The sequence below is a fragment of the Lichenicoccus roseus genome, assembly GCF_005844085.1.
In the GTDB taxonomy this organism is placed as follows: domain Bacteria; phylum Pseudomonadota; class Alphaproteobacteria; order Acetobacterales; family Acetobacteraceae; genus Lichenicoccus; species Lichenicoccus roseus.
The window spans coordinates 342,535-384,057 of record NZ_VCDI01000004.1 but is presented as its reverse complement, the minus strand read 5'-3'; the positions used below and the strand labels follow the sequence as shown (position 1 = coordinate 384,057).

The 41,523-nt window shown below is 66.5% G+C and carries 42 protein-coding genes (1 of these 42 only partly in view); 28 read left to right on the top strand and 14 right to left on the bottom strand.

The features are described 5' to 3' along the window. Positions 1 to 73: 73 nt before the first annotated feature. Positions 74 to 1,129 (bottom strand): aldose epimerase family protein, encoded by a 1,056-nt coding sequence (locus FE263_RS14140; RefSeq protein WP_138326649.1) that lies wholly within the window; start codon positions 1,127 to 1,129, stop codon positions 74 to 76. Between the two features lie 141 nt (positions 1,130 to 1,270). Here FE263_RS14140 and FE263_RS14135 point away from each other — a divergent pair, with 141 nt between their 5' ends. From FE263_RS14135 to FE263_RS14115, 5 genes are all read left to right on the top strand, one after another. Beyond that, a complete protein-coding gene (locus FE263_RS14135) occupies positions 1,271 to 2,527 on the top strand; it encodes an ABC transporter substrate-binding protein (protein WP_138326648.1) in 1,257 nt (418 codons plus the stop codon). Between the two features lie 5 nt (positions 2,528 to 2,532). Continuing rightward, entirely contained in the window at positions 2,533 to 3,447 is a 915-nt protein-coding gene (locus FE263_RS14130) for a carbohydrate ABC transporter permease (protein WP_138326647.1), read from the top strand. Further along, positions 3,444 to 4,274: a carbohydrate ABC transporter permease gene (locus tag FE263_RS14125; protein ID WP_138326646.1), complete on the top strand. Its 831-nt coding sequence runs from the start codon at positions 3,444 to 3,446 to the stop codon at positions 4,272 to 4,274. The genes FE263_RS14130 and FE263_RS14125 overlap by 4 nt, the downstream gene beginning before the upstream one ends. Positions 4,275 to 4,278: 4 nt before the next feature. Next, entirely contained in the window at positions 4,279 to 5,838 is a 1,560-nt protein-coding gene (locus FE263_RS14120) for a DUF5060 domain-containing protein (protein ID WP_138326645.1), read from the top strand. Between the two features lie 355 nt (positions 5,839 to 6,193). After that, a complete protein-coding gene (locus tag FE263_RS14115) occupies positions 6,194 to 8,929 on the top strand; it encodes a TonB-dependent receptor (RefSeq protein ID WP_240759578.1) in 2,736 nt (911 codons plus the stop codon). A gap of 60 nt (positions 8,930 to 8,989) precedes the next feature. Here the strand turns inward: FE263_RS14115 and FE263_RS14110 are convergent, their stop codons facing one another. From FE263_RS14110 to ispH, 5 genes are all read right to left on the bottom strand, one after another. After that, complete coding sequence (locus FE263_RS14110; protein ID WP_138326643.1) at positions 8,990 to 9,559, bottom strand: TMEM175 family protein; 570 nt, start codon at positions 9,557 to 9,559, stop codon at positions 8,990 to 8,992. A 45-nt stretch (positions 9,560 to 9,604) separates the two neighbouring features. Continuing rightward, complete coding sequence (locus FE263_RS14105) at positions 9,605 to 9,958, bottom strand: hypothetical protein (protein WP_171034112.1); 354 nt, start codon at positions 9,956 to 9,958, stop codon at positions 9,605 to 9,607. After that, positions 9,951 to 10,427 carry a ribonuclease HI gene (rnhA, locus tag FE263_RS14100; protein ID WP_138326642.1) on the bottom strand — a complete coding sequence of 159 codons (477 nt, stop codon included), beginning with the start codon at positions 10,425 to 10,427 and terminating at the stop codon, positions 9,951 to 9,953. The genes FE263_RS14105 and rnhA overlap by 8 nt, the downstream gene beginning before the upstream one ends. Beyond that, the gene (locus FE263_RS14095; RefSeq protein WP_138326641.1) at positions 10,411 to 11,385 is read right to left on the bottom strand and encodes a homoserine kinase; all 975 of its coding nucleotides are present in this window, start codon (positions 11,383 to 11,385) and stop codon (positions 10,411 to 10,413) included. The genes rnhA and FE263_RS14095 overlap by 17 nt, the downstream gene beginning before the upstream one ends. A 192-nt stretch (positions 11,386 to 11,577) precedes the next feature. Then, the gene (ispH, locus tag FE263_RS14090) at positions 11,578 to 12,579 is read right to left on the bottom strand and encodes a 4-hydroxy-3-methylbut-2-enyl diphosphate reductase (RefSeq protein WP_408886194.1); all 1,002 of its coding nucleotides are present in this window, start codon (positions 12,577 to 12,579) and stop codon (positions 11,578 to 11,580) included. Positions 12,580 to 12,756: 177 nt separating this feature from the next. Between ispH and FE263_RS14085 the strand changes: the two genes are divergently transcribed. Further along, complete coding sequence (locus tag FE263_RS14085; RefSeq protein WP_138326639.1) at positions 12,757 to 13,335, top strand: hypothetical protein; 579 nt, start codon at positions 12,757 to 12,759, stop codon at positions 13,333 to 13,335. A 24-nt stretch (positions 13,336 to 13,359) separates the two neighbouring features. Further along, the gene (gene gcvH / locus FE263_RS14080) at positions 13,360 to 13,737 is read left to right on the top strand and encodes a glycine cleavage system protein GcvH (protein WP_138326638.1); all 378 of its coding nucleotides are present in this window, start codon (positions 13,360 to 13,362) and stop codon (positions 13,735 to 13,737) included. A gap of 21 nt (positions 13,738 to 13,758) precedes the next feature. Here gcvH and FE263_RS14075 read toward each other — a convergent pair whose 3' ends face one another. Together FE263_RS14075 and FE263_RS14070 are read right to left on the bottom strand one after the other, a co-directional pair. Beyond that, positions 13,759 to 14,322, bottom strand: coding sequence for a peroxiredoxin (locus FE263_RS14075; RefSeq protein ID WP_138326637.1), 564 nt, complete (start codon positions 14,320 to 14,322; stop codon positions 13,759 to 13,761). Continuing rightward, entirely contained in the window at positions 14,319 to 15,659 is a 1,341-nt protein-coding gene (locus FE263_RS14070; protein ID WP_171034111.1) for a lytic transglycosylase domain-containing protein, read from the bottom strand. The genes FE263_RS14075 and FE263_RS14070 overlap by 4 nt, the downstream gene beginning before the upstream one ends. A 97-nt stretch (positions 15,660 to 15,756) precedes the next feature. On the opposite strand from FE263_RS14070, the gene FE263_RS14065 reads away from it, so the two are divergent. Both FE263_RS14065 and FE263_RS14060 read left to right on the top strand, forming a co-directional pair. Beyond that, on the top strand, positions 15,757 to 16,716 hold the full coding sequence (locus tag FE263_RS14065; RefSeq protein WP_138326635.1) for an ABC transporter permease: 960 nt from the start codon (positions 15,757 to 15,759) through the stop codon (positions 16,714 to 16,716). Then, entirely contained in the window at positions 16,713 to 17,594 is an 882-nt protein-coding gene (locus tag FE263_RS14060) for an ABC transporter ATP-binding protein (RefSeq protein WP_138326634.1), read from the top strand. The genes FE263_RS14065 and FE263_RS14060 overlap by 4 nt, the downstream gene beginning before the upstream one ends. Positions 17,595 to 17,604: 10 nt before the next feature. Here the strand turns inward: FE263_RS14060 and FE263_RS14055 are convergent, their stop codons facing one another. Further along, on the bottom strand, positions 17,605 to 18,636 hold the full coding sequence (locus FE263_RS14055; RefSeq protein WP_240759576.1) for a sugar-binding transcriptional regulator: 1,032 nt from the start codon (positions 18,634 to 18,636) through the stop codon (positions 17,605 to 17,607). 236 nt (positions 18,637 to 18,872) lie between these two features. On the opposite strand from FE263_RS14055, the gene FE263_RS14050 reads away from it, so the two are divergent. The 14 genes from FE263_RS14050 to FE263_RS13985 all read left to right on the top strand — a co-directional run bounded on the left by FE263_RS14050 (position 18,873) and on the right by FE263_RS13985 (position 32,674). Continuing rightward, positions 18,873 to 19,871 (top strand): dihydroxyacetone kinase subunit DhaK, encoded by a 999-nt coding sequence (locus FE263_RS14050; RefSeq protein ID WP_138326633.1) that lies wholly within the window; start codon positions 18,873 to 18,875, stop codon positions 19,869 to 19,871. An 11-nt stretch (positions 19,872 to 19,882) separates the two neighbouring features. Then, the gene (dhaL, locus tag FE263_RS14045; protein ID WP_138326632.1) at positions 19,883 to 20,533 is read left to right on the top strand and encodes a dihydroxyacetone kinase subunit DhaL; all 651 of its coding nucleotides are present in this window, start codon (positions 19,883 to 19,885) and stop codon (positions 20,531 to 20,533) included. 26 nt (positions 20,534 to 20,559) lie between these two features. Then, a complete protein-coding gene (locus tag FE263_RS14040; RefSeq protein ID WP_138326631.1) occupies positions 20,560 to 21,681 on the top strand; it encodes an alcohol dehydrogenase catalytic domain-containing protein in 1,122 nt (373 codons plus the stop codon). Between the two features lie 42 nt (positions 21,682 to 21,723). Next, positions 21,724 to 22,356: a DUF2291 family protein gene (locus FE263_RS14035; protein WP_138326630.1), complete on the top strand. Its 633-nt coding sequence runs from the start codon at positions 21,724 to 21,726 to the stop codon at positions 22,354 to 22,356. Continuing rightward, on the top strand, positions 22,353 to 23,894 hold the full coding sequence (locus FE263_RS14030) for a sugar ABC transporter ATP-binding protein (protein WP_138326629.1): 1,542 nt from the start codon (positions 22,353 to 22,355) through the stop codon (positions 23,892 to 23,894). The genes FE263_RS14035 and FE263_RS14030 overlap by 4 nt, the downstream gene beginning before the upstream one ends. Positions 23,895 to 23,930: 36 nt before the next feature. After that, complete coding sequence (locus FE263_RS14025) at positions 23,931 to 25,016, top strand: ABC transporter permease (protein ID WP_138326628.1); 1,086 nt, start codon at positions 23,931 to 23,933, stop codon at positions 25,014 to 25,016. Positions 25,017 to 25,078: 62 nt separating this feature from the next. Next, a complete protein-coding gene (locus FE263_RS14020; RefSeq protein WP_205880385.1) occupies positions 25,079 to 26,041 on the top strand; it encodes a D-ribose ABC transporter substrate-binding protein in 963 nt (320 codons plus the stop codon). A gap of 130 nt (positions 26,042 to 26,171) precedes the next feature. Then, on the top strand, positions 26,172 to 27,611 hold the full coding sequence (locus FE263_RS14015; protein ID WP_138326627.1) for an extracellular solute-binding protein: 1,440 nt from the start codon (positions 26,172 to 26,174) through the stop codon (positions 27,609 to 27,611). An 18-nt stretch (positions 27,612 to 27,629) separates the two neighbouring features. Next, positions 27,630 to 28,562: a carbohydrate ABC transporter permease gene (locus FE263_RS14010; protein ID WP_138326626.1), complete on the top strand. Its 933-nt coding sequence runs from the start codon at positions 27,630 to 27,632 to the stop codon at positions 28,560 to 28,562. Between the two features lie 12 nt (positions 28,563 to 28,574). Further along, positions 28,575 to 29,426 carry a carbohydrate ABC transporter permease gene (locus tag FE263_RS14005; RefSeq protein WP_138326625.1) on the top strand — a complete coding sequence of 284 codons (852 nt, stop codon included), beginning with the start codon at positions 28,575 to 28,577 and terminating at the stop codon, positions 29,424 to 29,426. A gap of 8 nt (positions 29,427 to 29,434) precedes the next feature. Next, positions 29,435 to 30,571, top strand: a complete 1,137-nt coding sequence (locus FE263_RS14000; protein ID WP_138326624.1) for an ABC transporter ATP-binding protein — start codon at positions 29,435 to 29,437, stop codon at positions 30,569 to 30,571. Next, complete coding sequence (locus FE263_RS13995; RefSeq protein WP_138326623.1) at positions 30,568 to 31,686, top strand: ABC transporter ATP-binding protein; 1,119 nt, start codon at positions 30,568 to 30,570, stop codon at positions 31,684 to 31,686. The genes FE263_RS14000 and FE263_RS13995 overlap by 4 nt, the downstream gene beginning before the upstream one ends. 29 nt (positions 31,687 to 31,715) lie before the next feature. Next, positions 31,716 to 32,201, top strand: coding sequence for a D-erythrulose-4-phosphate isomerase (gene derI, locus FE263_RS13990; protein WP_138326622.1), 486 nt, complete (start codon positions 31,716 to 31,718; stop codon positions 32,199 to 32,201). After that, on the top strand, positions 32,198 to 32,674 hold the full coding sequence (locus tag FE263_RS13985; RefSeq protein WP_138326621.1) for a cupin domain-containing protein: 477 nt from the start codon (positions 32,198 to 32,200) through the stop codon (positions 32,672 to 32,674). The genes derI and FE263_RS13985 overlap by 4 nt, the downstream gene beginning before the upstream one ends. A 29-nt stretch (positions 32,675 to 32,703) precedes the next feature. Here the strand turns inward: FE263_RS13985 and FE263_RS13980 are convergent, their stop codons facing one another. The 4 genes from FE263_RS13980 to FE263_RS13970 all read right to left on the bottom strand — a co-directional run bounded on the left by FE263_RS13980 (position 32,704) and on the right by FE263_RS13970 (position 35,182). After that, the gene (locus tag FE263_RS13980; RefSeq protein ID WP_138326620.1) at positions 32,704 to 33,750 is read right to left on the bottom strand and encodes a GNAT family N-acetyltransferase; all 1,047 of its coding nucleotides are present in this window, start codon (positions 33,748 to 33,750) and stop codon (positions 32,704 to 32,706) included. A 100-nt stretch (positions 33,751 to 33,850) separates the two neighbouring features. After that, positions 33,851 to 33,988, bottom strand: a complete 138-nt coding sequence (locus FE263_RS22145) for a hypothetical protein (RefSeq protein WP_171034110.1) — start codon at positions 33,986 to 33,988, stop codon at positions 33,851 to 33,853. Then, positions 33,985 to 34,179, bottom strand: coding sequence for a hypothetical protein (locus FE263_RS13975; protein WP_138326619.1), 195 nt, complete (start codon positions 34,177 to 34,179; stop codon positions 33,985 to 33,987). Before FE263_RS13975 ends, FE263_RS22145 begins: the two co-directional genes overlap by 4 nt. Before the next feature lie 274 nt (positions 34,180 to 34,453). Further along, on the bottom strand, positions 34,454 to 35,182 hold the full coding sequence (locus FE263_RS13970) for a MarC family protein (protein ID WP_138326618.1): 729 nt from the start codon (positions 35,180 to 35,182) through the stop codon (positions 34,454 to 34,456). Positions 35,183 to 35,376: 194 nt separating this feature from the next. Between FE263_RS13970 and FE263_RS13965 the strand changes: the two genes are divergently transcribed. The 5 genes from FE263_RS13965 (at position 35,377) to FE263_RS13945 (ending at position 40,698) form a co-directional block, all read left to right on the top strand. Continuing rightward, positions 35,377 to 35,730 carry a hypothetical protein gene (locus FE263_RS13965; protein ID WP_138326617.1) on the top strand — a complete coding sequence of 118 codons (354 nt, stop codon included), beginning with the start codon at positions 35,377 to 35,379 and terminating at the stop codon, positions 35,728 to 35,730. 129 nt (positions 35,731 to 35,859) lie between these two features. Next, positions 35,860 to 36,348, top strand: a complete 489-nt coding sequence (locus tag FE263_RS13960; protein WP_138326616.1) for a MucR family transcriptional regulator — start codon at positions 35,860 to 35,862, stop codon at positions 36,346 to 36,348. A gap of 223 nt (positions 36,349 to 36,571) precedes the next feature. Next, positions 36,572 to 37,927 (top strand): hypothetical protein, encoded by a 1,356-nt coding sequence (locus FE263_RS13955; RefSeq protein ID WP_138326615.1) that lies wholly within the window; start codon positions 36,572 to 36,574, stop codon positions 37,925 to 37,927. Between the two features lie 75 nt (positions 37,928 to 38,002). Beyond that, the gene (locus FE263_RS13950) at positions 38,003 to 39,487 is read left to right on the top strand and encodes a hypothetical protein (RefSeq protein WP_138326614.1); all 1,485 of its coding nucleotides are present in this window, start codon (positions 38,003 to 38,005) and stop codon (positions 39,485 to 39,487) included. Positions 39,488 to 39,618: 131 nt separating this feature from the next. Next, the gene (locus FE263_RS13945; protein WP_138326613.1) at positions 39,619 to 40,698 is read left to right on the top strand and encodes an NAD(P)-dependent alcohol dehydrogenase; all 1,080 of its coding nucleotides are present in this window, start codon (positions 39,619 to 39,621) and stop codon (positions 40,696 to 40,698) included. On the opposite strand, the gene FE263_RS13940 is transcribed toward FE263_RS13945, so the two are convergent. After that, positions 40,685 to 41,523 carry the 3' portion of an aldehyde dehydrogenase family protein gene (locus FE263_RS13940; protein WP_205880384.1) on the bottom strand. The gene runs 637 nt beyond the window's last position, so the window shows 839 of its 1,476 coding nt (coding positions 638-1,476); its start codon lies off the right edge, out of view — the gene reads right to left on this strand; it ends in the stop codon at positions 40,685 to 40,687. The two genes, FE263_RS13945 and FE263_RS13940, sit on opposite strands and share 14 nt — an antisense overlap.

Sequence of the window (41,523 nt, the reverse complement as noted above, 5' to 3'; positions counted from 1 at the left end):
CCCAGCCTGCATGGTGAATCACATCGCGGCCGCGTCGGGAATCCCTAACGATTCAAGTTGGACGGTTTCCGCTCTAGATGAGGTGCAGCCGGTAGACGGTGCTCTGGCGGTAGGTCTCGCCGGGGCGCAGCACGGTGGAGGGAAACGCCGGCTGGTTCGGACTGTCAGGGAAGTGCTGCGTCTCCAGGCATAGCCCGTCCGCCTGGCGGTAGAGCGTGCCGGAGGTGCCGGTCCTGGTACCGTCGAGGAAGTTGCCGCTGTAGAACTGCAGCCCGGGCTGTGTGGTGAGGCAGGTCAGCGCCCGTCCGGAGCGCGGGTCATGCACGGTGGCCGCGCGGCGCAGGATGCCGGCATCGCCGTTCAGCACCCAGTTGTGATCGTATCCGCGACCCAGTGCAATCTGCTCGTGGCCGTTGCGCACACGCTCGCCGATACGGGTCGGCGAGCGGAAATCCAGCGGTGTTCCCTCGACCGGCGCCAGGTCGCCGGTCGGGATCAGGCTGTCATCGACCGGCGTGTAACGATCCGCCTCGATCTGGATGACATGGTCCTCGATCGAGCCCGCAGCCTCGCCGGCAAGATTGAAATAGCTGTGGTTGGTCAGGTTGAGCACGGTCGCAGCGTCGCAGCTTGCGGCGTATTCGATGACCAATTCGTTGTCGTCGGTAAGCCGGTAGACCACCTCGATTTCGAGCTTGCCGGGATAGCCGGCCTCGCCGTCCGGGCTGCTCAGGGTGAGCCTGACGGCATCCTCCCCGACCCCGGCCATGGTCCAGAGCCGACGCCCGAATCCCTCCGGGCCGCCATGCAGGCTGTTCGGGCCGTCATTCACCGGCAGGCGGTACTCGGCGCCGTCCAGGGTGAAGCGGCCGTGCGCGATGCGGTTGGCGTAGCGTCCGATCAGGGCTCCAAAATGGGTGTTACCATTATAAGCCTCGTAGCCGGCGAGGTCGGCATAGCCGAGGACGATGTTGGCGAGCCGTCCGTCACGGTCCGGTGCGAGCAGATGCTCGATGATGCCGCCGAAGCTCAGGATACCGACCGAAACGCCGTGTGCGTTGACCAGGGTCACACGCTGCACCGCCTCGCCGCTGGCCAGGGTGCCGGCACCGCCTGTCTGCAGGGTCATGTCCTAACTCCGTGTACTGACGTGGTCAGCGTCGCAGCGGCCGCCTGGGTTGCGTGTCGCGATCGTGCGCTTGCCGGAACTGGTATGATGACATAGTGATCAACCAGACGGCTGGTGCAACATGGCCGCGAGGAGGATGTCTTGGTCGGTCGCAGGATCTTGTTTGCAGCACTGCTGCTCGGTGCGCAGGTCGTCGCCGGCACCTCGGGCACCGCGTCCGCGGAGACCACCCTCAAGGTCTGGACGATCTCGTGGGATGACGTCGCGATGTCCGGCTTCAAGCAGATGATCGCGGACTACGAGGCGACGCATCCGGGTATCCATGTCGAGGAGGAGAGCCGCGGGACCGACGAGCACAAGGCGGCGATGCGGGTCGCGATCAACTCCTCCGCCGGCCCCGATATCTACTACATGTGGGGCGGGCTCGGGCTGGGCGGCGAGTTCGCCAACGCCGGCGCCAGTGCGCCCCTCGATGCGGCCTACGCACAATACAAGTGGGACGACCGCTTCCTGCCGTCGGCACTCGGCGATTCGCGTCGCTACAAGGCGCCGCAGCGTCATGGGGTGCCGTTCCTGGTCCATGGCGAGGGGCTCTACTACAACAAGGCGCTGTTCAAGCGCGCCGGCATCACGGCTCCGCCGACGACATACGCCGAATTGACCGCGGACGCCGACAAGCTGAAGGCGGCCGGGATCGCGCCGATCGTGTTCGGCGGCAGCGTCAACTGGCACCTGATGCGGCTGATGGACGAGCTGCTCGAGACCGAATGCGGGGCGGCGAAACATGATGCACTGACCTCGATGCAGGCGAACTGGGCGACCGAGCCCTGCGCCACCGCAAGCTTCACCCAGATGAAGCATTGGGCCGACGACTACACCTTGAAGCCGTTCATGGGCCTCGCGGACGACCAGGCGCAGGGACTGTTCTATGCCGGACGTGCGGCAATGATCCTGGAAGGCGACTGGTTCGTGCACATGATCCAGGCGCACACCGACATCTCGAATTTCGGCCTGTTCCTGTTCCCGACCGGGACCGGACGGCTGTATTTCTTCAGCGAGTATTTCTATGTGAGTGCACGTAGCCAGAACAAGGCGGCGGCCACCGCGTTCCTCGACTTCATCACCTCGCCGGCCGAACAGCAGAAGCATCTCGGGCAGTTCGGCTCCACGTCGGTCGACAAGGGGATCGACTACAATGGGCGGACGCAGCCGCTCGACATGCAGTGGAACCGCACCCTGGCGTCCACGACCGGCACCTTCGTGAATGGCGACCAGGCCTTCCCGCTCGATGTCACCACCGAATACTGGCGCATCATCAATGCGGTCGCCATCGACACCATGCAGCCCGCGGCAGCTTCGGCCGCCATGCAGAGCTTCATCGCCAACCGGCACCACTGACCCGCATGCCAGCCCTCGCTTCCGGAGCGCCGAAGCCGGGCCGGCTCGGTGCGCCGTGGCAGGCGGTCATCCTGCTCGGCCCGGCGCTGCTCGCCTATGGCGTGTTCGCCGTGCTGCCGTTCCTCGACGTGATCCGGCTCAGCGTCATGCGCTGGGACGGGCTGTCGCCGCATGCCGCCTTCATCGGGCTTGCGAATTTCCGCTTCATATTCACCGAGGATGCGGTGTTCTGGACGGCGTTCGGCAACAGCGTGATCTGGACGCTGCTGTCGGTCGCGATCCCGCCCGCGATTGGCTTCGCGCTTGCACTCGGTCTCAACCAGAAGCTGCGCGGCCGCAATGCGCTGCGGGCGATGTTCTACCTGCCGGTGATCATCGCGCCGATCGCGGTGGCGACCATGTGGCGCTGGATGTACGACCCGTTCTTCGGCATCGTGAACTCGCTGCTTACCGATGCCGGACTGCAGCGCCTGATCCAGGACTGGCTCGGCGACCGGCGGGTGGCGCTGTACGCGGTGTTTGTCGCCTATGTCTGGCAGACCGCCGGGTTCGCCATGGTGCTGTTCCTGGCCGGGCTGTCGAATGTCTCGCCGACGCTGCTGGAAGCGGCCCGGCTTGACGGCGCCAACCGGGCGCAATGCTTCCGCCACGTCACGCTGCCGGCGCTCGGCTCGACCATCACCGTGGTGATCGTGCTGTCGCTGATCAACTCGTTCCGCACCTTCGACATCGTCTACGGCATGACGCATGGCGGCCCGGCGCAATCCACCCAGCTGCTCGCCTTCTGGGCCTACACGCAGTCGATGCAGCTGCATGATTTCGGTCATGGCAGCGCGATCGCGGTGGTGCTGCTGGCGGTGACCGCCCTGGTGGTCATCCCCTACCTGCGCTGGACACAGCGGCGCGAGGACGCGGCATGAAGCGACCCGACTGGTTCCTGGTCGCGCTGTGGACGATCCTGGTGATCGCAGCCGCGCTCTGGGTTGCGCCGTTCGTGTTCATCCTGCTCACGTCGCTGAAGACGGAGGCGGAGATCTACGCGACCACGGTGTTCGCGCTGCCGGCACACCCGGCCTGGAGCAACTATGCGCAGGCCTGGGGACGCGGCAATTTCGCCGCAACCTTCCTCAACAGCGTCATCATCACCTGCATCAAGGTGCCGCTCGGCCTGTTGTTGTCGGCGATGGCCGCCTACGCGCTGGCGCAGATGCGCATACCCGGTCGCAACACGGTGTTCCTGGCGATCCTGTTCGGCACCATGATCCCGTTCCAGGTGCTGCTGGCGCCGCTTTTCAGCCTGGTCAACTCGCTGGGCCTGATCAACACCTATGTCGGCGTCATCCTGCCCTACATCGCATTCGGCGTGCCGTACCAGGTGTTCGTGCTGCGCGGCTTCTTCCGGCACGTGCCGAAGGAAATGACCGAGGCGGCGCTGCTGGACGGCGCGAACCACCTGACCATCTTCTGGCGCATATTCCTGCCGCTGTCGCTGCCGGCGCTGGCGGCGCTGGTGATCCTGGATTTCGTGGCGACCTGGAACGAGTTCGCCATGGCGCTGGTGATCCTCCAGGATTCCGGCAGATGGACGCTGCCGCTCGGGTTGATGAGTTTCCAGGGCCAGTTCGCCAGCGCCTACGGGCAGCTGAATGCGGCGATCGTCATGACCGTGCTGCCGGCGGCGATCGTCTACCTGATCTTTCAGCGCTACTTCATCGGCGGCCTGACCGCCGGTGCGGTCAAGGAGTGAGCCGATGCCGGAACCCGCGACGACGTCCCTGTGGGGCGTGTTCGAAACCGAATTTGCCGGGCCGCGGGACGGCAATCCGCATCATGACGTGACGCTCGATGTGGTTTTCGCGTGTGACGGACGCGAGGTCGTCGTCCCGGGCTACCACGATGGCGACGGCACGTATCGCGTGCGGCACATGCCGGACCGGCTTGGAGAATGGCGCTATGTCACGCGCTGCAACCGGGCCGAACTCGATGGCCTGCGGGGGGATTTCTTCTGCGGCCCTGCCGGGCCGGGTGCACACGGGCCGGTCGCGGTGCGCGACCGGTTCCACTTCGCCCATGCCGACGGCACGCGGTATTTCCCGTTCGGCACCACCTGCTATGCCTGGACCCACCAGCCGTTGGCGATGCAGCAGCAGACCCTCGCCACCCTCGCCGGCGCCGGCTTCAACAAGCTCCGCATGGGGGTGTTTCCGAAGCACTACATCTATAGCGAGAACGAGCCGCTGCACCGGATGTTCGAACTCGGGCCGGACGGGCGGGAGGATTTCGACCGGCCGAACCATGCCGCCTTCCGGCATCTTGAGCGCCAGGTGGCGGCCCTCATGCAGATCGGCATCGAGGCCGACATCATCCTGTTCCATCCCTACGACCGCTGGGGCTATTGCGCGATGTCGGAGGCGCAGGATCTCGCCTACCTGCGCCACGTGGTTGCGCGGCTCTGCGGCTATCGCAATGTCTGGTGGTCGCTCGCCAACGAGTACGACTTCCTGCTCGACGTGAAGCCGCTGCCGGTATGGGACCGGTTCTGCCAGCGCATCCGCGAGTGGGACCCATACGGCCACCCGATGTCGATCCACAACGGCGAGGTGTCGATGAAGTACGACCATCGCAAGGATTGGATCACGCATGTCTCGGTGCAGGACTGGGACGTGAAGCGGACTGCGGAATGGCGCCAGGAATGGGGCAAGCCGCTCGTCAACGACGAGATGGAGTACGAGGGCGATATCCCGCGCCCCTGGGGCAACATCTCGGCGCGCGAGCTGGTGCACCGGTTCTGGCTCACCGTGGTGCGCGGCGGCTATGGCGGGCATGGCGAGACGTATCTGCAGGATGACGACCTGCTGTGGTGGGCGAAGGGCGGCATGTTGCGGGGCGAGAGTGCACCGCGCATCGCCTTCCTGCGTGCCCTGGTCGAGGAGGATGTCGAGACCGGGCTGACGCCGCTGAGCGAGGACGGGCGCTGGGAATTCAACCGCGTCTCGGGCGCGCGCGATGGCGACTACCGGCTGCTCTATTTCGGCGAGCACCAGCCGGCGCATTGGGCGGTAGGGCTGCCGATGGACGACGGCGACTACGAGATCGACCTGATCGACACCTGGGAGATGACCGTGACCCGCATCGGGAAGGCGCCGCTTCCGTTGTCGCCGGCGCTGCGCCAGCGTGGCGGCGCGATGGCGGGTGGCTCGCCGGAAGCAGCGTTCGGCGTGCGGTTGCCGGGCAAGCCCTGGCAGGCGATCCGGGTCAGGCGCGGCCGCGTGTCGGATGTCGTTGCCAAGCCGATTGCAAATAGCAGTTGAGCAATTCGGCAGCATTCGCTGCTCGTTTCGTAGGCAACATCTTCCACGGCGGCCCTGCAGCAAGGTGAATCCACCGCGTTGATGCCCGGGAGCCATGTAACAGACCGTATCCCTTTACATATATTGCGCAGAAACCTCCAAAAACCAAGCGTTTACTATGTGCTGTGGCTTGCTTTGAGCTCGATCTTCTGGTCGTGACAATTCGGACACATCGCTTTGGAACCCTGCCTGACCGGCAACTAACCCATTTCGGAGGTATCACCCTTGCGCTAACCCTGCATCGACAGGCCTGAGCGGCCAGATACAGGGAGCCTATAGTGTGCAGACGTCACTAGCTGTTCACCGGAAGCGCACGTTGCTTGGCGCGACGGCGATCTCGTCACTACTGCTGACGACCACCGCGGTTGTTGCCCAGGTCCCGACCAACAATCCGCCCCCCGGCCTGCCCGCCAACACCGGCACGCAGTCGGCCGGTTCGGCCAACGGCAATACGGCCGCCCCCTCCGAGAACATCACCGTGCGGGCCGCGCGGCAGTTGCTGCGTGAGAAGAACTCTCCGAGCGGCGTGACCGAGCTAGGCTCCGCGCAGATCGCGCAGACCGGCGTGCAGGGCAGCACCGCGACGCTGCTGCGTGCCGCTCCCTCGGTCTATGTGTATCAGCAGGGCATCGGCAACAACGAGCCGGTGATCTCGATCCGTGGTGCGCGCGGCCTCGAGGTGGCGCAGACGCTCGACGGCGTGCCGATGCAGGATCTGCTCAACGGCGGCGGCGGCAGTTACCTGCAGAACCTGCTCGGGGGCCACTTCAACCTCGACCAGATCAGCGGCGTCTCGCTGTATCCAGGCGTGGCCTATCCGGACAAGAGCACCTTCGGGACCATCGGCGGCACCATCGCGTATTCCAGCCTGCGTCCGAGCAACGAGTCCAAGGTCGACGTGTTCGGCTCGGTCGGCTCCTTCAAGACCTTCAACGAAGGCTTCGAGGTCGATACCGGTCGCCTTGACAAGGTCTTCGGCGGCCTGCTCGGCACCGGCGACGATGCGCCGAAGATGATGCTGAAATACTCCAACCTGCAGACCGCCGGCTATATCGACTACACGCCGGCGCGCTACAACAACATGGAGTTCGCGTTCGACAAGCCGTACGGCGACGGACTGTCGCTGTTCCAGGCGACGGCCATCTACAACACAGGTAGCGGCCTGATCACGCCGGAGCCGGTGCCGCTGCCGTACCTCGCGCAGAACGGCGAGTTCAGCAACTACTCGCCTGACCAACAGTTCGTCCGCCAGAACAACGACTACTTCACGCTGATCCTGAAGAACGACACCTACATTAACGACTACATCACCGCCGGTCTTACGGCTTTCTACCTGTACTCGGACTCCTACACAGAGAACTACGGCAACCCGACCATCTTTGCCCCGAGCGGCGAACCCGGATCTGCTACCGTAGGCGGCGCGAGCCCGTTCAACCAGACCGTTGCAGGCTTCGGAGAGCAGAGCGGCTACCAGCCCGGCGGACCCTACTACGACCCACAGAGCTACTTCTACGGCGCCAACCCGCAGACCGCTGGTTGCCCAGCCAGTACCGTTGCGCAATTTGCCGCGGCAGGACAAACCAATCCCTGCGGCTTCAACTCCGAATACAGCCGCGTACATGACGACACGTATGGTTTCCAGCCGCGTGTCACGATTACGCCCCCGAACATCTTCGGCATTGCGAACACCATCAAGATCGGTGGGCTGGTCGCCAAGGAGACGTCGGACGCCTCCCCGGGTGCCAACACCGGTCCGTCCTACCTTGGCATTTACTCCGAGATCCCGCACACCCCGGCCAACCAGGTCAACGGGTTCGACGGCGGCACGCAGCGGACGATCTACCAGGGCTATGCCCAGGACAAGATCGACCTGTTCCAGAACACCCTGCACCTGACGCCGGGCGTGACGCTCGAGGGCACGGACTCGAGCGCCGACGGCGACAAGATCCTGAACGGCACGCCCTCTGCCAGCCTGCTGGCTACCGCCTACTGCCAGGCGGGGAACGACTGCCTGAACGGCCAGTACAAGGCCCACAAGTGGGACCGCGAGTGGCTGCCTTTCATGAACGTGGCCTACGACCTCGACAAGATCCTGCCGGCGGCGCGCGGCGTTTCGCTCTACGCGAGCTACGCAACCTCGGCCCTGTTCGCGCCGACCACCGATTTCGGGCCGAACGCTGCAGGTTCGGGTCCGCCGGGCGCCTCGATCGTCCATATGTATGAGGGCGGTATCAAGTACAACCGGCAAAACCTGTCGCTGTCGTTCGACTACTTCTACCAGCACATCGAGCGCGATTTCGGTTTCTTCCAGTATCAATCTGGCCCGCTCCAGGGCACCGAGATCTACTCGAACCTTGGCCAGCGCGAGAGCAAGGGTATCGAGGCATCGGCGATCTACCAAGTCTCGCATGACTGGCAGCTCTTCGGTAACGTCTCGCACACGCTCGCGAAATACTTGAAGACGTCGCTCGCCTCAGTGACGGTGCAGGAGGACCAGTTTGGCCTGGCATTGCGTGGGGCTCCCGAGTCTGGCGTGCCGGACTGGCTGTCGACCTTCGGCGTAGACTACGATCATCGTAGCACGCTGACCCATGGCGACGAGTTCAACGTACGCTTCGAGGGCCAGTATACCGGTAAGCAGGCGACCACCTACGATGTGACCGGCCTGACCAACATCGGCTCGATCGCGGGCGTGCCGCCCTTTGGCACCTATGGCTACTACAACGCCACCGCGGGCCAGACAGTCTACAATCCCAATGGGGGCATCCAGCCGTTTGCGGTGTTCAACCTTGACCTGAACTACAAGCTGCCGATGCACGGCCATGCCGGTCCGTTGCATACGATCGACTTCGACCTCAACGGGCTCAATATCTTCAACACCCGCTACTTTCAGTATTTCTACAACCAGATCTCGCCGTCCTCTTGCGGAACATTCACCACCGGTCCGTTCAAGGGTCAGCAGATCAGCAACTATGGCTGCACGCGCGCCTTCAACGACGCGCTGCCCGGCGAGCCGGCTGCGATCACCTTCACGGTGCGCGCCAGCTTCTGAGCGACACCAAATCCAGGACGACAGGGGCCGCACCGCAAGGTGCGGCCCTTTCTTTTTCCGTCAGAGCCGGTGCTCGATCCGCCGGTCCGGGATGATCCAGAGCAGCGCGACACCGGCATAGATCGCATCCGAGATGCGCGTATCGAGGAACGCGAACAGAATGCCGGCGACATAGAGCGGCGGCGACAACTTGCCCTTCAGGTCACGCCCCACGGCCCGCGCCAACTTGGAATCCGCTCCCTGCGAACGGATGATGATCGCCTGCAGCACCATCCAGGCCAGCGCCGGCATCAGCAGCGACAGGCCGTAGATCGCCGTCGGAACTGCCGGAAAATGGTTCTCGCCCATCCAGCCGGTCGCGAACGGGATCAGCGACAGCCAGAACAGCAGGTGCATGTTCGCCCAGAGCAGGGCGCCATCAACCTTTTCCACGACATGGAAGAGGTGGTGGTGGTTGTTCCAGTAGATCGCGACATAGACGAAGCTGAGCACGTAGCTCAGGAAGGCGGGCGCCACCTCGCGCAGCGCCGCGAGATCGGTCGCGTGCGGGGCGTGCAGGTCGAGCACCATGATGGTGATGATGACGGCGATGACGCCGTCGCTGAATGCGGCAAGCCGGTCCTTGTCCAAGCCGTCCCCCTGGCAATGTCACCCGGCGGACTTTAGATCCCGGCCTTACCCGGCGTCGCCATTTCCGGTGCTCGTGAACCACGCCGAGTAGGAGGTGTTCGCGACCATGTGCCGGTTCAGGTCCGGCGTTCCATCGGTCCACCAGACCGGGCCTCGTTCGCCGAGCGCCACCTTGGCGGCCTCGACGCGCGCCCTTGCCGCCGCCCGGGCCGCCGGATCGCCGGCCCTGATGGCGACGCCCTTGGCGCGGCGTGCCGACATCAGTTCGGCGACCAGCCGGGCCCGTTCATGATCCGGCAGGTGTGGATCGGAGCGGCGCCAGAGACGTCCCCGCACCACCAGGTAGCGGCCATCGGGGGTGACCGGGTATCCGGACGCCAGGCTGTCGTCGTCAGCCAAGACCCTGCTCGACCGCGATCCGGGCCGCGGTGGCGAGCCGGTCGACGCGGTCGTTCTCGACATGGCCGGCATGGCCGCGCACCCAGTGCCACGAGACCTGGTGCCGCTTCGCCGCGTCCAGCACGCGCCGCCACAGATCCATGTTGGCGACCGGGTCGCCCGCCGCGTTGCGCCAGTTGCGCCGCACCCAGCCGGTGCTCCAGCGGGTGACGCCGTTGCGGAGATATTCGCTGTCGGTATGCAGCGCCACCGTGCAGGGCCGGGTCAGCGCCTCCAGCGCCTCGGCGGCGGCGGTCAGCTCCATGCGGTTGTTGGTGGTCTGTTTCTCGCCACCGCTCAGCTCGCGCTCGCGTGCGCCGAAGCGCAGCAGCGCCGCCCAGCCGCCTGGACCGGGATTGGGGCGGCAGCCGCCATCGGTCCAGATCTCGACCAGCGCAACGACGGGATCTGTGTCAGAGTCCATAGGCATGCGCATCCCTGGCCGCGAGGTGGAAGCGCAGTCGCTTCAGGTAGTCGAGCGGATCCTTCGGCGTCACCATCGCGCCGGGCGCCTGGTGCAGCCAGTCGAACAGCCGGGTGAGCAGGAAGCGGATCGCCGCACCCTGCGCCAGCACCGGTAGCGCGGCGCTTTCGGCATCGGTCAGCGGGCGGATCGCCGCGTAGCCTGCCAGCAGGGCGCGGGCCTTGGTGACGTTGAACTCCCAGCCCGGCTCGAAGCACCAGGCGTTCAGGCACACGGCGATGTCGTAGGCGAGCAGGTCGGTGCAGGCAAAATAGAAGTCGATCACCCCGGACAGCTCGCGCCCGAGGAAGAACACGTTGTCCGGAAACAGGTCAGCGTGGATCTGTCCGACGGGCAGCGCCGCCGGTCCAGTGGTGGCGGGCCAGGCCGGCAGGATCGTCGCCAGCGCCCGGTCGAGTTCGGAGGCGAGGCCGGCCTGCACGGTATCGGCGCGGTCCCGGCTCAGTGCCAGCAAGGGGCCCCAGGACTCCGGACCGAGCGCGTTCGGGCGGATCGGCGCGTAGCCGAGGCCCGCGACATGCAGCCGCGCCAGCATCCCGCCGAGCGGCCGGCAATGCTCGACGCGCACCCGGCGCGGCCAGACCCCGGGCAGGAAGCTGGTGATCGCCGCCGGCCGCCCGCACAGCGTTCGCAGCGCCTCGCCATCCTGCCCGGCCACCGGTTGCGGGCAGGTCACACCCTGTGCCGAGAGGTGCCGCATGAGGCCGAGGAACCAGGGCAGCTCGCGCTGCTCGACGCGCTTCTCGTAGAGAGTGAGGATGAAGTCGCCCTGCGTCGTGCGCAGCGAGAAATTGCTGTTCTCGACCCCTTCGGCGATGCCGCGAAAGGCCACCAGCTCGCCGATCCTGTATTCCCGCAGGAACGCCAACAGCGCGTCGTCCGAGACCTCGGTATAGACCGCCATGCCTTCTCGTCGGTCTCAGATATCGTTCGAGAGTGCGCTACGGCGTGTCGGAGGCGTCGATCGACGCCGCCCGGCGTGGGTTTTCAAGCACCGGAGCGGGGCGGTCGCCGACGCTTCAACAGGGGGGCCGTGAGCATCGGAGCGGGGGAACGCCGTCTCGGATGGCCGCCGTAGTAGCATCGTCGAACGATCTCAGCCGAGCGGGGCGGGAAGCTTGAAGATGACGTCCTCCTGCTTCACGGTCCGCTCCTCGATCTCGAGGGCGAAGCGCACCGACAGCGCGTTCACCATCTCCTGCACCAGCGTCTCAGGCGCCGAGGCGCCGGCGGTGATGCCGAGCGTGTCGACGCCGTCGAGCGCCGACCAGTCGAGGTCGCGCAGGCGCGGCACCAGCAGGGCGCGCGGCGCGCCCGAGCGCTCCGCCACTTCGCGCAGCCGCTGCGAGTTCGACGAGTTCGGGCTGCCGATGACGATGACCAGGTCGCAGCCAGGCGCGATCGCCTTGACCGCCTCCTGGCGGTTGGTGGTGGCGTAGCAGATGTCCTCGCGCTTGGGCCCTTCCAGCATCGGGAACCGGCCGCGCAGCACCGAGACGATCTCGGCGGTGTCATCGACCGACAGCGTGGTCTGGGTGATGAAGGCCAGACGCTCGGGGTCGGCAGGCTGCACCCGGCGCGCCTCCTCGGCGTCCTGTACCAGGGTCACCGCGCCCGGCGGCAGCTGTCCCATGGTGCCGACAACCTCGGGATGGCCGGCATGGCCGATCATCAGGATGTGCCGGCTGTCCGGGCCGCCCTCGGCATAGTGCCGCTCGGCCTCGCGGTGCACCTTGCTGACCAGCGGGCAGGTGGCATCGAGATAGAGCAGGTTGCGGCGCTGCGCCTCGGCCGGCACCGATTTCGGCACACCGTGCGCGGAGAACACGACCTGTCCGTCGGGCGGCACCTCGTCGAGCTCCTCGACGAAGATCGCGCCCTGAGCCTCGAGCTGCTCGACCACGGTGCGGTTGTGCACGATCTCATGGCGGACATAGACGGGCGCACCGTAGCGGCGGATTGCCTCCTCGACCACGCGGATCGCCCGGTCCACTCCGGCGCAGAACCCGCGCGGCCCCGCCAGCAGGACGCGCAGCGGGCGCATCGTCGCGTGCTCGCCGGTGGAACCCGGTGCAAGGGCGCTTGGTTGATCGAGCATCTGGTCCGGCATGGTGTTCCCCTTCCGAGCGGTCGGCAGTATATGGCGAGCGCAGTCCGAAAGGCGACCCACGCGGGCGCATGCCGCTCAACCCGCCCCGCGACGGGACCCTGCCTCACAGGCGCCCGTCCCGCTCCGGGACCCTGCCTTACAGGCGACAGAGGCCGAAAGTCGAGAATGAACCTGCCCGATCGCAACCATGCCCTGACGTCCGGCGCATTATCCGCGCGGCGTGTGGTGCCAATCCTCCCGCTTCTGGCGCTGCTCTCGCTCGCCTCGTGCGGCCCGGACGATCCGAACGCCTTCGCGCCGGACTGCGTGCCGGTCGGCATCCTCGCCGACGCCGCCGACCTCACCAGCTATGCCGGGCCATCGCACGACCTGTCGACGCTGGTCACCCACGCCAGCATCGCCGCGGTCGGCGGCACCTGCAGCAATGCCGAGAAGGGTCATGCGCTGCACACCACCATCAGCGTGACGATCGGGGTGCAGCGCGGGCCGGCGGCGAGCTATCGCACCGTCACGCTGCCCTACTTCGTGGCGGTGCTGCATGGCGACCAGATCGTCAGCAAGCACGACCTGACCCTCGATGCCACCTTCCCGCCGAATGCCGACCGGCTGGCGCTGAAGAGTGATCCGCTGGAGCTCGAATTGCCGATCTCGCGGCGGATGAGCAGCGCGAGCTACCGTCTGGAGGTTGGATTCCAGCTATCGCCGGAGCAACTTGCGTACAATCGCGCGCATATGCCCCGCTGAACGGGACCGGATCGAGGAACGACGATGGCAGACATCCGCTACACCAAGGAACACGAGTGGGTCCGTCTGGAAGATGACGGCACCACCACGATCGGCATCACCGACCATGCCCAGGAGGCGCTCGGCGACGTGGTGTTCATCGAGTTGCCGGAGCCGGACCGCGATCTCGCCGAGGGCGAGAGCTGCGCCGTGGTCGAGAGCGTGAAGGCGGCATCGGACGTCTTCGCCCCATTCGCCGGCAAGGTGCTCGAGGTCAACGAGGTGCTGGCCGAGGACTCCAGCCTGGTGAACCGCGATGCCGAGGGCGAGGCGTGGTTCTTCCGGATGGAGCCGACCGACCCGGAAGCATTCAACGGGCTGATGGAAGAGGCTGAATACACCGCCTACCTCGAGACCCTCTGAGGGGGTCTCGAGGGCGCAGGCTCAGGATTTCCGGCGGGCTTGCCAGGCCTGCACCGCGGCCAGCGTCTTCTGCACGTGGCCGTCGGGGTTCATCGCGTTGTAGCTCTCCAGCACCGAACCATCCGGCGCGATGACGTAGGAGGTGCGGCTGGCGAAATGCACGATCGGCAGCAGCGCGTCGTAGCGGCGCGCGATGCTGCCGTCGGCATCGGCCGCCACCGGGAACTTGCCCTGACACTCGCTGACCGAGAACTTGTCCAGCTTCGCGATCCCGTCCTCCGACACGCCGATCACCGTGGCGCCGGCCGCCTTGTAGTCGGGGATGGCGGCGGCGAAGTCGTGCGCCTCGATGGTGCAGCCCTCGGTAAAGGCCGCCGGGTAGAAATACACCACCACCGGACCATGCCTGAGCGCATCGGCCAGCGAGAACCGGAACTCGTGGCCGCCGAGGGTGGCCTGCGCGGTGAAGTCCGGGGCCTTGGCGCCGAGCGGCAACGCGGCGTGGGCGCTTGTCGCACTCAGGCCCAGGCCCAGCAGGGTGGCGGCGAGGGCGAGCGTTCCTCCAGGGCTGCGCGGCGTGGTCACAGCCTGCCGTCCGGGGACACCACGATGCAATCGCCATGGCCGAGCCGCTGGCAGGCCTGCATCGCGCCGGCCCGTGACAGCCCGGTCAGGCGTGCCCGGTAGATGCGCGCGCCACGACCGGCGCGGATGCCGGCGACCTCGGTCTGTGCGCCGGGCAGCAGGCTTCGCATGCGCGACCGTGCGCTTCCGGCTGCCTCGCTGGCCTGGCCCTCGGTGCCGAATGCGCCGACCTGGATCGCCCAGTCGCGGCCAGGGGTGTCGTAGCGGGCGGCGGGGACGCTCATCGCCATCGCCGGCGCCACCAGGTGGAAGCGCCGCGGCATCGCCTCGGCGCGTGCGATCATGACGGGTGCAGCCACCGCGGCGCTCGGGATGGCCCTCGCCGGAGCGGCGGCCGCGACCGCCACCGGGGCCGGCTGCGCGGGCGAGGCGGCGAGGCGGCTGGCCCACACCCGGCTGATGCTGGCGACCGGCGGCGTTGCGGCGGCAACCTGCACCGGCACGGCGCGAGACGGGGTCATGCGATGCCAGCTTGTCTGGTAGGCCGGCGTCGCGACCGGCAGCGCCGGCGCCTCGGCGACCTGCATCGGCTGGTCGTCGCCGGCGGAGTGGTCGCGCCGACGAGCCCAGGCCATGCGCACCGACCTGGTTTCCTGCTGGTTCTGCGCCGAAGCCAGCATGACGCTGCCGGCGGAGACATGGTTCATCACCATGAGGTCGGCCTGAGAGCGGCTGCTCGGAAAGATCCCGGCGATCTGCGGGCCGATGATTGCCACGTACTGGCGGGTCTCGTTCGGCAGTGCGCGGTTGCGGGTCAGGAAGTCGTCGAGGCGGCCGGGGCCGGTGTTGTAGGCGGCCAGGAAGCCGGGCGAGCCATAGATGTCGTACATCTGGCGCAGGTAGGCGGTGCCGGCCATGATGTTGTCGTGCGGCTCGTATGGGTCGGACCCCAGCGCATACTGGTTGCGCATGTCGTCGTAGGTCGGCGGCATCAGCTGCATCAGGCCCATCGCGCCGGGCACCGAGGTCACGAACTGGCCGTTGATGAATTCGTGGCCGCCGGACTCCTGGTGCATGACCGCGCGGATCCAGGCATCAGGCACGTCGAAGCGTTGCGATGCGGCCTCGATATAGGGACCCCACGGGTCGTCCGCCGGGCCCGGCGGGGCGTAATAGCTCCGTGCATGGGCGCGGTAGTCGGCGGCTTCCTGGGCAACCGGGACCATCGGACCGCGCGGGGTGCCGGCGCACGCGGCCAGCAGGGTCAGCAACAGGAGCGTGGAGGCCGCCCGCAGCGTGCCGGCGCGGATGGTCCGACGATCTCCTGTCTGTCGCATCATAACAACTGTGGCCCTATCAGCGAAACCTCGTCCGATCATGCAGGAACCATCGCTAACTCGCTACAAATAAGCTGTCTAATTAGTAGGACGGCTGATGACCGCATCCACAGTCCGGGCGGTCGGCGACGGCCACGTTGCGAGGGACAGGCGGATCGGCTACGCGACCGCCATGGAAGCCCTCGATGTCGTTGAGCGAGCCGGTGCGGCGCTACCGGCCTCGTGGCAGGGAACCGGCTTGCTGATCGATGCCGGGGGGGGCACCGCTGCGCGCCGGCAGGCGGTGGGCCGCGACCTGGTCGACGGCTTCAAGCTCTGGCGGCTGGCGATCTCGCTTGGCTGGCTCGACATCAAGCTGCGCTACCGGGGCTCGGCGCTGGGACCGTTCTGGCTGACCCTGTCCGGTGCGGTGATGGTCGGCTCGATGGGGCTGATCTACGGTCGCCTGTTCGCCATGAACCTGCACGAGTACCTGCCCTTCCTCGCGCTCTCCATGATCCTGTGGCAGTCCTTCATCGGCGGCCTCACCACCGACGCCTGTACGGTGTTCCTCGACGCCGAGACGATGATCCGGGCGATGCGCATGCCGTTCACCGTCCAGGTGCTGCGCTGCGTGGCGCGCAACGTCATCGTGCTGCTGCACAACCTGGTGGTGCCGATCGGGGTGTTCGCCATCTTCGACACCTGGCCCGGCTGGGTCGCCCTGCAGTCGCTGCCGGGGCTGGTGCTGTGGGTGGCCGATGGCATCGCCGCGGGGTTCCTGCTCGGCAGCCTGTGCGCGCGGTTCCGCGACATCCCGCCGATCGTCGGCAGCATCATGCAGATCGCCTTCTACATCACGCCGATCGTCTGGAAGCCGTCGCAGCTCGGCGCCCACGGCTGGTGGCTGCCGATCAACCCGTTCGACACGCTGCTCGAGATCGTGCGCTCGCCGCTGCTCGGTGCACCGGCCGGCCTGCTCGCCTGGGGTTCGGCTCTCGGCTACAGCCTGCTGCTCTGGCTGGTAGCGCTGCTGATCTTCACCCGCGCGCGGCCGCGGCTGGCATTCTGGGTATGACGCCCGAACCGGACTTCGCCGCGCGCCCGGCGTTCCTGAGGATCGAGAACCTGGCGCTCGATTTCCCGATCTATCATGGCGGCGCGCGGTCGCTGAAGAAGACCATGCTGTCGGTGGCTTCGGGCCGTCTGGGTCCCGCCCGCGCAGGATCGGCAAGCTCCGGGCCGGCGGCGAACCCGGCTGCCACCAGCCGGGTGGTGGTGCAGGCGCTGCGCGACATCAACCTGTCGCTCGGTCCCGGCGACCGGCTTGGCATCGTCGGTCATAATGGCGCCGGCAAGTCGAGCCTGCTGCGTGTGATGGCCGGGATCTACGAGCCGGTTGCCGGCCGGATCCATGTGAACGGCACGTTGAACGCCCTGCTCGATCCCAACCTGGGCATGAACATGGAGCTGACCGGGCGCGAGAACATCGTGCTGCGTGGGCGCTATTCGGCGCTCGGATCGGTCGCGATGCGGCAACTCGAGCAGGACGTCGAGGATTTCGCGGCGCTCGGCGCCTTCCTCGACATGCCGGTGCGGACCTACTCGGCCGGCATGGTGGTCCGGCTCGGCTTCGGCATGGCAACCGCGATCGCGCCGCAGGTGCTGCTGATGGACGAGTGGTTCATGGCCGGCGACTCTACGTTCCAGGGCAAGGCCAGGGCCAGGCTGGAGAGCGTCGTGCGCGGCGCCGAGATCCTGGTGCTGACCTCGCATTCGATCCCGGTGGTCCGCCAGTGGTGCACCCGGGTGCTGTGGCTGGAGGGCGGCCGGATGCGCGCGGACGGTCCGGCGGACGAGGTGCTCGACCAGTACACGCTGGCCACCGGCGGCAAGCTGCCTCCGGAACGGCTGGCGGCCGCCGACCCGGAGTTGCTGGCCAAGCTCGCCGGCTGACGCCTCGCGATCAGGGCGCCGGCGGCGACCGGGTGGCGTCGTCCAGGCGCAGGATGGTGTGCGCGTTGGTGAACGAGGTCGCCAGGGTGTCGATGGCGCCAGTCCGCAGCGCCCCCAGGATGGCCGGCGCCTTGGTGTTCTCGCTGGCGATCGCGATCACGTCCGGGATGCGCTCCAGGTCCTGGCGACTCAGGCCGATGACCCGACCCTGCATGCCGGTATTGGCGGGCTGGCCATGGATGTCGATAAAGTCGTACCCCATCGTGTCGCCGATGGTGCCGGCCACCCGGGCCTCGGCGATCTCCTCCGGCGAGAACCAGCCCATCCGCACCATGTTGCTCTCTTCCGAAAGATCGCCGACGCCGATCAGGGCGACGTTGGCGCGGCGGGCGCGATCCAGGGTGAGCTTCACGGTCTCGTTGCGGTAGAGCTCGGCGCGAAGCTCGGCATTGGTCACCAGCGCCGGCGCATAGAGGGTCTCGCTCTCCCCGCCGAAGCGGGCCGCCAGCCTGCGGCAGATATGGTCCGGGTTCATGTGTTCGCCGGCGCGCTGCGAGCCGCCGATGGCGCAGATGAAGATGGTGCTGCCGCGCGCCTTCCCGCCATGGGTGTCGGCGACTGCCGCGACGTTGCGGCCCATGCCGACCGCGACGATGGAGCCGCCGGTCAGGGTGCGCTCGAGATGCGAGGCCACCAGGGCGGCGACCGCGTTGCGCTGCGCCACCGGATCGCGATGATCGATCGAGACGAGCAACCGGTCGATGCCGAAGCGCCTGGTGAATTCCTGCTCGAGTTCGGCGCCGACGGCCGGCGGCTGGTGCACGCGGATCTCGACCAGCCCGTCCGTGCGGGCCCGCTTCAGAAGCCGGCCGACCTTGGCGCGCGAAAGCGAGAAGCGCCGGGACAGCTCCTCCTGGGTGACGTCGTCATAATAGTAGAGCGTAGCGATCTCGATCAGGGTCTCGATCCGGATCTCGGCGCGCTCCGCCTTGCGTACGCCCGCCTGCATTGGATCGCCCTGGTGGATCGACTGGTCAGGCACCGCAGCTCCCTCCCGAACGGCCGGTTCCGCACTGCACAATCAACAGCTCTGCGCGCATCTGCTCACGGCCAGATGCTCGTTTATCCGTTCCGTTCGTCCAGATTAAGCCTGAATCCCACATTGGACCGCACCTGGGGGAATTTCGCCGCTAATCGAGCTGAGCAATCGCGCACTCCATTGACTTTCGTTCGCCCGGAGGCAAGTTTTGTGGGCAAGAGCGATGTGAAGGATGCGGCATGAATCGGGTGATCGACGATCCGGACCAGGTCACCGAAGGCACCCTGCGTGGCGTCCTTGCGGCGCATCCCGACCTTCTGGTCGCCACCGACCATCCGCGCGTCCTGCGCCACGCCGGGGACCGTCCCAAGGGGCGCGTCGGTATCGTCACCGGCGGCGGATCGGGGCATGAGCCGGCCTTCCTTGGCTATGTCGGACCGGGGCTATGCGATGCGGTCGCGGTCGGCGAGGTGTTCGCCTCTCCGACCGCCAAGAGCTTCCATGCTGCCTTCAAGGAGGCCGACGGCGGCAAGGGTGTCGCCTGCCTGTACGGCAACTATGCCGGCGACAACATGAACGTGAAGATGGCGGCCAAGCTGGCGGCCAAGGACGACATCACGGTCAGGACCGTGATCGCCAATGACGACGTCGCCTCGGCACCGAGGGAGGAAGCCGACAAGCGCCGTGGCGTCGCCGGCGAGATCCTGATGTGGAAGGCGGGCGGCGCACGCGCGGCCGAGGGCGCCGACCTGGACGGCGTCATCGCCTCCGCACAGAAGGCGATCGACAATACCCGCTCGATCGGCATCGGCCTGTCGGCCTGCACCATTCCCGCCGCCGGAAAGCCCAACTTCACCATCGAGGCCGGCAAGATGGAGGTCGGCATCGGCCATCATGGCGAGCATGGCATCGCGGTGCTGCCGGTGGCGCCGGCCAAGGAGATGGCCGGCCTGATGCTGGAGCGTATCCTGGCCGACCTGGAGTTCGGCGGCGAGGATGTCAGCGTGCTGGTATCCGGCCTCGGCGCCACGCCGCTGATGGAGCTGTACCTGCTGTACGGCCATGTCGACGAGATCCTGCGTGCCCACAGGATCACCCCGCGCTTCCGCTTCGTTGGAAACTACTTCACCTCCCTGGAGATGGCCGGGGTCTCGGTGACGGTGACCCGCCTCGACGAGGAACTCGACCGGCTGTTGCGGGCACCTGCGCGTTCCATCGGCCTCACGGTCGCAGGCTGAGGAGAATAGTCATGGCCGAAACCGTCACGCTTGCCGACGCAGCGCCGATCGCCACCGAGATCGGCGCCGTCATCATCGAGAACCAGGGGCTGCTGTCGGAGATCGATGGGGCCACCGGCGATGGTGACCATGGCATCAACATGGCGAAGGGCTTCCGCCTCGCCAACGAGCGGCTGGGCAAGAAGAGCTTCGACCTGCGCGAGGGATTTGCCACCATCGGCGACACGCTGCTGGGCGATATCGGCGGCTCGATGGGGCCGCTGTACGGCTCGTTCTTCACCGACATGGCGGACAGCCTCGAGGGCTCGGACAAGCTTGACCGCGACAACTTCGCCGCGATGCTCACCGCCGGCGAGGCGGGCGTCGTCGATCTCGGCGAGGCCAAGGTCGGCGACAAGACGCTGATCGACGTGCTGGTGCCGGCGCGCGACGCCTTCGCCGCAGCGGCCAAGGACGGCAAGGATTTCGCCGCCAGCCTGGAGGCGCTCAAGGCCGCAAGCGCCGAGGGTCTCGAATCGACACGCGACATGGTGGCGAAGCTCGGTCGCGCCGCCCGGCTCGGCGAGCGCTCGCGCGGCACGCTGGATGCCGGCGCCTGTTCCGCCAACCTGATCCTGCAGGCGCTGGCGGATGGGCTGCTGAAGCGCCTTCACGCCGCCTGATCCGCCACCTCCGGAGAAAACCAGCGATGGATACCGTAACCGATACCACCAGGCCGTCCGGCGTCGAGTTGCCAAGGCGCATGCAGGCCGTCGTCGCCTATGCACCCGGCGACTACCGGCTCGAGGAAGTCGACGTGCCGCGCGCCGGCCCCGACGACATCATCATCGAGGTCGAGGCCTGCGGCATCTGCGCCAGCGACATCAAGACGTTCCAGGGCGCGCCGTCGTTCTGGGGCGACAACAAGGGGCAGGCGCGTTACGTCAAGGCGCCGATGATCCCGGGCCACGAGTTCGTCGGCCGCGCCGTCGAGGTCGGCGAGAACGTTGCCCGAAAGGGTGTCTACAAGGTCGGCGACCGTTTGATCTCCGAGCAGATCGTGCCGTGCGAGAATTGCCGCTATTGCGGGCGCGGCGAATACTGGATGTGCGAGCGCCACGACGTCTACGGCTTCCAGAACAACGTCAACGGCGGCATGGCGAAATACATGCGGTTCCCCAAGGAGAGCCGCACGCACAAGGTGCCGGACAGCATTCCGCTGGAGAAGGCGGTACTGGCCGAGCCCTATGCCTGCTCGGTGCACGCGGTCAATCGCGGCCTGATCCAGCTCGATGACGTGGTGGTGCTGTCCGGCGCCGGCCCGCTCGGCCTTGGCATGGTCGGTGCGGCCCGACTGAAGAACCCGTCCAAGCTGATCGTGCTGGACGGCAAGCAGGACCGGCTGGATCTTGCCAAGAAGTTCGGCGCCGACATCGTGATGAACCCGTTCGAGATGGACGTGGTGAGCGCGGTGAAGGACCTGACCGACGGCTATGGCTGCGACGTCTATATCGAGGCCACCGGCCACGAGAGCAGCGTGACGCAGGGCCTGAACATGATCCGCAAGCTCGGCCGTTTCGTCGAGTTCTCGGTGTTCGGCCACGAGGTCACGGCGGACTGGTCCATCATCAGCGACCGCAAGCAGCTCGATCTGTACGGCGCGCATCTTGGCCCGTACTGCTACCCGCTCACGATTGCCGCCATCGGCGACGGGCGCCTGCCGACCGAGGGGGTGGTGACGCACAAACTGCCGCTCGCGGAGTTCAAGCACGGCTTCGACCTGATGAAGAAGGGCGACGGCTCCATCAAGATCATCCTGATCCCGGACTGAGCCTTCCTGCTCGGCCAACGGATTCCGGTCTCGAGGTTCAGGATGACGACACTCGCCAAGCCCAACATGAAGCTCGCCTTGGGCGCCGGGGCCGCATTCGTGCTGCTCGCGGCGATGGCGCTGGACATTAGGGTCGTCCGCATCGGTTCGGATGCGGACGCCGTGCCAGGCAGCTTTTCGGCCGCGGTCTACGGGCGCACCGAATTTCCCAAGGTGCAGCAGGCGGTCGAGAGCCGCGCCGTCGATGCGACGGTTCTTGCAGCCGCCATCGCGAAGGACCAGGCGGCGGCCGAGAAGCAGTATGGGATCGCGGCGGATGCCGGCCCGGAATTCGCGGTCCGGTTCGCCGGCAAAGCGGGCAGCCAGGATTCCGGTGTCTACGACGTCGCCATTCCGGGACTTCCGGATCCGGTGCATGTCAGTGTCCAGACCGGCCCGGCCATCACCGGTACCGATCTACGCGACGGGGCGGGCACGATAAGTTTCGGACAGTTCAGCAACCAGATCGACTACCAGAACGCCGGTTCCGCGCTGAACAAGGAGATGAAGAAGGACGTTCTCTCCAAGGTCGACGTTGCCAATCTCACCGGCAAGCAGGTGTCGGTGGTCGGGGTGTTCCAGCTCACCGATCCCGGCAGCTGGGTGGTAACCCCGGTAAAGCTCGACGTGCGATGAGCGCAGCAGCCGGGGTGGCCGCCGCGACGGATGGCGTCGTGTTATCCGCCAGGAACGTCGACAAGCTGTATGGCAGCACGCACGCCCTGAAGGGCGTCAATTTCGATGTCCATCGCGGCAAGGTCACGGCGCTGTTCGGCGAGAACGGCGCAGGCAAGTCGACGCTGATGAAGATCCTGTCGGGCGTGGTGGCGCCGACCTCGGGCGATATCGAGCTGGAAGGCCTGCGCGTCAGCTTCGCCTCGACCGTGGAGGCGCGTGATGCCGGCGTCTCGATCATCCACCAGGAGCTGAGCCTGGCCCCCAACCTGAGCGTCCGCGACAACATCTTTCTCGGTCGCGAGATCCGCACCGCCACCGGCGTGGATTTCGCGGAGGAAGCGCGCCAGACGCGGCTGCTGCTGGAAGAGCTCGAGGAAGACATCGATCCGACGACGCTGGTCGCCGACCTGCGCCTCGGCCAGCAGCAGATCGTGGAGATCGCGCGTGCGCTGTCGGTGGATGCCCGCATCCTGATCATGGACGAGCCGACCTCGGCACTGAGCGCCAGCGAGGTCGAGGTGCTGTTCAAGGTCATTCGCGACCTGACCAGCCGCGGCGTCTCGATCGTCTATATCTCGCATCATCTGGAGGAGGCGCTCCAGGTCAGCGACTACGCAGTCGTGCTGCGCGACGGCACCGTCACGGCGACGGCGGAAGCGAAGGATATCGATCTGCAGTGGATCGTCCACAACATGGTGGGCGACCATTACGATCGCGGCGCGCCGCCGACCGGCTACGCGTTTGGCGACGTCACTCTCTCCATACGCGACCTCTGCGTCGCCGACGCCACGAAGTCGCACAACCTGGTGGTCGATCATCTGTCGCTCGATGTCCGTGCCGGCGAGATCGTCTGCATCTATGGCCTGATGGGCGCCGGGCGCACCGAGCTGCTCGAAGCGGTTGCCGGACGGGTGCCGATCGCATCCGGCGAGGTGCTTCTGCGGGACCGGCCGCTGAAGGGCCTGAGCATCGCCGAGCGGATCAGTCGCGGACTTGTGCTGGTCCCGGAGGACCGGCAGCGCGACGGGCTGGTACAGACGATGTCGGTCGGCGAGAACCTGTCGCTTGCCAGCATCCGGTCGTTCGTCAAGGGCATGCTCACGTCGCGCGTCCGGGAACGGAAGCTGGTCGAGGCGTCGATACGCGACGTGCACATCAAGACCGCCGGCGGCTCCGCCACGATCGGCTCGCTGTCGGGCGGCAACCAGCAGAAGGTCGTCATCGGCAAGATGCTGGCGACCGACCCGAAGGCCATCCTGCTCGACGAGCCGAGCCGGGGCATCGATATCGGCGCGAAGGCCGAGGTCTTCCGTCTGCTGGGCGAGAAGGCCAGGCAGGGGCTGGCCGTCGTCTACTCGACATCGGAGGTCCAGGAGTGCCTGAGCGTCGCGCACCGGATCATCGTGATGCGCCGGGGCAAGATTTCGGCGGAGTTCGGCCCCGAGGTCCTGAAGGAGGAAATCATGGCCGCCTCGGGCGAAGCCGTTGTCCACTGACACGCAAAGCCAGCCACGCAAGCCGAGGGCCTTCCCATGAGTGAAACAAGCGTGTCTCCGGGACGTGCGGGCGCCACGCCGCCGGCGAGGAACCTGGAGATCGGCCGGCTGCTGCTGGAGGGTCGCGCCTTCTTCGCCCTGATCGTGATCGTCCTCGTGTTCTCGATCCTGTCGCCATACTATTTCTCGCTCGGCAATTTCCTGACGATGGCGTCCCATGTCGCCATCTTCGGGATCCTGGCGATCGGGATGCTGCTCGTCATCCTGAATGGCGGCATCGATCTTTCGGTCGGCTCGACGCTCGGGCTCTCGGGAGTGATCGCCGGGTTCCTGATGCAGGGCGTGACCCTGGATGCGCTCGGGATCGTGCTGTATCCGCCGGTATGGGTCGTGGTCGTGCTGACCTGCCTGCTCGGCGGCTTCGTTGGCCTGATCAACGGCGTTCTGGTTGCGCGTTTCAAGGTGCCGGCGTTCGTCGCGACTCTCGGCGTCATGTATGTCGCACGCGGCGCAGCGTTGCTGATTACCAACGGCCTGACCTACAACAATCTCGGCGGCAGGCCGGCGCTCGGCAATACCGGCTTCAACTGGCTTGGCTTCAACCATCTGCTCGGGGTCCCGGTCGGCGTGTTGGTGCTGATCGTCGTCTCGCTGTGCGCCAACACGATGCTCAGCCGGACCGCCTTCGGGCGCTGGCTCTACGCATCCGGCGGCAACGAGCGCGCCGCCGAACTTTCCGGTGTTCCGGTCAAGACCGTCCAGGTATCGGTCTATGTCCTGTCCGGTATCTGCGCCGCGGCCGCCGGCCTGATCCTGTCCTCGCAATTGACGTCCGCAGGCCCGACGGCTGGGTTGTCCTACGAGTTGACGGCGATCGCGGCCGTCGTGATCGGTGGCGCGGCGCTCACCGGTGGCCGTGGCAATGTCCGGGGAACGCTGCTCGGCGCCTTCGTCATCGGCTTCCTGTCCGACGGGCTGGTGATCATCGGGATCTCGTCGTATTGGCAGACCGTGTTCACGGGCGCCGTGATCGTCCTGGCCGTGCTCCTGAACGCCGTGCAGTATCAGCGTCGTCCCAAGGCGGTGCCGGGAAAAGCGATCCCGGTTCCGCCAGCCGGCTGACGCCGTGCGTCCCGGCGAAGATCAACCAAACTACTCGCTATCGCGTCCAAGGGAGAACCAAGTTGACTAGAATCAAGACACTCGCGCTGATGTCCGCGCTCACGCTTGCCGCACCTGCAATCCCGGGTGTCGCGGCACCGGCCAAGGCGGCGGGCGGACTGATGGCGATCATCGTCAACGATCCGTCCAATCCATATTGGCTGACCGAGGGCAAGGTCGCGGCTGCCGAGGCCGAGAAGCTCGGCTACAAGGCGAGCGTCAGCGCCTCGAAGGGCGACACCAACACCGAGAGCAACCTGATCGACACCGCCATCACCAACCGGGCGGTCGCGATCATCCTTGATCCGGCCAACGCCAGCGGGTCGGTCGGCGCCGTCAAGAAGGCCATCGCGGCCAATATCCCGGTGATCCTGGTGAACGCGGAGATCAACCAGTCCGGCCTGGCCAAGGCGCAGCTGGTCTCCAACAACGCCCAGGGGGCCGCCCTCGGGGCGCAGCGCTGGGTGAAGGACCTGGGCCAGAAGGCGAACTACGTCGAACTGCTGGGCTCGCCGTCCGACAACAACGCCGCCACACGCTCGAACGGGTACGAGACGGTGCTCAGCCAGTATTCCGGCCTCGCCAAGGTCGGCTCCCAGGTCGCCAACTGGGACAGGACCCAGGGGCACGACAAGATGCAGAACCTGCTGCAGGCGCATCCCGACATCACCGGCGTGATCAGCGGCAATGACGAAATGGCGCTTGGCGCCATCGCGGCCCTGAAGGAGGCCGGCAAGCTCTCGAGCATCAAGGTGGGCGGCTTCGACGGCTCTCCCGATGCGGTTGCGGCGATCAAGGCGGGCGAGCTGCAATATACCGTGCTCCAGCCGGTCGCGATCTTCTCGGCGAAAGCGGTCGACGAGGCGGACAACTTCCTCAAGACCGGCAAGACCGGCGTGGCGAACGAGAAGCAGCTGTTCAATTGTGTCCTCATCACCAAGGCGAACACGTCGCGCTACGTCTCGGCATTCACGCTCAGGCGATAGGCGCCGCGAGGCTGCATCGGCCCGCATCGACGATGTGGGCCGGTCAGGCTCTCCAGGCTGCACCGGTTGCCGCCGGCGTGGTTCGGGTACATTCTGCTTCAATAATAAAAACAGGGAGGGGAAGCCGACCATGACCGACAAGATCAACGACACGCTGAAGGCGTTTGCCGCCGGGCGCATGAACCGGCGCGACATGCTGACGCGCATGGGCCAGCTCGGCATCGGCGCCGCGGCGACCACCATGCTGCTCAACCGCATGCAGACGAGCGCGCTTGCGGCGACGTCCTATGACTGGATGGCGCAGAAGGGCAAGTCGATCAAGCTGCTGATGAACAAGCATCCCTATACGGATGCTCTGCTCAAGAACATCGACAGCTTCAAGACGCTGACTGGCATCGACGTCACCTACGATGTGTTTCCCGAGGACGTGTATTTCGACAAGGTCACCGCGGCGCTGTCGAGCAAGTCGACCACCTACGATCTGTTCATGTCGGGTGCCTACCAGACCTGGCAGTACGGTCCGGCCGGCTGGCTGGTCGACCTCAAGAAGTTCATCAACGACCCGGCCGAGACCTCGCCCGACTATGACTGGGACGGCATCCTTCCCAACCTGCGCGCATCAACCGCCTGGAGCGGCGTTCCGGGCGAGGCGCTGGGCAGCCCGACCGCCAAGCAGTGGGCACTGCCCTGGGCGTGGGAGTTGAACTCGATCGCCTACAACAAGCGGATCCTCGAGCAGGCGCACATGGAGCCGCCGAAGGACCTGCCGCACCTGATCGAGATGGCGGCCAAGATCTCGAAGGATATTCCCGGAGTTTACGGTATCGGCGCCCGTGGCAGCCGCTCCTGGGCGACCATCCATGCCGGCTTCCTGTCCGCCTACAGCAACTATGGCGCGAAGGACTTCGACACCAGCAGCGGCAAGCTGGTGCCGGCGATGAACAGCAAGGAATCAAAGGCTTTCACCAAGCTGTGGATCGAGATGCTGCAGAAAGGCGGTCCGAAGAACTGGACTACCTACACCTGGTACGAGGTTGCCAACGATCTCGGCGGCGGCACCTCGGCGATGGTGTACGACGCCGACAGCGCGGCGTTCTTCCAGGAGAGGGGCACCAAGGAAGCCGGCAACATCGTCTACCATGCCTTCACGCCCAATCCGGAGGCCAGCCGGCCGACTCCGAATGTCTGGATATGGTCGCTGGCGATGAGCAACTTCTCGCGCCAGCAGCAGGCCGCGTGGAAGCTGATGCAGTGGGCGACCAGCACGCAGCAGCTCACGCTGGGCGCCACCAAGGCCGACCTGATCGACCCGACGCGCCAGGTCGTCTGGGACAACCAGGACTTCAAGACGCGCATGCAGGGCTATCCCGGCTTCCTGGATCAGTTCGCCGCGTCCTCGCCGGGCGCCAAGATCTATTTCACCCCGCAGCCACTGTTCTTCAACGTGACCACCAACTGGGCGGCGGCGCTGCAGAAGATGTATTCGAACCAAGTCTCGGTGGAGGACGGCCTCGACCAACTGGCCGCGGATATCAAGAGCCAGCTCAGCAACGCCGGCATTACCGACTAGGCAGCCAAGGGCACCCGCATGGACGCCGTCACCTACCCTCCGATCGAGCGGCGTCAGAAAGGCCGGTTCACTGTTTCCGCGCGGGTGCTGCCCTACCTGCTGAGCATGCCGGCGCTGCTGGTATGCATCGGCATCCTGGTCCCGTTCATCACCGCCGTGCTGTACTCGCTGCAGCGTTACAACCTTGCCTTCCCGATGGGGCGGCGGTTCATCTGGTTCGGCAATTTCGTAAGCCTGTTCCGGAGTTCGAGCTTCTGGCACACGGTGTATGTCTCGCTGGCCTACACCGTGCTGACCGTGGGCGTTGAATTGTTGCTCGGGCTCGGCATCGCGCTGCTGCTGTGGCGGCGTTCGCTGATCACCAACCTGCTCTCCGTTCTTCTCATCCTCCCGTTGATGGTGGCGCCTGCCATCGCGGCGCTGATGTGGAAGCTGATGACCAACTCGAACTTCGGCGTGCTGTCGTATCTCGTCTCGCTGCTCGGCTTCCATGACTTCCGCTGGGGCGCGTCACCGAACACTGCCTTGTTCACCGTCGTACTGGTCGATGTCTGGGTCTACACCCCGTTCATCGCCATCCTGCTGCTGGCCGGGTTGCGCGGCCTGCCGCGGCAGCCGTTCGAGGCGGCGGAACTTGACGGCGTGCCCGGGACCTTCGTGTTCTTCCGCATCCTGCTGCCGATGCTGCTGCCCTATCTCCTGACGGCAAGCCTGTTCCGCATGCTCGACAGCATCCAGCAGTTCGACATCATCTATGCGATGACCCAGGGCGGCCCCGGCGACACGCTGCTGGTGTTCCAGGTGCAGGCCTACCTGCAGGCCTTCACCTTCACCGATGTCGGGCGCTCGTCGGCAATCCTGATGGTGCTGTGGGCGATCACCTATGCGCTGACTACCGTGTTCATGAAGAACTGGACTCGCCTGCGCGAGCGTGCGCACGGCATGGCCTGAGGAGACGCCGGAATGTCGTCGCAGCTTCTACGCGCGCTCCGCATCGTCCTGATGGTGATGGTGGGACTGTTCTTTCTGTTCCCGCTGCTGTGGGTGGTGCTGATGTCGTTCATGACGAACGTCGACATCCTGCGCTCGCCGCCGTCGCCGTTCTTCGTCCCCACGCTGCGCAACTACCTGGCGCTGATCTCCGGCCATCTTTCGACCAGTTCAGGCAACGTGCAGATCGACTACATGCACAACCTGCTCAACAGCGTGATCCTGTCGGTATGCTCGGTGGTGGTCTCGCTGATCCTGGGCGTGCCGGCCGCGTATGCGTTCGCGCGCTACAAGTTCCGTGGCGGCGAGGACATGGCGTTCACCCTGCTGTCGTTCCGCTTCGCGCCGCCGCTGCTGGTGTTGCTGCCACTGCTCGGATACTTCCAGACCCTGCATCTGTACGACACCTATTTCGGCCTGGTCTGGGTGTACCAGCTGATCACCCTGCCGCTGGTGCTATGGATCGTGCGCGGCTATTTCGAGGACGTGTCGGAGGATATCGAGCTGGCCTACCGGCTCGACGGCCATGGCTGGCTTGCCACCTTCTTCAAAATCTCGATCCCGCTGGCGCGTCCGGGCATCGCCGCCGCCGGCCTGCTGTCCTTCATCTTCGCCTGGAACAATTTCATCTTCGCTTTGATCCTGGGGTCGTCGGACGTTCAGCCGGTGACGGTGGGCGCGCTTGCCTTCATCACCGCGTCCGGCATCGAGTACGGCCAGATCGCGGCGGCCCTGGTGCTGTCGGTGATCCCGACCCTGGTGCTGGCTATATTTACCCAACGCTATCTCGTCGAAGGCCTGTCCCTCGGCGCCATCAAGGGGTGAGGCAGACGATGGCGTATCTGTCGGTCGAGGCGCTCTCGAAGGCGTATCGCAGGAACGAGGTCATACGCGACCTGTCCTTCGAGGTGGAGCGCGGCGAATTCCTGGTGGTGTTCGGGCCGTCCGGCGCCGGCAAGACCGTGCTGCTGCGGCTGATCGCCGGCATGGTGCTGCCGGATCGCGGGCGCGTGGTGCTGGGTGGCGCCGACATCACGCGTGATGCGCCGGACCGGCGCGATATCGGCATGGCGTTCCAGAACTTCGCGCTCTATCCGCACATGACGGCATACGAGAACATCGCGAGCCCCCTGCGGTCGCGCGGCATGGCGCGGGCGGAGCTCGACGGCCGGGTGCATGGCGCCGCCAACCTGCTGCGCATCGACCACGTCATCACGCACTTGCCGAAGGCACTGTCGAACGGACAGAAGCAACGCACGGCGCTGGCGCGTGCCCTCGTCGGCGAGCCTTCGATGCTGCTGCTGGACGATCCGCTGCGCAACGTCGATGCCAAGGTGCGCTACGAGATGCGGCTTGAACTGCCGCGGCTGCTGCGCGCGCGTGACACCACGGTGATCTACGTAACCCAGGACTACAAGGAGGCGATGGCGCTCGGCGACCGCATCGCGGTGCTTGGCGACGGCCGCTTCACCCAGATCGGCTCGCCGGAGACGATCTACAACCGGCCGGCCGACAGCCGCATCGCCCGCCTGTTCGGTGATCCGCCGATCAACCTGCTCGACGCGCGGCGCGATGGCGCGGCTGAACTGCGTGTCGCCTCGAACAGCGTGGCGCTGCCGGTCCGCCGCTCCAACACGGTGGCGTCGGACTGCGTGCTTGGTGTGCGACCGGAGGATGTCGCGGTCAGCCTGGAGCCGGTGGCGGGGGCGGTTCCGGTGGAGATCGATGCGGTGACGCCGCTCAACGACCGCCAGGTGATGCTGCTGCGCGCCGATGACGGTACCGAAATCTTTGCGAGCCGCCCGCAATCGGAGCAGATCGAGCCGTCGGCAGGCAACGCTCATGACGGCATCGGACGTGGTCGCCGTCGCGCCTGGGCCACCCTGGATATCGAGCGGGCGCATTTCTTCGAGACCCGTACCGGGGCACGCCTGGCCGAGCCTGCGCTGCGTCCGGAGCTGGCGCGATGAGCACCCTCACGCTCACCGACGTCAGCAAGGTCTATCCCGGCTCCAGCGAGCGCTCGGTCGACGACGTGTCGATGGCGATCAAGGACGGCGAGATCATCGCACTGCTCGGCTCGTCCGGCTGCGGCAAGACCTCGACCCTGCGCATGGTGGCGGGATTCGAAAGCGTCACCAGCGGCACCATCAGGATCGGCGATACGGTGATCAACCGGCTGAAGCCGTCCGAGCGCAACGTGGCAATGGCGTTCGAGGGCTACGCGCTGTATCCGCCGCTGAAGGTGCGCGACAACATCGCCTTCTCGCTGCTGCGCGGACGTACGGCCAAGGCGGAGATCGACCGTCGCGTCAAGGCGGTGTCCGACATGCTCGAGCTCGGGCCGATGCTGGAGAAGTTCCCGCCCAACCTCTCCGGCGGCCAGCAGCAGCGCGTCAGCCTGGCCCGTGCTCTGGTGCGCGATGCGTCCGCCTACCTGCTCGACGAGCCGATGTCGCAGCTCGAGCCACAGCTGCGTGCGCTGCTGCGGGCACGCATCAAGGACCACATGACGCTGCATCGTATGACCACGGTGATCGTGACCCACGACCAGACCGAGGCGATTGCGTTGTCCGACCGGGTCGCGGTGATGGACAAGGGCCTGCTGCAGCAGTTCGGCACGCCGGAGGATCTGCGCGAGCGGCCGGCCAACCTGTTCGTGGCGTCGTTCATCGGCGAGCCACCGATGAACCTCTATACCGCCGAGGTCGGCGGGGGCGAGCTGGTGGTGCTGGACGAGCGCGGTACACCGGCATTCCGCATTCCCTGCCAGCCCGGCGAGTTCGCCGGGCGGCGCCGGCTGAGCATCGGCATACGGCCGCACCGGGTGCATCTCGGCGCGCCCGGCAACGGAGCTGCGGGCGGCAGCGACGCATTGATCCCTGGCGAGGTGTTGTCCAACCACTGGCTGGGTGATCACAGCCATGCCGGCATCGGCATCGGCGGCTGCTTCCTGATCGCGGTGGCGGACCGGCATGTGGAAGCCGGAGTCGGCAGCCAGGTGGTCTTGCGGATCCCCCGTGACGCTATCCATATATTCGACGATGAGACCGGTCTGGCCGTGGCGCACGGATTGAGCGCCTAGAACCGGCCAATCAAGCAGGAGAAGTCAGCATGCGTATCGTATTGGGCGGCGACAGCGCCGGTGAACCACTGATCCAGGTGATAAAGGCGCACCTCACCCAGCAGGGCGTGCACGAGGTTGTCGACCTGTCGCAGCCGGAAGCGCAGGACGAGACCGAGTTCTACGCCGAGATGACGGACAGGGTGGCGCAGCGCATCCTGGACGGCGGATTCGATCGCGGCATCCTGGCGTGCGGCACCGGCATCGGGGTCTCGATCTCGGCCAACAAGATCCCCGGGATCCGCGCGGCGCTCACCCACGACACTTATTCGGCCGAGCGCGCAGCACTCAGCAACGACGCCCACATCATCACCATGGGCGCGCGGGTGATCGGACCTGAGCTGGCGAAGTCGATCGTGGACAGCTTCCTCGCCCAGCAGTTCGATCCCAAGAGCCGGTCGGCCGGCAATGTCGAGGCGATCAAGGCGCTGGATACGAAATACGCGCGCGACCACAGCCCGAAGGTCCCTGCATGAGCCAAGCCGGCCCGGAGGAAACCCCTGACTGGAAGCTTCACGGGGTCAGGGTCATTCCGGGCGACCAGCTCGACTCGAACACGGCGCAGACACCCGGAATGGACCGGGCGGCGGCGATCAACTTCGCCCGGGTCGGGGCTCGGAAGATCTGGGCCGGGACGGTCAGCATCTATCCCAATGCCAAGACTGGCGCGCATCACCATGGGGCGCTCGAGAGCGTGATCTACGTGCTGCGCGGACGTGCCCGGATGCGTTGGGGCGATGCGCTGGAATTCACCGCCGAGGCCGGCCCGGGCGACTTCATCTTCGTGCCGCCCTACGTTCCACACCAGGAGATCAACGCGCTGACCGACGAGACGCTGGAATGCGTGCTGGTGCGTAGCGACAGCGATGCGGTCGTGGTCAATCTCGACATCGAGCCGGTGGAACGGCCTGAACTGGTGCCCTGGATCGACCCGATCCATCGGGCCTGACCCAGGCGTCCTGCTTCAGGCGGCTCGCTTCAAGCCTGGATGGGTTCCGGCAACGGGGCGTGCTTCTGCACCGCATCCCAGACGAAGGCCGGCACTTTTGCCCGCTCGGACAGGAAGCGGCGCACGCGGAATTCCAGGTCAGTCTTGCTGATCGTCATGCGTCGGTGCAGCGTACCTCCGAAGCCGCTGAGGAACCTGGCGATTCCCGGGGTTGCAACGCCGTCGAAGTCGAAGATGCGACCGGCGGCAGCGGCGTCCTGCATGCCCTGCCAGACCAGCAGGCTGACCGCGCCGCTATGCGCCTTCGGCTGCCGGCTGGTCAGCAGGTAGTATGAGGTCTCCTTGTCCCAGACCAGGAAGATGGCGGCCTGCAGCACGCCCTGGGGGTCGTAGGCGCCGAGGGCTGCGCCGGCATCGCGCTTCATCGCCTCGCGGCAGCCACGCAGCATGGTGTCGGTGGTGTAGTGGTTCTGGCGGCCCCGGTCCTGCAGCATCTCCTCGTAGAAGGTGCAGAACGTCTCGGCATCCTCGATGCGCCGCGCGGTCAGGCCTTCCTTGGTGGCGCTACGGATCAGGTTGCGCGTCTTGTCGAGCATGAACGACCACATGTCGGTGGCGGACTGCCCCGGCTGGGTGCGGAAGGTATATTCCACCGAGCACTCGAAACCGGCCTCCTGGAACTTGAGGACGTCGGTGAGGGCGGGATCAAACCGTTGCTGGAAATATGACGCCTTCGGGAGCTGCTCGATCAGCTGCTCGGTGATCTCGGTGCGACGACGGAATTCGGACGCGGGCTTCCCCTGGCCGGGCTTGATGACCGGTCCAAGCGTGCGTGTCATCAGCGGCATCAGCGAGATGTCGCAGCCGAAACGGCGATCAAACATGTATGGCATCGTACCGACGACGACGCCCCCCTGCCGGACCTCCGCCTGGCGCCAGTTCCCGCCGGTGACAGCGTCGAGCCACCACGGTTCATGGAACAGCGAGAAAGCCGGATATGGCTTGATGATCTTTCCGGTCTCGATCGGACGCAGGCGGCTCTCGACGATATCCAGGGATTTGGTCACGACGCCCATGATGGCTGCTCTTCCGGATCCGTGTGTGAAAGATTTCAGATGATGTCTGCGAACTGACGGCTTGCTCGCATCCGGCAGATCGATCGCGAATTACGGCGCGCTACCAGAACAGCTTGTCGCTGCTCGTCCGGTCGAGCCTGGTGTGGATCCCGAGCGCTAGCCCGAACAGGAAGACCGGCACCGCCATGGCAAGCGCGCTGAGGGCGACCATGTCGTGGCCAGAGAACAGAATGTTCATGCCGCCTGTACCTCGCGGCCTTGGAGCAACCTGAACAGGCTGGTCCGGGCGGCCAGCGGCGTCAGGCGGGCGATCAGGTAGTCGGCGTCGTCGCCGAAACGGATCGGTCCGGCGACCTTGCGAAAGCCGATGGTGATCGTCCAGCTTGTCCCGTCGAAGCGCTTGCGCGGGCAGCGAAAGAAGCTCTGCATGACATCCTGCCGAGGCGGTCGGGCCGCCGATGGGATCTTGTTGTTACCAGGCGCTTTGCGACGTCTTGCCTTCGGGCGTCCGCCATGGATGCTACATGCCGTCGCGCTAACAAAAAGACAACTCAATACCAAACCAGAACGTTTAAATAACGCTTCGCGCAATGGCCCTGGATCGCGTTCGAACGAGGTTGCCTGGATGGTCGACGGGAGGCCGTGGCGTCAGCGGCTGTTATGTCTGGTGGCTGGCCGGGGTCGCGTGTGGATACGCGACGAGCTAGCCGCCCGGATGCAGTGCGGAGGTGAGGATCGGCCCCAATATGTCCTGCACCCCGGAGGCGACGATCTGCACGCCGATGCTCAGCAGGATGAGGGCGGCGAGGCGGGTCACGATCCGGGTGCCGGAGCGGCCGAGCAGCCGGACCACTCGCTGTGCCCCTGCATAGGTGAACCAGACCAGCAGGCAGACCAACGCCGCCGCCAGGGTGGTGCCGGCGCCGAAGGAGACGAGGGCGGCGAGGCCGCCGGTCTGCGGGCGCTCGGCGCTGAGCGCGATGGCCACCGAGATGCTGCCGGGGCCGACGGTGAACGGCATGGTCAGCGGAAAGAAGGCGGTCGCCGAGACATCCTCGGTCGCGGCTGTGCGCCCCTCCTGGCTGGCCTGCTTTTCCTTCAGGGCCTCGTAGGCCTCCGGCGCCTGCAGCAGGCCCCAGGCCCGCACCGCGACCACCAGGCCGCCGGCGATTCGCAGGGCACCGATGGTAATCCCGAAGAAATGCAGCAGGGCGCTGCCGCCCCAGAGCGAAACGATCAGGATCAGGAAGCCGTACCAGCCGACCTTGCGCGCCAGCATGGCCCGCTCGGCGCTGCTGCGGCCTTCGGTCACTTCGGCAAAGACGAGGGCTGCGCCAAACGGGTTCACGATCGAGAACAGCGCGGGGAATGCCAGCAGGAAGGCCCCGGGCAGGCCGGCGAAATTTGCGGTCTCGGGGTGGATCGGCGGCATGGCATCGGGGATAGCAGGTCGTGGGTAGCCCGTCAGCAGGCTCCAGGCGCCGGGCTGCGTGCACCGATCGGCACAGTCGACGTTCGCGGGAGTTTCATCGCGATGCCAACTGCCTCATAAAGCTGCCGATACGCCTGCCAGTCTTATCAATAACATAGTGGCTGGTGTTGCAACATCGGAGGCTGGCTACCCGCATGCCGCACGTCATCTGTCCTTCCTGCCACGTCCAGTACAACGCCGCCGGCGGCCGTTGCCCGAACTGCGGCGCGAGGCGGCCGGCTGTCTGGCAGCCCCTGCTGGATCGACGCTGGCCGGTGGCGCTGGCGATCGGGGTGGTGCTGGAGGCCGTCGCCATGCGCTACGGCCCGGCCACGCTCGCTCCGCAGGTGCACGCCCCCCTGGTCGTCGCGAGCTGGTTCCTGGCCGGAACGCTGGTTTTCACGGTGCTGGCAGGCCTGGTCCTGCTCGCCGTGAGCGGGGTCCTGCGCGACGTGCGCCGCCGCCGCCGCCGTTCGGCCCGGCGCAAGTTGGCCCGGAAGCGGATGTGAGGGATTGGTGACACTTCTGCATGAATAACGTCGGCGAAAACGCCGGTTCTTGGTCCCGCGTTCTTGTCGGTATTGCTCTTGTCGTGCTGTAACCAGCTTCGACGAAAGAGCCGGGACTTTGGAGTTAAGATGTCGATCGAGGATGAAGCTCAGCCGATCCTGGCGCTCACCGCCCAGATTGTTTCCGCCCACGTGTCCAACAACACGGTCGGTGCGGAGGGGCTGACCCCTCTGATCCGGCAGGTCTACCAGGCGCTGGTCAGTGCCGGTCAGCCGGTGGTCGAGCCGGAGAAGCCGCAGCCTGCGGTGCCGGTAAAGCGGTCGGTGTTCCCCGACTACATCATCTGCCTCGAGGACGGGAAAAAGCTGAAGATGCTCAAGCGGCATCTGCAGTCGGCCTATGGGCTGACCCCGGAGCGCTATCGTGAGCGCTGGTCGCTGCCGCCGGACTATCCGATGGTCGCGCCGAACTATGCCGAGCGACGCTCGACGCTGGCGCGCGAGATCGGCCTTGGGCGAAAGAATTCGTCGAGTGGCCGCGAGGAGGTCGAGGCCGAGGTCGAGGATCCGGCCGAGGACGCGCCGCGGCCGCGCGGACGGCGTAAGCGGTCCGCCTGATCACGCACCGGCGTAAGCGGTCCGCCTGATCACGCGCCGGCGGAAGCAGGCCGCCTGGCGCCCGGAAGCTTTACCGCCGGGTCCGACGCGTGCTAGTTTGATGCCATACTGAAACAAGCAAGGGCACCGGTGGGCGAAAGCCTGACGGTGCCTTTTTGCTTTGGTCCCCGCCATCCGGCCGGCGGCCGCATCAGCAAGCCTCGCAATTCGGAGACCGCATACGATGGCGATGCCACGTCCGCTCCCGGCTGTACTGGCGACAGCCCTGCTGTCCGCCTGGATGCTCTACGCGACGGAGGCCGGTGCGCAGCCCGCCTTCTCCAAGACCGGCGCCGGCGCCTTCAGCAACGTCACTACCAGCCTGCTGGTCAACGACGCCGGCGGCCTGTTCCAGACCCAGGGTTCGGTGCTCTGCCAGGCGCCGCAGACCGGCCAGCTCACCAGCCCGTCGGGCGTCTGCATGCAGTATACCCCGAGCATTCCGTTCATCGGCGGGGCTGCGGCCATCTTCGGGCTGAAGGGTGCCGTCACCGACTACGCAAGCCCGCCGCTGACGGTGCGGATCGACGCCCGGCCGGGCAGTTCCACCATCACCGTCGCGAGCATTGCCGCCACCGCCAATATCAGCACCGTCGGCACCATCGGTTCGGTCAGGACGCTGAGCACGCTGGCCGCCTCGGTCGCCGGGGCGCTGCCGGCAGGGGAGACCATCATTGGCGCGGTTGCGGGTGTCGGCGGCACGGTGCTGACGCTTTCGGCGCCGACTCTGGCCGACCTGCCGCCGGGCTCCACCCTGACGTTCGCGACCAACACCGGCGCGCAGCAGTTCACCGGCATCGCCTCGTCGGTCGACCTCACCGCGCACCAGGGGCCCGGTTCCGGAGGCCAGGCCTGGGGCGGCAATTTCATCGTCGAGGCCGAGGCTGGCTCCAACGGCTCGATCCACGGCATCGAGATCGACGTCGCGAACTTCTCCGCGAGTGTCGGTGGTTTTGGTGTCTGGCTCGGCAACAACGGCAACCAGAACATGGCCGCCGGCCTGTTCGTCGGACCGGGCGTCGGCGGCGCGGGCTGGCAGGAGGGGGTCGAGAGTGTGTCGGCGGTGAACGACGACCTGCTGTCGATCTCGTCTGCCACCAATTTCGGCAACGATCGCGGCACGCACGCTGTCGGCAGCCTCTACCAGGGCAGCTATGGCACTGCGATCCTGCAGGGCGTCAACCCGAACGGCTCGACACCGACCACGCGGGCGCTGTTCACCATCACCCCGAAGGGCGGCATCGTCGACAGTTCGGTGACACTGGTCGGCGCCGGCAGCGGCGGTACGCAGGGCGCGGTCAACGGATCGACCGGCATGATCCTGGTCTGCAGCGGCACGCTCGCCACCTTCACGGTGAACCTGCCGACGCTGCCGCTGCCGAAACAGCTCTACAAGATCGCCTCGGAATGCAACGTGACGGCGCTGAGCATCGCAGTACCGGGCGGTACGACCGTGATGGGCGCCGCCGCAACGATCACGCCGACCGCGCCGCTCGGCTTCGTCTACGACAATGACCGGCTAGTCTGGCTGCGCTGGTAGCACGGCTGCCGGCAAAAGCTGCTACAGCGGGGCAGGCGGTCGGCGGACGGGACGGACCGCAGCGGGGTTTCCGGATTGGTCTCGTACAGGCATCTGCTGCCCGACCCCGTGTTCGAGTGCGACCGGCTTTGGTACCTGCGCACGGGTGCCCGCCAGGCGGTGGTCCTGAAGCACCGCGATGGCGCGCCGATCGACGGCTTCGGTTCCGGCTGGGAGCCAGTACTAGCCTATGACGGGCTCGACCCCGTTTACCTGCTGGCCTTCGAGGCGGCGACCGGCGCCAGGGCGACCTGGATCGTGTCGATGGACGGCAGGCGGCTGGGCGACCGGCTCTCCGATCTCGGCCCTGCGGACCGGGACGCTCTGCAGATGTCGGTGCGCGCGCGGGGTCTCGCCTTGCCGGAGGGCCTGATTGGCGACGGACTGCAATTCATCGAGGCTCGCCTGCGGCGGGAGATCCTGGCGTTGGCGGACGCCGCGCCGTCCGAGGCCAGGCCGGCCGGTTTCGCAGCACCCGGTGACCTGCGGTGTTTTGCGCGCAATCCACCTGTACCGGATGCTGCCTCGTTCACCTTCGGCGCCGGCTGGTCACGGCAGGAGAATGCCCCGCCCCGCGCGGTGGCGTCGCCGTGCGCGGCCGGCCTGCCGATGGTGCCGGCGTCCTCGCGACGCCTCCTCAGCGTCACCCTGTTGCCCTTGCAGGCGGAAGTCAGCCTCCCCGATGAGATCGCGATCCTTGCCGATGGCGTCCTGGTCGGCACCGCCCGGCTGGACCCGCGCTGGCAACGCGACGGTGCGCGCTACGCCTTCTGGCTCCGTCCCACGCACGGGTCGCCGCGAGACCTGGCGCTCGAATTCCGCCACGCCGGCGGCTTCGATCTGGCCGGCCTCGAGCTCTCACTCGGCAACCGGCCGGCGCCGGCCGCCGGTGGCGATGCCGAGTTGATGCAGCTGTTCGAGAACCTCGGTGACAACTGCGAATTCGGCCTGGTGCAGCGGCACTTCGCGGCGGAACCGGTCGGTCTGCTGCGGTTTGCCGGACTGGGCGACGTCTATCGCCTGATCCGCCTTCTCGACGACCGGTTTGGCAACCTTGGAGAGCCGGGTTCGCTGCGCACCATCGTCGTCGGCGGCGAATACTGGATCCAGGATCGGATCTACGGCATCGCCTACCATACCTTCCGCACCCAGCACGACAGCGACGCGGAGACCGTGTTGCACGACAACGAGATCAAGACCCGATACCTCGCCCGCAAGCTGGGGGAAGATCTCGAGGATGGCGAAAAGATCTTCGTCTACAAGCGCGCGGTGACGCAGGATCGGCACGAGATACTGGCCCTGCATGCGGCACTCAACCAATTTGGGACCTCGAACAAGCTGTTCTGGGTCACGCCGGCAGATGCACGGCACCAGCCCGGCGAGGTCGAGTGGGTATCCGACCGGCTATTGCGTGGCTACCTGGATACGATATCGCTGAGCAACGCCCATGATTTCGATCCCGATCTCTGGCTGCTCCTTTGCAGGACCGCAGCAGCCGCGTTCGACGCCGCCCAATCGTGAGAGGTTCGCAACGTGCGCGAGACGCGCACCGGCGTATCGCGCATACTCTCAATAGCCCGACGCGAAGTTCGGGATCATAGGGACGCAGTCCTGAACAAGACTGTGGACCCGTTCAGGGAAGGCAGCAATCGATGGCAATGAAGATGAAGGCCGCAATCTTCGTCGAGAAGGGTCGCATCGTACTCGACGACAAGCCGATCCCCGAGATCGGTCCGATGGATGCGCTGATGCGTGTCACCACCACGACGATCTGCGGCACCGACGTGCATATCCTGAAGGGAGAGTATCCGGTCGCACGAGGCCTGACGATCGGGCACGAGCCGGTCGGCGTCATCGAGAAGCTCGGTTCCTCCGTGCAAGGCTTTCGCGAGGGCCAGCGGGTGATCGCCGGCGCCATCACGCCGTCCGGCTGGAGCAATGCCTGCCTGTGCGGCTGCGGCTCGCAGGACGGCGCCGGCACCAAGCATGGCTGGCAGGCCATCGGCGGCTGGAAGTTCGGCAACACCATCGATGGCTGCCAGGCGGAGTACGTCCGCGTGCCCGACGCGATGGCAAACCTCGCGCCCATCGATGACGGCGTGAGCGACGAGCAGGTGCTGATGTGTCCGGATATCATGTCGACCGGGTTTGCCGGCGCCGAGACCGGCGGCATCGCCATCGGCGACACCGTCGCGGTGTTCGCGCAGGGCCCGATCGGGCTGTGCGCCACCGCCGGCGCCAAGCTGCTCGGTGCCACCCGCATCATCGTGGTCGACACCGTGCCGGCGCGGCTCGAAATGGCCAGGCGCATGGGCGCCGACGAGGTGGTGGATTTCAGGCACGAGAATCCGGTCGAGGCGATCATGCGACTGACCGACGGGCGCGGCGTGGACGTCGCCATCGAGGCGCTTGGCACGCAGGCGACCTTCGAGGCGGCGTTGCGCGTGCTGCGTCCCGGCGGCGTGCTGTCGAGCCTCGGCGTCTATTCTGGGGACCTGACGATCCCGCTGGACGCCTTCGCGGCAGGGCTCGGCAACAAGTCGATCCGCAGCACGCTGTGCCCCGGTGGCAAGGAACGCATGCGACGCATGCTGGCGGTGATCTCGTCCGGACGTGTCGATCTCGGCGGCCTGGTCACCCACCGATATCATCTTGAGCAGATCGAGCAGGCCTACGACCTGTTCGCCAACCAGCGAGACGGCGTGCTGAAGGTCGCCATCAAGGTCTCGTAGCGGGAGGCCGCGCCCGGCTTCCGCCCAGCATCACGGCCAGCGCCCGCCTGGTCATGGCGCCGTGCGGCGGCGTCATCCATGTAAAGCCGCTGAACCGGCCCGGACGATAGACTGCGCGCCGGTGGGAAAAGCGCAGGAAGCCGGCATGGCCGTGGTAGGCGCCGGTGCCGCTCTGCCCGAAGCCGCCGAAGGGCAGGCCCGGCTGCGCGCAATGCAGCAGCGTGCCGTTCACGGTGACCCCGCCCGAGCGGGTGCGGTCGAGCACCCGGCGCTGCTGCGCCGGATCGTCGGTGTAGCAATAGAGGCCAAGCGGCACCGGACGCGCATCGAGGAACGTCAGCGCCTCGTCGAGCGTGTCGTAAGGCAGCACCGGCAGCACCGGCCCGAAGATCTCCTCCTGCATCACCGAGGCGCTGCGGGTTGCCTCGCCCAGATCGGGGAGAACCACCACGGTCGGCGGCAGCCGGCGCTGCGCGCGCTGCTCGGCGCGGCGGTCCGCACGGTCCTCGGGATGGCGCAGGATCGGCAGGCCACGGCGCTCCGCGTCATCCACCAGCCCGGCCAGGCGATCCAGGTGCCGCTCGCTGATCTGGGCGGTGTAGTCCGCATTGCCTGCAAGCGTCGGGTAGAGCCGCGCGGCGGCCTCGGCCAGCGCGTGGGCGGTGGCGTCGAGATGGGCGCGCGGCACCAGCACGAAGTCCGGCGCCAGGCAGGTCTGGCCGGCATTGAAAAACTTTCCCACGGCGAGGCTGTGCGCGGTGCGCCGGCGGGCGGCGGCGTCGGCGACGCTGTCCGGGCACAGCAGAGCAGGCGACTTGCCGCCGA

Bases quoted from the DNA above. Each gene is read 5' to 3' on its own strand.
- derI (WP_138326622.1), top strand. From the start codon at position 31,716: ATGCGTATCGTATTGGGCGGCGACAGCGCCGGTGAACCACTGATCCAG.
- FE263_RS13995 (WP_138326623.1), top strand. From the start codon at position 30,568: ATGAGCACCCTCACGCTCACCGACGTCAGCAAGGTCTATCCCGGCTCC.
- FE263_RS13955 (WP_138326615.1), top strand. From the start codon at position 36,572: ATGGCGATGCCACGTCCGCTCCCGGCTGTACTGGCGACAGCCCTGCTG.
- dhaL (WP_138326632.1), top strand. From the start codon at position 19,883: ATGGCCGAAACCGTCACGCTTGCCGACGCAGCGCCGATCGCCACCGAG.
- FE263_RS13985 (WP_138326621.1), top strand. From the start codon at position 32,198: ATGAGCCAAGCCGGCCCGGAGGAAACCCCTGACTGGAAGCTTCACGGG.
- ispH (WP_408886194.1), bottom strand. From the start codon at position 12,579: ATGCTCGATCAACCAAGCGCCCTTGCACCGGGTTCCACCGGCGAGCAC.
- FE263_RS14085 (WP_138326639.1), top strand. From the start codon at position 12,757: ATGAACCTGCCCGATCGCAACCATGCCCTGACGTCCGGCGCATTATCC.
- FE263_RS13970 (WP_138326618.1), bottom strand. From the start codon at position 35,182: ATGCCGCCGATCCACCCCGAGACCGCAAATTTCGCCGGCCTGCCCGGG.
- FE263_RS13960 (WP_138326616.1), top strand. From the start codon at position 35,860: ATGTCGATCGAGGATGAAGCTCAGCCGATCCTGGCGCTCACCGCCCAG.
- FE263_RS14000 (WP_138326624.1), top strand. From the start codon at position 29,435: ATGGCGTATCTGTCGGTCGAGGCGCTCTCGAAGGCGTATCGCAGGAAC.
- FE263_RS14095 (WP_138326641.1), bottom strand. From the start codon at position 11,385: ATGGCGGTCTATACCGAGGTCTCGGACGACGCGCTGTTGGCGTTCCTG.
- FE263_RS14035 (WP_138326630.1), top strand. From the start codon at position 21,724: ATGACGACACTCGCCAAGCCCAACATGAAGCTCGCCTTGGGCGCCGGG.
- FE263_RS14125 (WP_138326646.1), top strand. From the start codon at position 3,444: ATGAAGCGACCCGACTGGTTCCTGGTCGCGCTGTGGACGATCCTGGTG.
- FE263_RS14025 (WP_138326628.1), top strand. From the start codon at position 23,931: ATGAGTGAAACAAGCGTGTCTCCGGGACGTGCGGGCGCCACGCCGCCG.
- FE263_RS14065 (WP_138326635.1), top strand. From the start codon at position 15,757: ATGACCGCATCCACAGTCCGGGCGGTCGGCGACGGCCACGTTGCGAGG.
- FE263_RS14120 (WP_138326645.1), top strand. From the start codon at position 4,279: ATGCCGGAACCCGCGACGACGTCCCTGTGGGGCGTGTTCGAAACCGAA.
- FE263_RS14005 (WP_138326625.1), top strand. From the start codon at position 28,575: ATGTCGTCGCAGCTTCTACGCGCGCTCCGCATCGTCCTGATGGTGATG.
- FE263_RS22145 (WP_171034110.1), bottom strand. From the start codon at position 33,988: ATGAACATTCTGTTCTCTGGCCACGACATGGTCGCCCTCAGCGCGCTT.
- FE263_RS14015 (WP_138326627.1), top strand. From the start codon at position 26,172: ATGACCGACAAGATCAACGACACGCTGAAGGCGTTTGCCGCCGGGCGC.
- FE263_RS13980 (WP_138326620.1), bottom strand. From the start codon at position 33,750: ATGGGCGTCGTGACCAAATCCCTGGATATCGTCGAGAGCCGCCTGCGT.
- FE263_RS14130 (WP_138326647.1), top strand. From the start codon at position 2,533: ATGCCAGCCCTCGCTTCCGGAGCGCCGAAGCCGGGCCGGCTCGGTGCG.
- FE263_RS14050 (WP_138326633.1), top strand. From the start codon at position 18,873: ATGAATCGGGTGATCGACGATCCGGACCAGGTCACCGAAGGCACCCTG.
- FE263_RS13975 (WP_138326619.1), bottom strand. From the start codon at position 34,179: ATGCAGAGCTTCTTTCGCTGCCCGCGCAAGCGCTTCGACGGGACAAGC.
- FE263_RS14060 (WP_138326634.1), top strand. From the start codon at position 16,713: ATGACGCCCGAACCGGACTTCGCCGCGCGCCCGGCGTTCCTGAGGATC.
- FE263_RS13945 (WP_138326613.1), top strand. From the start codon at position 39,619: ATGGCAATGAAGATGAAGGCCGCAATCTTCGTCGAGAAGGGTCGCATC.
- FE263_RS14040 (WP_138326631.1), top strand. From the start codon at position 20,560: ATGGATACCGTAACCGATACCACCAGGCCGTCCGGCGTCGAGTTGCCA.
- FE263_RS14070 (WP_171034111.1), bottom strand. From the start codon at position 15,659: ATGCGACAGACAGGAGATCGTCGGACCATCCGCGCCGGCACGCTGCGG.
- FE263_RS14010 (WP_138326626.1), top strand. From the start codon at position 27,630: ATGGACGCCGTCACCTACCCTCCGATCGAGCGGCGTCAGAAAGGCCGG.
- FE263_RS14140 (WP_138326649.1), bottom strand. From the start codon at position 1,129: ATGACCCTGCAGACAGGCGGTGCCGGCACCCTGGCCAGCGGCGAGGCG.
- rnhA (WP_138326642.1), bottom strand. From the start codon at position 10,427: ATGCCTATGGACTCTGACACAGATCCCGTCGTTGCGCTGGTCGAGATC.
- FE263_RS14030 (WP_138326629.1), top strand. From the start codon at position 22,353: ATGAGCGCAGCAGCCGGGGTGGCCGCCGCGACGGATGGCGTCGTGTTA.
- FE263_RS13965 (WP_138326617.1), top strand. From the start codon at position 35,377: ATGCCGCACGTCATCTGTCCTTCCTGCCACGTCCAGTACAACGCCGCC.
- gcvH (WP_138326638.1), top strand. From the start codon at position 13,360: ATGGCAGACATCCGCTACACCAAGGAACACGAGTGGGTCCGTCTGGAA.